Here is a 57,671-nt window from a genome sequence, read left to right on the forward strand (position 1 = left end):
TGCCAGGAAGGATGAAAAAATGAAACTGTTTAAAATAGTAGCTGCGCTTGTCTTGGTGGGTTTGTTAACGCTGTCGTATGGAAAAACGCCTATTCATGCATCAGCAAACACAATCTTAGGACCTGAATTAACCAATTATATCCATTCAAGAGGTAACACTGTTTCCGTTGGTGTTTACGATGCAAACACGGGTAAAACTTATACATACAACCCTACTAAAACCTACTATACTGAAAGTGTTGTAAAAATGTCGATGTTGGCAAATGTGCTTTACAAAAAAACACCGATTACAAGTTATGAAAATTCCCTGCTGACTAAAATGATAGAAAATAGTAATAACATTGCCGCAAGTACGATTTGGCGCCAGCTTGGCAGTGAACAAAAGGTACAGCCCTTTTTCCGAAAAGTGGGTATGGTTCATACAACTGCCAGTACGGGCGGCTGGTGGGGACGCACCACAACAACCGTTTCGGATCAACTTACCATGATGAAATATTTTGCTTTTCGAAATGCATTATTAACTGATTCACAACGAGCGTATGGACTTAATCTTATGCGGCACGTCCAGTTGGATCAACGCTGGGGCACGGGTTATGGAATTCCCTCAGGGGTCAGTATTGCCTTAAAAAATGGCTGGGTCACTTCCAATCCGCCAAGTAAACTCTATGTCAATAGTGTTGGATACATAAATGGACAAGGTAAAAACTATGTGATTGCCGTGCTCACCACCAATAATAAATCCTTCTCCTATGGGAAAGATACCATCAATAAGATTTCAAGCTTAGTATGGAATGAAGTTCCAGCAGTCTATCCGCCGCTTGGATATATCGATGCACCAGCTAATAATTCTACTATTATCGGAAAAAGTATCGTAAAAGGCTGGTTCCTAGATAAAAACGTGGTTTCCAAGGTTGAAATATTAGTAGATGGGGTCTTGGCCGGTAAAGCGATTTATGGAGATACGAGATCAGATGTCCAAAAAGCCTATCCTCAATACAACAATGGGAAAGCTGGGTTTCATTATTCTCTTGACACTACCAAGTATAGGAACGGAAAGCATACTGTGACGATTCGCGAAACAAGCACGAACGGACGTGTCACGACATTGACTGGAAAGACAGTAACATTCAAACACTGATAAATTTTGGGACAAGACCAGCTTGTCGGTAAAACAAATAAGACTGTAATCATTTTTGATTGCGGTCTTTGTTTTACCAGCTATTATTGTTCACAAGCCCAGTTATCTTTATCGCGGTCATGCCTTGGCTCATAAGCAGGATGCGTCGATGGCACGCCATTCGGATACACTTGCCGCATTTCCGTACAATTTTTAAACGACTCCGTACCGGTATTCGTCTTGCCGCTTCCGCTCGGAGAACCACTAGATGTATTCCTGCCTGTCGATGCACCAGAACCATTGCTGCTTGAGCTTGAATCTAAATCCCCCTTTGTTGTCCCTTGGCTTCCGAATGCCCAAAGACCTTTATTTGCCTCCCTTGCCTCTCGGGCAAACTTCACAAAATAGTCACTATATTTGACATCAGGTGGATAAGTGGACGGCTCGGCATAACCGTTTAATACTAAATCAGCATTAAACATTTTCGAGCGAATTTCCTTTTCATCCCTATCATTCATCGGTACACTGAACCAGATAATTCTTAACAATCGCCCATAGCGGTCTGTTTCGGAAACATCCTTTTGCATCCAGATCTGTTTCCCATTTAGCTTTGACACTGTATAATTACTGGCCTCTTTGCCGTATTGCTCATGTTTAGTTGTCGATTCCGGTGTATTGACGCCGACTAAACGGACCTTTCGTCCATCGGAGGTCACAAAGGTATCCCCGTCCACCACTCTGCCGACGGTAATCAACTCTAACCCGAGACTCTTTGCTAATTCTTCCTGCGATTGTTCTGCTGCTTTTTTTTCCTGTGCAGCTTTTGCCTTTTCTTCTGCTATTCTTTTTTCCTCAGCTTTTCGCTTCTCTTCGGCAAGTCTTGCTTCGTCCGCCTGTGCCTTTTTTTCCGCTGCGGCTTTTTCGTTTGCTTTCTTGGCGACCGCTTCTGTTTTTGGGTGTTCCGTTACTTGTTTCTGCTCCGCGGGTTCCGAGAACACGATTGCTAGTATAAAGGATGAGATGATCCCTGCGGCAATCAGCCAGCTGCCCTTAGCAAAACGAATTTTTCGTTTTTTGTATTGCCTGTGTACAACCAATCCGATTAGAAAAATAACTAAACCGATCAAAGAAATTGGCGTCGTTATACCTATAACGAGCATAAACAACAAGGCTAGTATAATAAGAATGACTTTGATGAATTTCACTTCTTTTTCTCCCCTTTTGCTCACTTCTTCTTATTATGTCTAGTTATTATTTTTTACGAACAGATTTTTACAATTCTAGTTCACCATTCTCCATCGAAATAAGGCACATGGATGTTCATGTGCCTTTGTTGTTCCTCTATTAAGAATTCATTTTGACTGCTTCTTTTGCAGTCTGTTTGGACAGAAGCGGGCGGGCGTTTTCCCATTGCACCTTAACGGGTAAGTTGAAATACTCCGTTAGCGTATCACTGGCAATCATCGCTTTGGTTTCTCCAGCTGCAAAAACTTGTCCTTTTTTCAAAAGGAAGGTTTTATTGAAAGCAGGCAGGATCTCCTCCACATGGTGGGTAACATAAATGATGGTCGGTGCATCCGGTTTTTTGGTGATCCTTTCAACCGATTCCAATAATTGTTCACGGGCAATAAAATCTAAGCCATTTGTCGGTTCATCAAGAATCAGCAACGATGGATTGGCCATTAATGCCCGCGCAATAAGGACGCGTTGTTTTTCCCCCTGTGATAGCGTCGTATAATCGCGATTGGCATACTCCATGCAGCCTAGTTCCTCAAGGAGTGTAATTGCATTTTGCCTTATTTCGTCGGTTGGTGTCTCATATAGACCAATAGAGGCAAAGGCGCCGCTTAAGACGACTTCAAATGCATTATCATCCGGGTGAAATTTTTCTTGAAGCGATGATGAAACAAATCCAATCTGTTTACGAAGTTTTTCTCCCAAATAGGTTTTTCCAAACTCCAAATCAAGTACCGTGATTTTCCCCTTCGTCGGGAAATTATAGGCATTGAGTAAATTTAAAATGGCTGTTTTTCCGGAACCATTTAAACCAAATAACACCCAATGCTCTCCTTTGTTAATTTGCCAGTTAATATCTTGCAGGATCCATTTCCCGTCCCGCCTTAAGGAGACGTTTTCTAGTTGAACAACCAATTCCATCACACCTTTCATTCTATTATAATATCAAAATTTTCAGAATCAAAGAAGCAGGAACCTCTGCTGTCTAACAGGTTCCTGCTTCTCACCTTTATACTTCACATGTAACTTCTCTGTTTAACACGTATTTTCATCTTCAAGTTTCTACTAAAATGTTACTAATACACTTACGATTCACAATGTTTTATAGAGTTTGAACTAAAAATTAGTTAAAAACTAACGAATGTGCCTATTCTTCAGCCAGAGCCCGGTATTTTCCACTAAAATAAATAAGCGGCTCTAATTCTTCAATATGGATGTCCGTTACCCTGCCGATAAACAAGGTATGGTCCCCCTCGACATGTGCCGCAGAAACTTCACAGGCAATCTGTGCCACGGCACCAGCTAATACCGGAACCTCTCCTAGCCGCTCAAATTTCACCTCTTGTTGATTTTTTTGCTGTCCCGCAAAAATCATCGATAGGTCTTGCTGCGAACTGCTGAGGATATTAACTGAAAATTTTCCGCTTTGCTTCATTTTTTCTAACATTTGTGCCCTTTCAGAAATAGAGACTACGACTAGTTTCGGGCTGAGTGATACTGACATAAAGGCATTCGCCGTCATGCCATGAACGCTGCCCTCGACTTCTACAGCTACAACGGTTACCCCTGTGGCAAACTTGCCCATCGCATTGCGAAAATGACGATCATCCATCCTGTTTCCCCCTCATCCACCTAAATTGGTTATCAAAATTCCAGCACAAGCTGAAAATAACAATATATTTAACCCTAAACCAATTAATGCCCCCTGCCCTAACCGTTTCTTTCCCTTTGAGAAGGATACGATTGGGAAGACGATAAGAGCAATTCCAGCGAACAGCATATACGGAAGAATTAGGGAGGAAGATGCTACTAATAATAGTAAACCGAGAACGTATATTCCTAACGCAATCCCTATCCCCAGCCACAGTTGATTTAATGAACCATCGTTTTGATTCTTGCTCAATGAATCATCCCCTATTCACAATTAGAAAAAGAGTTAATCTGCCTGAATGTAAGTTTTCCCCTCAAGTTCGGCCTGAATTTTCTTTAATTCCTGCTCTTTGTCATCGCGGTAAAATAAATTATAGGTATCGAACGGAATAATTCTTCCATCTGGGTGTACGATATGGACACAGGATTTCTTGACGGAACGAACATCGAAGTTGTATGCGTCTAAAAATTGCATGATAATCACCCGAAATACATTATCATAACCAATTTGACCCGGCATCGACACCCTCGGCAGACAGCACAAAAGATCCTGTAAGGATAATGCCGAAGAATCTGGTGAATGATTTAGGGAAAATAGTTTAAAAATCATATCCTTTATATGATCATCTTGTTCAAATACGATCGTATTCCGTTCACCTTCTAAGAGGATGTTAGGATCAATTAGACCAGTTAAGGGCGTAACCGTATTATTTTGTTTTAACGCATAACCCATTGCTAAACAATCAGGGTGACATGGGACAGGAATGATATCCTTTGGACCAAACACTTCCGACTGATCGATAATCATCTGTCTCACTTCACTTAAAGTTAATCGGTTCGTCGCTGGGTCGTATTCCTCCAATCTCCCTGCCGCTTGGATCGGCTGAAAAGTTACCCCTCTCACACATTTTTGTTTCAGACCATATTGAATGATTTTTCCAACCTCGTGATCATTCAATCCCTTCTTTAGCGTCACCACAAGCGTAGTAGAGATATTATACTCATTTAAATTCTCGATTGCCTGCTTTCGTATGTCTCTTAGGTCCACTCCCCTTAGCTCCTCGAGTGCTTCTTTTTCAAAGCTATCTAATTGAAGATAGATTTCAAAGCCGGGAGAATAGGCAGCCAGTCGTTTCACAAACTCTTTATCGGTCGCAATGCGAAGACCATTTGTATTAACCATTATATGACGGATCGGCCTTGATTTTGCCAAATCAAGAATATCAAAAAACTGTGGATGGATCGTGGGCTCCCCGCCGCTGATTTGGACAATATCGGCATGCCGTTCATTTTTTATAATATTATCAAGCATAAATTCAACTTTATCTAAGCTGCGGAAACTGCCTTTTTGCGGGGAGGATTCGGCATAGCAGATGGGGCATTTCAAATTACAGCGTTCCGTTATTTCTAATAGAGTTAAACAGCTATGCTGCTCATGATCCGGACATAGGCCGCAATCATATGGACAGCCATACTTAATCGGGGTATTCCAGCGATAAGGCATTTCAGATGGTTTAATAAACTCACGGCACCATTTATAATAGGCGACATCGGTGGATATCAGTACTTTCTCTCGCCCATGCTGAAAGCAATGTTTCACCAAATAGACTTTTTCATTTTCGATGATGACTTTCGCTTCTACTTTTCTTAAACAGGTGGAACAAATACTATTTGTCAGTTCATAAAATAAATAGGGGCGATTAGGCATGAATCTCTCTCCTTTTTTCCGTTTGTATTTTTAAGACAAGTGATATGTAATAGATGATTCCTAGTAAACTAGCAAGCTGAATGTTGTTAAGAATCCAGTACGGATGCGGGGTTGGTTTGATAAAATCAATCAAAAAACGGAAAGTTAAATAACCAAGCATAAATAATTGAAACAACAATCCTTCCCAGCCCAGCTGTTTTCTTTTTAGAAAGGTTAGAATGATAATCAGTAAAAGTAAGAAAATGATTTCATATAATTGGGTGGGATGCCGTTTTACACCATCGCCAAAATCAATTCCAGTTATCCAAGTAGTCGGAGTCCCATATGTATGATCATCTAACCCGGTTAAAAAGCAGCCGATTCGTCCAATCATCATGCCTGCTGTTAATGGCAGCACAAAGTCATCTCCGGTTGATCGCGTCCAGCCAATGCACTTTTTGGCGATTTCGACACCAATCAGCCCACCTAATAAGCCGCCCACAATCGTCTTCCCTTCGACTAAATAAATAATATTATTCCAGTTTTCAACTGTTTTCACGGGGCTTTCAAACCAATATAGTACCTTTGAACCTATTGCAGCACCTAAGGTTGCACCAACAACCACCCATATGGCTTTATCTAATGGGATCCTGTCTTTATTTCTTGTATATAAATAAACCCTGAATCCAATAAAATAGGCCAGTGATTCAAATAAGAGGTGTGGATGGATGCCAAATATATAGACAGGGAAATGCACGTCTAAAGTCTCCTTCCAATATTTAGATTTTATTCTATATTATCAGAAAATTCAGTTGGATAGTTTATTTTTCCCATTTTCTTTTAAATCTCCGATACATCCGATACCCCTTACGAATGCTGTCTACGACTGAAAAAGGAATTGGCGGATGGTATTTATATAGAAAAGGCCGATAAATTTTGTGATACGCTTTTTTCAAATCGTCCCACTTGCGGCAATAGCCTTGTTTATAAAAATCAGATACATCCACAATATAGCCTCTTCCTTCAAACATTACGACATTCTTGCCATGGACATCAAAAGGATTTAAGCCGACTGACCGGGCATAATCTAAACCATCATCAATATCCTCAATGACGAGCTTAGGAATTTGGATTCCTTTTATCAGTGCATTAAATAACGTAATTCCTTCCAGCTTTTTTAAGACTAAATAATTGTCTCCGTAAGCATAGAGTCTTGAAAAGGTTTCATGGTTTCCTAGTTTTTGATAAACTCCAATTTCTTTGACAAGCTCCGCATGACTCCGGCCATACACTTTTACTACTACTTCCGGGTAAGACTCATGGAAGAAAACCCCTGCATAATTGCCACAGCCAATTGTCCTCCAGGAATGGGAGCGATTATCCACTGCGATTGGATCAAATGGATTTAACACAGATAAGTTTATATTTGGCAATAATTCTGTATTGATCAGGTTAACATACTCTTTAATGTTCATTTACACACCTTCTATCATTCTTGACTTACGTCCCTTTGTCTGAATTTTACCAAAAAAATTCATTCATCGTTGGGTTTAATCTAGATATTTCTATTCAGCCAATATACAATTAAAGAAATATTGGCTCTAACTGCCATTTTAGATGGAAACGGTGAAAAAAAAGAGGTGTGTCGATGACTTTTCCGATTTTGGAAACCAAGAGATTAAAATTAATTGAACTAACCCATCAACATATGAATGCGGTTTATGAGATATTATCATTAGATGAAGTGACTCGTTTTTATGGAACCAGTCCCTTCACCTTACAAGCTGAAGCTACTCGATTAATTGATATGTTTCACAAAAACTATTTCGATAAGCGGGGAATTCGCTGGGGGATCAAGTTAAAGGAAAATCAAAGAATCATTGGTACCGTTGGTCTAAATGTGCTCAATCTTAAAAACAAACGGGCGGAAATCGGTTATGAGCTGCATCCCGCCTTTTGGAGAAAAGGGTTTACAGCTGAGGCCGTTAGTGAAGTGATTAGGTTTAGTTTTGAACAGCTGGGATTATATCGAATTGGTGCGATTGTTTACCCAGAGAATATTGCCTCCCTGGCATTACTTGATAAATTGGGGTTTACACACGAAGGATTACTACGCGGCTATATGTTTCAAGATGAGATTCTCCATGATACGTATATGTTATCGCTATTAAAACCAGAATGGGAAAAAAGCCAGGTGGAATAATCCTGGCTTTTTATTCTTCAAAATAATTCTTAACAGCTTTTGGATTCTTTACATCCTCATCTTGGTAATAAGGATTATTTTCTGTTACATTCTTCGGATCAAGATTTGTTTTAATGACAATCATCGGTGTTGGCGTACTTTCAAGTATAATCCGATCATTCAATTGATCAAAATCGGCTATCTTTTTATTTCCCGGTTGTTGCGGCTCCATATTAACACCTCCTAGAGTCTAGCTTGCTGAGTTTTTTAATAATCATTCATCAAACTTAAATCTCCGCTGAATTCATCAGAACAATCCGCCAACCGTCAATGTCCTCAAGTCGTTATATCCTGCTATGTATTACCATTTGGAGCTCAGTTTATTTGTTAAGTCTAAAGTCCAAATATTCTTCATATGTTGATAAAAAGAAAAAAACTAGGAAGTTTTACCTTCCTAGTGTCGTTACTCCTCTTCCCCGCCGACTAAGAAATCTGGGTTTAGTTCCTCAAATTCTTCGTCATCCACATCTAATCCCCAATCATCATCATTGTCTTTGCAGGCTTCTAGGCTTACTCGGACACATACCTTCGTTTCACCTATAACCTCAACAAGGAATTCCCTTTCGACATGGACGATGATGCGGTTACCATTAGGGGAGATGACGGCTTCACAGCAGTTAGGCTGTTGCAGTACTCGAGCACAAATTTCATTGTCATCGAGGCAGTCATGGTCACGATACTTTAATTTAATGGTATCTTTGTACTGAACGCATTCAGTTACAACCTCTGTTTTGGTATTATCATTATATGAATACCAAACATTGATATCATACGAGCCATGTATCTCTACCGTTTTGCCAACTTTTTTCGCTTTGTATTTATGGTTGATGATCCAACAGCCAAGAATACTTGTTGGATTATGCGCCGGGCTAATCGTATGATTGGACTGGGTGAATTTACGTCCTTTCGCTACTACGGCCTTTGTGATTATCTCTCTATATTCTCCCATTTCGCGCGAACCCTCCTCATTCATTTTCATTTCATCGTATGCGTGAACTTAGACTAGTGTGATATATAATTTTGCGAATACTGGTTAAAAGTTTAGTCATGCTTCATTTTATGCGGGATTTATAGGTGTGTGACTTTCAATGCCTGTACTTTAACAGGAAGGTAATGGAGATGTTTTTTGAAAAAAAGACAAAAAGAAAACCAGACTTCATTGAGAAGCCTGGTCTGTTTTTTTAGTGGTCGTGATCACAGTCGTTATGGTTATCACAAGCACCGCCGCCATTTTTTAAGCTCGAGCCTGTTTCCCCCGCTAATACGTCTCCACCTGTTGAAACGATAATTTCATCGGTAACTGTATTAGAAATAGTGGAAGCAATCAATTGAAGCAGGTCATTTACATCTACTTGGGATTGTTTGAAATCCTGAACTACTGGAATCTCATCCAATTCCTTTTCAATTGCAGCAATTTTGTCTTCAACCTTCTTCAATGCTTCTGATTTACCATAATGCTGTAAGTTCACAGCCTGCTTTTGCAGTCCTTTAATATCAGAAATTAACGTTTTAACTTTTTGATTTTCATTAATATGAGCTTCTGCCCGCTTAAAAAAATCTACTTCGTCTGTTTCTGCAATCATTCGAGCTAGATCTGCTGCACGAGCGACGATATCGTCTTTTGTATACTTCGCCACTTTATTTCACCTCAACTGGTTCTAATTCTTCAACCATTTCTCCATTTAATGACCATGTTTTTGCATCTGTAATCTTTACTTTAATGATTTTTCCAATCACTGATTTTGGTGCGATGACGTTGACAAGCTTATTTCTAGTCGTATAACCAGCAAGGACGTCCGGATTGTTCTTACTTTCCCCTTCGATCAATACATCAACGGTTTGACCAACATGCTTTTTCATTGCTTCTAAAGAAAGCTCATTGACCAAATTGTTTAAGCGTTGAAGACGTTCTTTCTTCACCTCGATTGGAACATTATCTTCCATTTTGGCAGCTGGTGTACCTTCACGTGGGGAATAAATAAAGGTATACGCTAATTCGTAACCTACCTCACGATAAAGTGACATCGTTTCTTCAAACTGCTCATCTGTCTCATTTGGGTAGCCAACAATGATATCAGTTGTGAGAGCAACATTTGGGATTGCGGCCTTAATTTTTCTCACTAGCTCTAAATATTGTTCTCTTGTATATTTACGAGCCATAATTTTTAAAACATCTGTTGATCCTGACTGAACTGGAAGGTGAATATGGTCCATTAAGTTACCGCCCTTGGCAAGAACCTCAATCAAACGGTCATCAAAGTCGCGTGGATGGCTTGTGGTAAAACGAATTCTTGGAATATCAATTTTACGTAATTCATCCATTAGGTCACCTAGACCATAGTTCATTCCTTCTAAGTCTTTTCCATATGCATTTACGTTTTGACCCAGCAGGGTAACTTCCTGATAACCTTGTGCGGCTAGATGGCGTACTTCCTGGATAATTTCTTCCGGTCTGCGGCTCCGTTCTTTCCCGCGTGTATATGGAACGATACAATAGGTACAGAATTTATCACAGCCGTACATAATGTTTACCCATGCTTTGATTTTCCCACGACGTACCTTCGGAAGGTTTTCAATGACGTCGCCTTCTTTTGACCATACTTCGACAACCATTTCTTTTGACATGTAAGCTTCATGTAAAATATTAGGAAGGCGGTGGATATTGTGTGTACCAAAAATCATATCCACATGGTGATAGGTTTTTAGAATTTTATTAACAACCGATTCTTCTTGTGACATACAGCCACAAACACCTAAGAGCAGGTCTGGCTTTTCCATTTTTAGTGCCTTTAAATGTCCAAGCTCTCCAAACACTTTGTTTTCAGCATTTTCACGGATCGCACATGTATTAAGAAGAATAACATTCGCATCCTCCGTGTTGTCGGTTGGTTCATAGCCTAATGCAAGAAAGATCCCTGCCATTACCTCCGTATCATGCTCATTCATTTGACATCCATAAGTACGGATATAGAACTTACGACCTTCACCCATTCCACGAAACTCTTCAGGAATAGCGAAGTCATTATGATACTTTACTTCTTCCTTACCACGCTTTTTCGCATCTTTTAAGGAAGGTGCGGTAATCACTTGTTCGAAGTATTTGCTGTAATCCTTGGCGGATTTTTTGTCCGAAGAATTAGCAGCTGCTACTTGCTGGCCTTCTAATCGTTGTTTTTCATTCATGGTTCATAAACCCCTTTCTTTAAAAAATAGCCTCAAATGTCTATTAAATTTTCATTTGTTATTTATTACCTGAGCTTACTATGAAAGTCCGCACATTATTATAGTATAAAGGTTTACATGACTGAAAACAATAGAAAACCCTGTCAACACACGAGTTATCATGTGAAACCACTGATAAGAAATATTATTAAAAAGAAGTTCAGAAACTAGCCGCACTGTCTGTGAATATAAGCGCTAAAAAACCCGCGGAATAGTCTTCCACGGGTAGGTGTTTCATCTATTACATAAATTCTGCAACTAACTTATCAAAGTGTGCTTGATCAAGGTTTAATTCAGCCTTTGTTAATGGCTCTTCGGAATAACTAGGAATTAATTCTTGATAAGAAGGACGCTCAGTGTTTTGGTAAATTAGACCGGTAACTAAGCCATTATGCTGCATTAATGTCTGCATTGCTTGTTCGCGATTAGACGGATCATATCCTTCAATTGTACTTAGTTTTGTTAGATTTTCCTTAAACCAGTCATATGTGTTGACTTTATTGTAAGTTACACATGGACTGAACACGTTAATTAAGGAGAATCCTTTATGTTTAATTCCAGCTTCAATTAAGGCAGTAAGATCCTTTAAATCTGTCGAAAAGCTTTGTGCGACAAATGTAGCTCCAACTGTTAATGCCATTTCCATTGGAGAAATCGCTTGTTCAATTGAACCCATCGGAGTGGATTTTGTTTTAAAACCTACTGCCGAACGAGGAGATGTTTGTCCCTTTGTTAAACCATAAATTTGGTTATCCATCACGATGTAAGTAATATCAACGTTACGACGAATTGCATGAATGGTGTGCCCCATTCCAATCGCATAACCGTCACCATCACCACCGGAAGCAATGACCGTTAAATCACGGTTTGCCATTTTAACACCTTGGGCAATAGGAAGTGAACGGCCATGAATGCCATGGAAGCCGTATGAATTAATATAACCAGAGATACGTCCTGAACAGCCGATCCCTGAAACAACTGCTAAATTTTCTGGTTGTAACCCACAATTTGCTGCTGCACGCTGCATTGCTGCCTGTACGGAGAAGTCGCCACAGCCTGGGCACCAGTTCGGTTTAACATCATTTCTAAAGTCTTTAAAAGTGGCCATCTAGAACAACTCCTTACATTTTGAATGAACTTCGTGTGGTAGGAATGGATTCCCATCATATTTAACATATTTTGTGATTTTATCAGCATGACCAACATTCATTTTCATAATGTTTGCTAACTGTCCTGTCGCATTGTTTTCTATGACGATTACTTTTTTCGCAGCTTGTACTAATGGAAGAACTTCCTCCGATGGGAATGGATGAATTAGACGAATTTGGGCATGATTTACTTTCAAGCCGTCTTTCGCTAATCGAACCATCGCTTCTTCAATGGCACCGCGAGTAGAGTTAAACCCTACGATTAATAAATCTGGATTTTCATGTGGTGCATTCTTATAAACAGGTGTGTTAAAGCGAATATTTTCAACTTTACGGAAGCGTTTATCCATTTGTGCAATCCGGTTTGAAGCAGATTCTGATGGTTTACCAGTTTCAGCGTGCTCAACACCAGTAACATGGTGGATTCCGTTCTTCATACCAGGAATGGTACGAGGTGAAATGCCATCTTCTGTTACTTCATAGCGCTTGAAATAGCCTTTGTTTTCAATTTCAGGAAGCTCTTCAGTTACAAGCTTTCCACGTCGGATTTCTACTTTAGATACATCTAAAGGTTCAACGGTTTGCTTACCTAATGACAATTGAAGGTCAGACAATACAATGACCGGACATTGATATTCTTCAGCCAGGTTAAAGGCTTCTGCTGTATCATAGAATGCTTCTTGAACAGTACTTGGCGCTAAGACGATTTTTGGAATTTCACCATGTGTTCCGTAAATCATAGCCATTAAGTCAGACTGTTCTTGCTTTGTTGGAAGACCTGTAGAAGGACCTCCACGTTGTGTATCAACGATAACAAGCGGAGTTTCTGTAATACCAGCTAGTCCGATTGCTTCCATTTTCAATGATAACCCAGGACCAGATGAAGCTGTGATCGCACGGATACCACCATAGCTTGCACCAATCGTCATTGTTGCTGCTGCGATTTCATCTTCTGTTTGAATTACTGTTCCACCAACAGCCGGTAATTTCTTAATTAAATATTCCATGATATCTGAAGCAGGTGTAATAGGGTAAGCAGCCATGAATCGACATCCGCCTGCCATAGCCCCTAACGCGATTGCATCATTTCCAATCATATACATACGGCGTTTGCCATCTGCTTTTTCAAGTACCATCGTCGGTACAGATGCATCCATTTTTTCTTTCATATAATCGTAGCCCGCTTTAATGGCATCCATATTTTTGGCTACAACCTTATCACCTTTTTTACCAAAAATCTCGCGAACTACTTCTTCAAAAACTTGAATATCCAAATCTAGAACGGCAGAGGTAGCCCCGATGGCAACCATGTTCTTCATTAAGGAAGTCCCTAGTTCTGTTGCAATTTCAGTGAATGGAACCGCATACAAGGAGGCCTCAGTGTCTTCAGGTTTCTTTGGATCAAATTTTGCATCAGCTAAGATTACACCATTACTGTGCAGTTCTTTGTAGTTAACATCAATAGTTTCTTGGTCGAATCCTACAAGGATATCCAGGTCATCAGAGATAGAGCGAACCTCTGTAGTGCTAACTCTGATTTTATTATTTGTATGACCGCCTTTAATACGTGATGAAAAGTGACGATAACCATACAAGTAATATCCTAGGCGATTCAGTGCGATAGCAAAGATTTCCCCAGTACTTTCAATACCTTCCCCTTGTTGTCCGCCAACTTTCCATGAAAGTTGATTGATCATTCCCTTACACCCCTTTGGATATGTATAATTAAGTAGTCTAAATCATATTAATTGTAGCACAATTCCAAGTAATCCACTAGAAATTAGCCTGTGAAAACGGTATGAAGACTAAATAGTCAGAATTGAGAATATGTACTAAACGCTTACAATTCTAGACCTAAGAACTCAAAATTGCAACCCTTTGGCACGAAATATTGTCGAAAATATGAATATTTTTTTATTATTAAAAAATGGCCATTACTTCACTAGGAAAATTTCGTTAAAATTAACGATTAGATATGCAAATACTAGATTTCTTTACTATAAATATTATTCTCATTTAGGTTTGTGTTATATAGCAGAATAGTATTATCTTAATTTTTATATGCTTTTAACAGCAAAAAACCTGCTGGAATGATTTCCAAGCAGGTCAGTATGTGAATTCTGGATGTTTACATGTTGCGGCCTATCTCTTTCAACGCGGCTCTACAATTAGCTTAATGGCTGTGCGTTCTTCCCCGTCAATCAAAATATCGGTAAACGCAGGGATACAGATCAAATCAACTCCGCTAGGTGCTACAAATCCTCTTGCAATCGCTACTGCCTTTACGGCTTGATTCAATGCACCCGCACCAATTGCCTGTATTTCTGCTGCACCTCTTTCACGCAGAACTCCGGCAAGTGCACCAGCTACAGAATTAGGATTAGATTTTGCTGAAACTTTTAATATTTCCATTCCTAGCTCCCCCTTAGAAAAATCCCGATCCCGCATGAGCAGTTCATGAACAAATCAGGTTATAACATTCCACTGCTACTATATTCAGCTCTGAAAAGACATATTCCAGCTTGGACGAAAAAAGTCAAGATATTCGCAATAAACGAACTCACGAATTGAATGATTTTTATCGGGGAGTTCAACAAAGGTTAAAAAGACAAAAAAAACTTCCTAATTGGAAGTTTTTAACTATAATAAGGATGATCGTCATTGATTTGGATGGGAACGATTTTTTTTGAAAAACCTGTTTTTCTATCTAATTCAATGTAAACGGCACTCAGCTGGTTTCTGCCGGACGTCGGCACTTCAAATCGGACTGGCAGGCTTGTTAGGAATCTTTTGAGTACAGCCTCCCTTTCCACACCAAGAATGCCGTCGTAAGGGCCTGTCATGCCCACATCTGATAGATAACCCGTACCACCTGGCAAAACCCGGCTGTCAGCCGTTTGAACATGCGTATGGGTACCAACAACAGCAGACACTCTTCCATCTAAATACCAGCCCATGGCCTGCTTCTCACTGGTGACTTCTGCATGAAAGTCCACAAAGATGAAAGGCGTCCTTTCTCGGGCAATTTGGACTAATTCATCTGCTTTTTTAAATGGACAATCCAGTGGCGCCATAAAGGTTCGACCCTGTAGATTTATTACAGCTATTTCGAATTCATTTACTTTAAAAAATGCAAGTCCTTTTCCCGGTGTACCTTCTGGGAAATTTGCAGGCCGTACCATATTTTTTGCCGAATCGATAAATTCAAATATCTCTCGGTTATCCCATGCATGATTGCCCAGTGTAACCGCCTGGGCACCATGGCTCAAAAATTCACGATAGATTTTTTCGGTTATCCCCTTACCGCCCGCTGCATTTTCACCATTAATGATCGTAAAATGAGGCCGATATTTTTCTTTTAACTTTGGCAGATATTCCTTCACCATGTCCCGCCCCGGGGAGCCGACGACGTCACCGATAAAAAGTAGGTTCATTATATTCCCTTTCGTTGAAAAAAATTAGTATTGTTTAAATTGTATCACATATGATTCTTCTTTAATCCCTATGAGCTGGTCAAAAAAATAAAGCAGTGCATACGCACCGCTTTATTTTGCATATTCAACAGCCCGTGTTTCACGGATTACTGTTACTTTAATATGTCCAGGATAATCAAGTTCCTCTTCGATTCGCTTACGAATATCTCGTGCTAATCGATGGGCAGCAAGATCATCAACTGCGTCTGGTCTTACAATAATACGGACTTCTCTACCTGCTTGAATCGCAAAAGATTTTTCAACGCCTTCATAAGACTCTGAAATCTCCTCAAGCTTTTCAAGGCGGCGGATATAGTTTTCGAGTGTTTCACTGCGAGCGCCTGGTCTAGCAGCTGATAAAGCATCTGCTGCTGCCACAAGGACGGCAATGATGGATGTAGGTTCTGTGTCACCATGGTGGGATGCAATACTATTGATTACTACAGGGTGTTCCTTGTATTTCGTTGCAAGTTCTACCCCGATTTCCACATGGCTTCCTTCTACCTCATGGTCAATTGCTTTACCGATGTCATGAAGTAATCCTGCACGACGGGCAAGTGTTTCATCCTGACCAAGTTCAGCAGCCAATAAACCCGAAAGCTGAGCCACTTCCATAGAATGTTTAAGGACGTTTTGACCGTAGCTAGTACGGAATTTTAAGCGGCCAAGGATTTTGATAAGATCGGGATGAAGTCCATGGACTCCCACTTCAAAGGTTGTTTGCTCTCCGACTTCACGAATATATTCATCCACTTCCCGACGGGACTTTTCAACCATTTCCTCGATTCGGGCCGGATGGATCCGTCCGTCTTGAACTAACTTCTCTAAAGCTAAGCGAGCCGTCTCTCTCCGAATAGGATCAAAGCCTGATAGAATGACAGCTTCAGGAGTGTCATCAATAATCAAATCAATTCCCGTTAATGTTTCAAGGGTACGAATATTTCGTCCTTCACGGCCGATAATCCGACCTTTCATTTCGTCATTTGGAAGGTTGACGACAGAAACAGTCGTTTCCGCAACATGGTCAGCAGCGCAACGCTGGATGGCTAAGGAAAGAATTTCCTTCGCTTTCTTGTCGGCTTCCTCTTTCGCCCGATTTTCACTTTCTTTAATCATTATAGCCGTGTCATGGGTTAATTCTTGTTCCATTCTGTCGACAATGATTGCTTTTGCTTCCTCGCGCGTTAAGCTCGAAATACGTTCGAGTTCAGTTTGTTGTTTTCGTACCAACTCGTCCACTTTGCTTTCCATCTCTTCAATATGCTGTTGTCTTTGGTTTAGAGAATCATCCTTCTTTTCTAAAAGATTTTCACGCTTGTTTAACGTTTCGTCTTTTCGATCTAAATTCTCTTCTCTTTGCAGTAAACGGTTTTCTTGTTTTTGCATTTCATTTCTTCGTTCACGAACCTCACGTTCAGCTTCAGTACGAAGCTTGTGAATTTCATCCTTTGCTTCTAGCAAAGCTTCTTTTTTCAATGAATCAGCATCACGTTTCGCATCTTCAAGAATCTGTTCTGCAGCATTCTTTGCACCTGCTACTTTTGCATCAGCAATGGATTTATGAACAAAATAGCCAACAACGGCACCGACGATAAGGCCAAGCAAAATGGAGATGATAGTAATTAAATCCAATCGTTACACCTCCTCTTGCTATGAACTTTTGTTTTTTTTTTAAGTGTCGGCATGTACATTGTTTAGACTCAACATACAGCAAGCACCAAGGCTTTTCGCAATGTAATATTTCCAAAAATGTAAAATATACATGTTAATTGTAAAGCTGTGAATATTTATTGTCAAGGCTTTGTCCGATTAGCTTTTTGAAATATTTAGAAATTAGCCTAATCTACATAATAGTTTATAATATCAATAACGCATATTTATAAACACAAATGCATTTTAATGCATTTTTAAGAAAAAAGCAAAACCTATTCCAGGCTTTGCTCTACTTAGACCTATTCTAATAAATTAATCTGTTCATCTTCATCTTCTGATTCCGTTACAACTTTTTCTCCATCTAAACCGAAGTGTTCACGGATTTTTTGGTTGATTTCATCACGGATACCAGTATTTTCTTTTAAGAATAACTTCGCATTTTCACGGCCTTGGCCTACTCTTTCATTGTTATAAGAGTACCATGATCCGCTTTTTTGGACGATATCTAGTTCAGAACCTAAATCGACAATCTCGCCTTCTTTAGAGATTCCTTCTCCATACATAATATCAACTTCAGCCGTACGGAATGGCGGAGCCACTTTGTTCTTTACGACTTTAATTTTGGTTCTGTTACCAACCATTTCAGTGCCTTGCTTTAAAGTTTCTGCACGGCGTACTTCAAGACGGACAGTGGAATAGAACTTTAAGGCCCGGCCACCAGGTGTGGTTTCGGGATTTCCGAACATGATCCCGACCTTTTCACGAATCTGGTTAATAAAGATTGCAATTGTTTTTGATTTATTAATCGCACCTGATAGTTTACGAAGAGCTTGTGACATTAAGCGGGCTTGTAAACCTACGTGTGCGTCACCCATTTCGCCTTCGATTTCTGCTTTAGGAACTAGGGCAGCAACGGAGTCAATTACAATAATATCAACAGCACCGCTTCGTACTAAAGCTTCAGCGATTTCAAGCGCCTGTTCACCTGTGTCAGGTTGTGATAATAGTAATTCATCAATGTTAACACCAAGTTTTTGTGCATATGTTGGATCAAGAGCGTGCTCGGCATCAATAAACGCTGCTTGTCCGCCTTTTGCTTGTACTTCTGCAATTGCATGAAGGGCAACGGTTGTTTTACCAGAGCTTTCCGGACCATAAATCTCAATTATACGTCCTCTAGGGTATCCACCTACTCCAAGTGCCGCATCAAGTGCTAAGGAGCCGCTCGGAACAGTTTGTATTCTTGTTTCGGTTTTTTCTCCCATTTTCATAATGGAACCTTTACCGAATTGTTTTTCTATTTGCTTTAACGCCATTTCTAAGGCGGCCTTACGGTCACTCACAAATAGTTCCTCCTTTTTATATATAAAGAATTAAAGTTAAATTATTGCGTTGAAATCTATTAATATAAATCCTATTATTACTATACCTTCTTTTAGTCTATTTGTCGAGTAAAAAGGCGAACATTTATTCGACCTATTTGTTAACAATTAATACTAGGAAAACAGCTGTATTAACCCCGTTTTTGTCTTTTTACTGCATTTAACTAGCTAATAATTATATTTTCTCTTTTTATCTGAAAATGAAACTTCTATGATTTTATAAAGAAGGAATTTTTATGGAGGCCCCTAGTAGAAATTGCTTATTGGACAAAAATATATTATGACTTTGGTAATTTGTCTTATAGGAGCGCTCTATAGAACAAAACTCTCTTATTCCTTAGCTAAACTGTCTATTAGAACTGCCCTATTGGACAATTTCCTCTTTGATCGTAGCCTAACTGTCCATTAGAACTTCTCTATTAGACAATTTCCTCTTTGATCGTAGCCTAACTGTCCATTAGAACGGCCATATTGGACAATTTCCTCTTTGATCGCAGCCTAACTGTCCATTAGAACCACCCTATTGGACAATTTCCTCTTTGATCGCAGCCTAACTGTCCATTAGAACTGTCCTATTGATCAAAAACCCCTTGCCTTCTAATAACTTGTCCAATAGCAACAAATCATCCTGCTCTCCCGACCAACCCCAACCCCGACCCCACTCCAAAAACAAAAAACCACAGAACACTATTTAGCATTCTGTGATTCTTTTAAATTTTTTAAGATAAAATAACAACCATATTTCACCGCACGATTGCGGATTGCTTCCCTAGTTCCTCCGAGAGTAAGTTTTTCCACTACCGTCGGTCTTCCCTGAATAGCAACCCCAACATAAACGGTGCCTACCGGCTTACCTTCCAGCTCATCCGGACCTGCTACACCAGTGAAACTGATCCCAATATCAGTACCTAATAATGAAGCTCCATTTTCCGCCAGCTCTATAGCACATTGTTCACTTACCGCACCATCGTTCTCAAGCGTTTCTTGTCTCACTTGCAGAATCTTGTGCTTAACTTCATTTGAATAGCAAACCACTCCACCTTTAAAAACAGAACTAACACCGGCAACCGAGGTTAACTCCTTCTGGAACAATCCCCCAGTTAAACTTTCCGCAGCCGTAATCGTTAGGTTTCTTTCTTTTAAAACTTTTGTCAGTTCAGCTAATAATGAAGTATTATCATATCCATAGATATACTGACCAACACGTTGACTAATTGCTTTTTCCACTTCATCCAGCATGGACTGGGCAAGGTCCTCATCTACGTGTTTTGCCGTTAGGCGCAGGGTCACTTCCCCATCACCTGCAAGCGGAGCAATCGTAGGATTACTTTGTGCATCAATGATATCGATAATTTCCGTTTCCAATGCCGCTTCCCCGATTCCAAAGAAACGCAGTACCCTAGAAACAATTTTCTCATTCGCTGCATCTTTAGAGGTCAGGGCCTTGCAGCCATATTGACGAAACATCGGTTCCATTTCCTTTGGTGGACCAGGTAAAAGAATGTATGTGTTACCGTTTGTCTCCAGTACCATTCCAGGAGCCATCCCGTGGTCATTTGGAAGGATGTGCGAGCCTTCTAATACTAATGCCTGCTTACGATTATTTTCCGTCATAACCCGATTGGTCCGTGTAAAATATTGCTCAATAGATTCTAATGCCTGTTGGTCCATCACGAGATTTTTACTTAGATGACGGGCAATGGTTTCTTTGGTTAAATCATCCTTGGTCGGTCCCAACCCACCAGTAAATATAATGATGTTCGCCCGGCCCTCTGCCGTTTCAATGGCAGAAAGCAGCCTATCAGGATTGTCCCCCACAACTGTATGAAAATAGACGTTAATTCCAAGGTCCGCTAATTGCTGTGAGATAAATCGAGCATTAGTGTTCACAATTTGTCCGAGCAATAACTCCGAACCTACTGCAATTATTTCAGCATTCTTCAAGCCTATCCCCCCTTTAAAATATCGGCAGTCCTATTTTGAGTTTTTTAGTACATGGCTGTTTTTGGCAAAATAATCCCAGCCAGACCAAATCGTAAAAATCATCGCTACCCATAATGATAAAATATCAAATCGAAACGAAATCACTTCGAAAATTATATTATGTAATAAGAGTGAAGAAATGGCGATAATTTGTGTCCATGTCTTAATTTTGCCAAGCATATTCGCTGCGACAACCTCACCTTCACCTGCGAGTAACAGGCGGAGTCCAGTAACCGCAAATTCTCTGCTGATAATAACGATGACTATCCACGATGGTGCATAGACATCAGGAAGCTCAACGAGAACAATTAATGCGGCTGATACTAGTAATTTATCAGCCAATGGATCGAGGAATTTCCCCATATTCGTTACTAGGTTATATTTTCGGGCATAGTGACCGTCCACCCAGTCTGTACATGAAGCGATGATAAAAATAAGTGCACCAACAAAATGAGTTACAGGTAAGTCTGCCCCTAGCAGATGCATGTCCCCCCAATCAAAGGGTACGAGCATAATAATTAAGAATAATGGAATTAAGAGGATCCTTGATACCGTTATTCTATTAGGAATATTCATATTTTTTTCTCCTTATCATTGAAAAAGTGAAAAATAGCCATCAGCAGATGACTATTCATTCTTCAGAACATGTTGTATCTTGATGTTCTGAACATTAGCTGTTGCTGGTATAGCGTACTCGAGCTTTTGGTCATTCACATAAATATCTGTATTTGCAGCGTTTCCGATTCTAATAATAGCCATCGTTTCTGCAGACAAATCTTGTGTTTGACTTTCAGTTTTTCCTTTTATTAGCATTCCTTGGAAAAAGGTTTTCTGTTTTCCATTTTTAATGCTAACCCATGTTTGTCCTTTTGAAACCAGCTTAACGACAAATTTATCAGCATTCTTCAAATCATAGGTAGAGGTATTGCCCTGTGTTTGAACAGCTGTTAACTCCTGCTTAGGTGTATCCGCAGGCGGGGCCGTTTCCTCTTTTGGCTTAACTGTTTCTGCTTCTTTTTTAGTCTCGTCTTTTTTTGCTACTTCATCCGCTTTAACTTTTTCAAGTTTGGTTGATTTTTCAAGTTTAACCTGCTGTGTATCATTGCTGATGGCTTGATTCTTATTATTCCCAGCATGGTTGGAAATAAAGTAATATAAAAGACTAGCAATGCCAATAACAAAAACACCTATTAATACCTTTGGCAATACATCAAATACTTTAGAATCCCCTTTTGAAATCGCTTTGTGCGTTTTCACTCGTGATAATTGATGTATCTCATCATTATGGGAGGCTGGGATTTCGTTTTTATAGGTTTCAAAGATTTCATCGGGATTTAAATCGAGTGCTTCTGCATATTGCTTAATAAAAGCCCTCACATAAAAATTCCCAGGCATGCTCGCATAATTTCCTTCTTCAATCCCTACTAAATATCGCTTTTGAATTTTGGTTATGGTCTGAAGATCGTCTAAGCTTAAGTTTTTAGCTATTCGGGCTTCCTTCAATCGATTCCCTAGTTCCGTCACCTTTAACACCTTCCAATTTATTAAAAATCAAAATCTCCAAAATCAGATCCGGAGAACATATTATGCTGGTCAACGACATCGTAGGTTATTTCCTCTTCGGCGTCGTTGCGAAGTTCAATGATATAATTGAAATCGTCTAGCGTGTACTCTGAGTTCTGCACAAAGATATCAGGATGCTCAATCACTTTAACGGCAGGCAAGCGCATAATTTCACGTACAAGCTGCCAGTGCCGTTCGTTAGCACGTCTAGTAGAAACAATTCCATCAAGGATAAACAAATTGTTGGCGTTATATTCATCCTCAATCAGCTGATTACGGATCGTTTGTTTTAATAAAGTCGATGAAACAAACAACCAGCGCTTATTAGCACAAACACTTGCTGCAACGAGTGATTCTGTTTTACCCACGCGAGGCATCCCACGAATACCGATTAGTTTATGGCCCTCCTGCTTAAATAATTCTGCCATAAAATCAACTAATAATCCAAGCTCATCCCTTACAAACCGGAATGTTTTTTTGTCATCAGCGTCTCTTTGAATATAGCGGCCGTGTCTAACCGCCAGCCTGTCACGCAGTTTTGGCTCTCTTAGTTTTATTAGTTTTATTGTGTCCATAGTATTTAAAATTGACTCAAGCCGTTTTATTTGATCATCATCTTTTGCTAGGATTAATAATCCACGCCTGCCTTCATCCACACCGTTTATGGTGACAATATTAATTGCAAGCATCCCTAATAACGAGGAAATATCACCCAAAAGACCAGGTCGGTTCTTCTGAATCTCATATTCTAAGTACCATTCTTTTTTCATTAATAAAAAACCCCCAAAAAGAAGTTTCGACAAATTTTTTATACTGTCACGTCTAAACCTTATAATAAATGATTTTGATAGAAGATGAAAGGAAAAACAATGAATATGATATATTTATTAAAAATCTTAGCGGAGAGACGATCATGTTTGCAAAAACCAAAAAGAGAGGAGACCCTTAGGTCCCTCTCTCTTAGCGTGATCCGTTATTTGAAATTAATTTTACCATCATGTTAGCAATTGCTTGCTGTTCTTGTTTATCCGCAACAGACCAAAGATCTGCAAGAATTCTTTCCTGTTCATTTTTCGGCTCTACTTGGTTTGCTAAGTAGTCACCAATTTGAAAAGCAAGGTTATTAACAGCACCTTCACTCATGCCTTCGCTTTGTGCATGATGTAAGCGATCCGCTAAGAAGTCTTCCCACTGTTTCCAGTTTTCTAAAACAGACATTGTATTCCCTCCTTTAGAATAGTACAAGGTTATTTTGCGAAAAAGCACCCTGAACTATTCATTCTAACAATGAAATTTTTCTTAAGTGTACCAACCGCCATTGACCGACAGCACCTGACCTGTCATATATGAAGACTCATCAGATAGTAAAAAAGCTGCACTGGCAGCAATTTCTGCAGGCTTTGCCATTCTTCCCATTGGAATATCAAAGGAAACCTGTTCCAGTTCTTCAGGTGTGAAGCCTTCCATCATAGGCGTATCCACAGCACCTGGGGCGATGGCATTTACGCGAATTCCATTTAAGGCCACTTCTTTACTAAGCGCTTTTACAAAGGCGATTTGGGCCCCTTTTGCGGCGGAGTAGGCTACTTCACATGCAGCACCTGTCTGCCCCCAAATAGAAGTAACCACAATAATATTCCCTGTCCGTTTGGTTAATAATTTAGGTAATAATTCCTTGGTTAGCATCAGGGGATTTAGGACATGAATATTCAATAACTCTTCGGCTTCGTCATGCTTTAAATCAACCAGCAGTCCATAATGACTTTTCCCCCCGCAATGGATGATGGCATCTAAGGAAAAGATGTGCGGCAGAACAGACTGATATCCATTTGCGGCGGAAAAGTCAGCCTGAATGGGGATATATTCACCGCCATATGGTTCAAGCTTGTTTAGTAAATCCCTGATCGATTGTTCGTTTTGATTGTAATGAAGATACAAATGATAACCTTTTGCTGCTAAATTCATAGCCACCGCTTGTCCAATTCCGCCACTTGCTCCCGTTACTAACACATATTTATTCAATTACATCACTCTTTCATTTAGTAAACCCTAGCCCACCAATTTCACAACAAAGAAGCGCCGGGTTACGACGCTTCCTCGCCTACTTTTGTTTTGGTATTACTTGGCACACCGAGAATCGTTCCTCTGAAATGACTTCAGAAGCTAATGTTTGTAAGTCCTGCAGGGTTATTTTTTCGAGCGTTGGCACAACGTCGAATAAATTCATATCATTAAACGCATACCGAGTAAACTGGTTTGCGATATATTCAGGTGAATTTACAGCCCGCAAAAAAGCACCAATTTTCTTCTTTTTAGCTCTGTCTAACTGTTCATCATTAAACACACTTCCATGCTTTGCATCAAGAAGCATTTGTTTCAGCCTGTCAGATAATTTATCCGGCTCCGCCGTATCTCCTCCAACCATCGCAAAACCAAAGCCTTGTTCCTGCGTATAGTCGTAGGAAAAGGTTTCGTCGACAAGACCCTCGTCATAAAGCTTATTATAGTTATCGGAACTTTTACCAAACAATAAATCGAGCAGCACATTCATGGTTAACTCGTTTTTAAGCAGGACTTCGCCAGTCTGGTCTACATGAAGGGCCTTAATTCCTAAGAGCGTTTTGGAGGTTTGCACATTCATTTGAAGGACCTGTTTCTTTTCTGCAGCCTGCGTCGGCTCTTCTTCAAATTTTCGTTTAATCTCCGGCATATCCTTATAATCTTTTTTGGCCTGATTCTCTCTCACTTGTGTCATTATTTTTTCTGGGTCAACAGGACCAACAATAAATAACAGCATATTGCTTGGGTGATAAAAGGTATTGTAACACTCATATAGCCAATCTTTATCAATTTCCGCAATCGATTCAATTGTTCCAGCAATATCAATTTTCACTGGGTGATTTTGATATAAATTCTGGATTAAGCCAAAGTATAACCGCCAATCAGGATTATCATCATACATTGTAATTTCCTGACCGATGATCCCTTTTTCCTTTTCAACTGTTTTTTCAGAGAAATAGGGGCTCTGTACAAAATCAATCAATGTCTCTAAGTTTTTCTCCACATCAGACGTACTAGAAAATAAATAAGCAGTACGTGTAAATGATGTAAACGCATTGGCCGATGCCCCTTGACGGCTAAACTGCTGGAACACGTCGCCATCTTCTTTTTCAAATAGTTTATGCTCAAGAAAGTGGGCAATCCCATCTGGGACCTTGACATACTCGTCTTTGCCAAGTGGAACAAAGGTATTATCTACCGAACCATATTTGGTTGTAAAGGTACAATAGGTTTTATTAAAACCTTTTTTAGGCAGGATATATACATTTAAGCCATTAGACATTTTTTCATGAAAGAGTTCTTCTTGAAGCTGGTCAAAAGTAATTTTCTCCATTATTTGCCCGCCTCCGTTCCCGTTAAGAAATAAATCGTATCAAGCTGAATCTTTTCTGCCACTGCTGTGATTTCTTCCTTTGTCACTTTATTCATTTCATTCATCCACGTATCAAGAGAAATCGTCGTATCTGCAACCACATTATGATACAGAATTTCAGTTAAGCCTCTGGCCGTGTCAACTGTCTCCATAATTTGATTTTGGATAACTGCTTTGGTTTGCTCTAATTCCTGGTCGGTAAAATCTCCTTTTTTCATCGCATCCATCTGTTCATGAATGATTCCGACTGCCTGGTCATAGTTTTTTAAATCAATCCCTGACATGACCAGCATTAAGCCTTTATGGCTCTCAAGCCGGCTCGCTGCATAGTAAGCAAGACTGGCCTTTTCACGAACATTTATAAATAGTTTAGAATGTGAAAAACCGCCAAAAACCCCATTAAATACTTGAAGAGCAAAATAATCAGAATCTCCATAAACGATATTGGTCCTGTACCCGATATTTAATTTACCTTGTTTAACATCCTGCACTTCTTTTACTTCATTCACATTCGTTCTTTGGGTTGATTTTTGGGTTTGGATTTTTTTCGGGGTACGATTTCCAAACTGTAGTAACTGGCCTGCTAGTTGTTTTACTTCCTCTTCTTTCACGTCACCAATTACATATAGATCCATTTCATCTTCTGAAAAGGCCTTTTGATAATATTCGTATAAATTTTCCGGTGTGATTGCATCGACATCGCTGGCTTCCCCATTTACCTGGAGGGCATATGGTTCGTCTTTACACATTTCTTCTAGAAGGCGGACATTGGAATAGCGCATTTTATCATCGAAAACAGATTGAATCCGAGATTTGAGTACTCGTTTTTCCCTTTCCACTGTTTCCTTATCAAAGGCATTTCCGCTTGCATTTGGATTAGTTAAAATCTCTGACAACAGTTCAAATCCTTTTTTCAATAGCGGTGCAGGGTCGCTTAAAAATTTTTCATTGGCTATTTCTAAGGATACACTCATCACATGATATTCACCTTTTTTGGCCAAATCAACATAAAGAGTTGCTCCATATAGCTCATCTAAATAAGAGCGTAATGCTGCAGTGGAAGTATGTTTGGCTGAGCTGCTTTGTAATACATGAGGGAGCAGGGCTCGTTTCGTTACATCTTCTTTTGTTAAAGGTGCTTTTATTCGCCAAACGAATGTATTGGTCTTATACTTTTCGGTTGCAATGACATGGAGTTTATAACCCTGCAATTCTGTGATTTTTTCTGCAGTTGAGTCCATTGTAATCCTCCTTTTTCTAAAGGGCTTACTTATAATATGTAAACATTTTTCTTTATATCTTTCCCTCTTGTAAAAAACCTATACTTCTTACTATAATTTGCCAAGCCCGTACAACACAAGAATTTACTTCTATTTTTATTAAAAAAAGAAGGTGTCCCAATTTTTAGGGCGCACCTTCTTTTTTATGCATTAAATTAGTCTGTTGATTTCCGTTCCAGGCACTTCGCTTTCCGCGGGCGGAACGGGAAGCCTCCTCGTCGCTTCGCTCCTGCGGAGTCTCCCCTGCTCCGTACTCCCGCAAGAGTCTTCGCGCCTTCCGCTCCAATCAACAGAGTGTGGAAAAATTATTCATTAACCACCATTTGGGTCAGCCTCTTCCATTTACCGACTACCTTTAATATAATGGGTACCACTTGCTTTTGGAGCATCGGCACGACCGATAAATCCGGTTAAAGCGAGGACAGTTAATACATATGGAGCAATTAACAGGTAGACATTTGGAATTTCTTTTAAGAACGGTAAACTTGAACCAATAATACTGATACTTTGAGCAAAGCCAAAGAAGATCGCTGCACCCATTGCCCCAAGTGGATGCCATTTACCAAAAATCATTGCTGCTATTGCCATAAAGCCTTGTCCACTAATCGTAGAGTGGCTGAAGTTAGAGGTAATCGATTGAGCGTATACTCCGCCGCCGATTCCACCTAACGCTCCTGAAATGATAACACCCAGGTAACGCATTTTTGTAACGTTAATCCCCATCGTATCTGCCGCCATTGGATGTTCCCCGACAGACCGAAGACGAAGACCAAATGGTGTTTTATACACGATGTACCAAACGATAATCGCCACAATAATAGCAAGGAATGATGTCCAATAAGTGTTTTGGAAAAATATTTTCCCAATAATCGGGATATCTTTTAAAATCGGAATATCAATTTTGTTAAAACCTTTGTTGATAATATCTGTTTCACCCTTATCATAGATAAGCTTGACAAGGAACAAGGTTAGACCTGTTGCTAATAAGTTAATCGCCACACCGGAAACCGTATGGTCAGCACGGAATGTGATCGCTGCGACAGCATGTAACAATGAGAATATTGCACCTGCAACCATAGCAACTATAATCGCTAGCCACGGGGTTAAGCTGCCAAATGTATCTACAAACGTAAGGTTAAACACAATCGCAGTGAAGGCTCCAACTACCATTAACCCCTCAAGACCAATGTTTACAACACCTGAACGCTCTGAAAAAATACCGCCTAATGCAGTGAAGACAAGTGGAGCTGCCCATAATAAGGTGGATGGAACGACGATGATTAAGATTTCCATTAAGCTCACTTACTTCACCTCCTTTTTACTGAATCGATCAAGAAATACCCTTATTATATAACTTGAAGCAACAAAGAATACGATCAAGGCAATAATGATATCAACCAGTTCATTTGGAACTCCAGCTTCAAGCGGCATATTTAATGCCCCAACTTTTAATGACCCAAATAATAACGCCGCGAAAAATACCCCTAATGAAGTATTGGCACCAAGTAACGCAACCGCAATCCCATCAAATCCAACACCTGTGAAACCGCCTTTGACTGTGGCATAGCCAAAAGTACCTAATCCTTCCATTGACCCTGCCAACCCAGCAAAGGCACCAGCAATAACCATAGAGAGGATAATATTTTTGTTCACACTCATACCGGCATAATGAGCTGCATGCTGGTTAAAACCGACAGCACGTAATTCAAATCCTCTTGTTGTTCTTTCAAGTAAAAACCACATAACAATACAACCGATAATAGCAATAACAATACCCCAATGGAGTCGTGAATAATCCGTAATACTTTGTAACCAGTCCGATCTTAATGATGCAGAATCCTTGATCATATCGGTTTTATCTTTATTATCCGTGATGATATTTTTAATAATGTAATTGGAAACATGTAAGGCTATATAGTTCATCATAATTGTAACGATTACTTCATGAACACGGAAACGAGCTTTTAAAAAGCCAGGAATGAATGCCCACAAAGCCCCTGCTGCCATTGCCGCTAAAATGGCTAGTGGTAAATGAATAACTTTTGGAAGATCAAAGGCTACTCCCACCCAAACCGCTGCAAGCCAGCCGACTAGAAATTGTCCTTCTACCCCGATATTGAACAAACCTACCCGAAAGGCAAAGGCAACAGCTAAACCAGCTAGTATATAAGGTGTAACTTGTCGTATCGATTCCCCGATATAATACGATTCACCAAAAGCCCCATTCCACAGGGCCGAGAAAGCTGCCACTGGATCATAACCGCTGATAACCATGATAATGGTACCAACGATAATACCTAATACAACAGAAATAATTGGTGTTAAAATACTATTAAAGCGTTTAAGCATGGGAGTGTTCACCTGCTTCCTTTCTATTTGACCCAGCCATCAACAAGCCAAGCTCCTGCTCAGATGTTTCTTTTGGATTGACGATGGCGACGATTTTCCCCTCATAGATAACAGCAATTCGGTCACTCACGTTTAGAATTTCATCCAACTCAAATGAAACTAGTAAGACGGCTTTACCATTGTCACGCTGTTCAATGAGCCTTTTATGAATAAATTCAATTGCCCCTACATCTAGGCCGCGTGTAGGCTGTGCTGCAATTAACAGATCCGGATTCCGATCTACCTCACGGCCAATAATCGCCTTTTGCTGGTTTCCACCGGATAAGGCACGAGCCAACGTATATTCGGTTGGTGTCCGAACATCAAACTCACTGATTAAGGTTCGCGCTTTTTTATAAATTTCTTTAAAATTTAGGACCCCGCCTTTTGAGAATGGCTTTTTATTATATGTTTGCAACACCATGTTCTCGCCAATTGGGAAGTTTAAAACAAGGCCATGTTTATGACGATCCTGAGGGATATGGCCAACACCTGATTCTGTAATCTTCCGAGGTGTTTGGTTGATTAATTCTTTTCCGTTTAATTTTATGCTTCCATTTTCCGCCTTACGTAATCCAGTAATGGCCTCAATCAATTCGGTTTGTCCATTCCCATCGATACCCGCGATACCGACAATTTCTCCTGCTTTAACAGTTAAATTTAGGCCATTTACAATATTGATACCGCGTGAATCTTTGACGACTAAGTCCTGAACAGATAAAACATCCTGTTGTGGTTTAGCCTCTGCTTTTTCTGTTTTAAAGGTTACTTCACGTCCAACCATTAAGCTTGCCAGTTCATTAGGATTTGTTTCACTTACATTGACAGTCCCAATCCCTTTACCTTTACGGATAACCGTACAGCGATCTGCCACTTCCATAATCTCTTTCAATTTATGGGTAATGAGAATAATAGATTTACCTTCTTTTATAAGCGTTTTCATAATTTGCATAAGTTCTTTAATTTCCTGAGGTGTAAGTACAGCAGATGGTTCATCAAAAATGACGATCTCAGCGCCACGGTATAAGGTTTTCAGAATTTCGACCCTTTGCTGCATTCCCACGGAAATATCAGAAATTTTTGCTTGTGGATCAACTGAAAGCCCATAGCGTTCAGAAATCTCACGAACCTCTTTTTCAGCCTTTTTAAGATCAATTTTACCGCCAGTTGTGATTTCTCTGCCAAGAATAATATTTTCTGTCACAGTAAAAGTATCTACAAGCATAAAGTGCTGGTGCACCATGCCGATTCCTAAATCATTTGCAATATTCGGGTTGGTGATTTTCACAGGTTTCCCTTTGACCCGGATTTCACCCTGCTCCGGCTGGTATAGCCCAAATAGCACGTTCATTAAGGTGGATTTACCTGCACCATTTTCACCAAGTAATGCATGAATTTCGCCCTTCTTTAACTGAAGGGTAATGTTATCATTCGCAACGAAACCGCCAAATTCTTTACGAATGTTGAGCATTTCAATTACAAAATCCATTTTTCTCACTCCCTGCGATAAGATAAAAGGAAATTTTGACCAATAGTAGTAAGAGGTCAGACCTTTCAGATTTTTAAAAAAACAGGGATTTTATCCCCACTAAAATCATAAATGAAAGGTAGAATATGCTTCTACACTTCAGTTATGATTTCATTAAGAAGGAATAAGCAGGCGGTAAGACCCGCTTATTCCCTTGTTAACTTATTTTGCGCTGAAAGTTTTTAATTCTGCACGGGTACCAGGAACTTTTACAGTACCCGATTTAATTTTGTCCGTCCATTCTTTGACAGCAGTTTCAATAGCGGCTTTATTTGGTGCTTTACTATTGATTGGTGATAAACCAACACCGTCTTCAGCAAGACCGTATAAAGCAACTTTTCCGCCAGGGAAATTGCCATCTTTCGCTTTTGTAGAAACGTCGATAACAGCATTGTCTACTCGTTTAAGAGCGGAAGTTAAAACAACATCTGGACCCATGTTGGCTTGATCACTGTCAACCCCGATTGCCCAAATTTCACGGGATGGATCTTTTTTCTTAAGGTCATTAGCTTCTTTGAATAAACCAACACCCGTTCCACCAGCAGCGTGGAAAACGACATCTGCGCCGGAAGAGTACATTTTTGAGGCGATAGATTGGCCAAGTTCGGCTTTATCAAAGGCACCAGCATATTGAATGTCAACAGTCGCTTCTGGTTTCGCCGCTTTAACACCAGCTACAAATCCTGATTCAAAACGTTCAATAACAGCACCTTCAATACCGCCAATAAATCCAATCTTGTTGGATTTAGTTGTCATCGCAGCTGCAACTCCCGCTAGGAATGATGCCTCTTGTTCTTTAAATAGGATACTTGCAACGTTAGGCTGTTTAACTTCAGAATCAACAATTGCGAAATGCTTATCTTTTTGCTGTTTAGCAATTTCTTCAACCGCACCTTGCATTAAATAACCAATTCCAAATACTAAGTCAAAATTTTGACGAGCTAGTGTATTTAAGTTAGTAGAGTAGTCGGCATCAGATTTTGATTGTACGTAATCATATCCGCCTTTACCTTTTGTCATGTTATTGTCTTTACCAAATTTCTGTAGACCTTCCCAAGCGGACTGGTTAAATGATTTGTCATCAACACCGCCAACGTCAGTAACCATTGCTACAGAGAATGATTTTCCTTTATCAGTTGTTCCACCTTTGCTTGTATCATTGCTTTTTCCACAAGCACCTAAAAGTGTCCCAGCAGCAAGAACTAGTGAAAGCGCCATTCCAATTTTACGCATTTTCAAAGTATTATACCCCCTAAGAATGTTGTTTGATTTAGTAGAAATGTTTACATTTCCGTTTGTTTATCGTTTACACATATTAACAAAAAAAATTTAAGTTCTTTTTCTTAATACATGAAAACTAAATTTATCTGCCTTAAAATAGTTTACCGAAAATAGGACAGGTTCATCCGTTTCATCGAAATGCATTTGCTTTAATACTAACAATGCAGTTTCTGGGTCACATTCTAAAATGGGGGAAATTTTCTCATGGTAACCTAAAGGCTCTATTTGGGCAACTGCGTATGTAATTCTGCGATTTGCCGTTTCATCTAAAATCTGAAAAATAGATTCTTCCTCATGGGAAAATGTTTCAGGCAAAATGCTTTCCGGAACCTTGTCTATACAGTAAACAACCGGTTCTCCGTTTGCAGTTCTAACCCTCTCCATCACGAAAATCTCCTCATTAGCAGAACATGAGAATCGACGAATATCCTCTTCGGTAGGACCTTGAGTTGATGAACTTAAGAAAATAGTCCCTGGCTTCATCCCAACTTGTTTGATCATGTCAGTGACACTATTTAGTTGTTCAATCCCAGACGTAAACATAGGTCTTCCGTTAACAAAGGTACCTACACCATGGCGCCTTATGATGACGTTCTCCTCTTCTAGAATGCGAAGCGCTTCCCTAAGAGTTGCTCTGCTTACCCCCAGTTGTTTCGCAAGATCGAATTCCGAAGGCAATTTCTCTTTTTCTTTATATACCCCATTTTCAATATCCTGCTTCAACCGATCGATTACTTGTAAATATAAGTGCCGGTTATCTGACTTAATAGACATTTGCTGTTTCCTCCAGCCTTTTTCCTAAGACATCAGACATCTGATATCATTCCTACTAATCGGATTTATATTAACATTTTTTTTGGGATAAATAAATAGGAATATAAAATTTCGTCGAAAAAAGGGGGAAATAAGCTAACAAATAAAAAAACGCTTACAAAATATTGAAAAAAAGCTCGAATTTTGACGAAAAAAGCAGAAAAATAATAAAAATCAATTAACTTTCAACGTTTCTCTCCCACTACTATAGTATCAGTTTTTATAGAAATTAGACTTATAAAAAAAGAGCCATATGGCTCTTTTTTCCTACTTTTCTATATTTTAGAGGATTCCCGCTCTTAAGAGTTTATGAACTCTGTTCCTCATTTGGTTTTGCCTGTAATACGACGCGAGGTTTACTGCCTTCATATGGTCCTACCACGCCTCTGGCCTCCATTTCATCGATGAGACGTGCTGCTCGTGTATATCCGATACGGAACCGCCGTTGCAGCATCGATACTGATGCCGTCTGCATATCAATAATTAAGTCGACTGCATCGTTGTATAAATCATCATCGACGACGCCTGTTACCTCCGGAATATCATCCGGAATCATTTCTTCTTGATATTGTGCCTTTTGCTGTGAAATTACAAATTCCACTGTATCTTCTACTTCTTGGTCTGAAAGGAAGGCACCTTGAACGCGAACAGGTTTGGATGCACCGACAGGCAGGAATAACATATCCCCTCTACCAAGCAGTTTCTCTGCGCCGCCCATATCCAGGATTGTCCTAGAATCGGTCGCACTTGAAACAGCAAAGGCAATTCGTGATGGGATATTCGCTTTAATAACTCCAGTTATGACATCCACAGATGGCCGCTGGGTAGCAATAATTAAGTGAATTCCTGCTGCTCGGGCCATTTGCGCTAACCGTGTAATCGAATCCTCAACATCTGATGAAGCAACCATCATTAGATCTGCCAACTCGTCGACAATGACGACAATGTATGGTAACAAGGGCTGTTTATCATTTTCCTCAAGGTTATGTCTTCGTACATGTTCGTTATAGCCTTCAATATTACGTGTACCTGTATGAGAAAACAGTTCATAACGTCTCTCCATCTCACTTACTACTTTCTTAAGAGCTTGTGATGCTTTTTTTGCATCGGTTACTACCGGTGCTAGCAGGTGTGGAATACCATTATAAACATTTAATTCGACCATCTTCGGGTCAATCATCATTAATTTCACTTCATGCGGCTTTGCTCTCATTAGAACGCTTGTGATGATTCCATTGATGCAAACACTCTTTCCGCTTCCAGTAGCACCGGCAACAAGTAAGTGCGGCATTTTATTTAATTCCGCAAGAACGGCTTCTCCAGTTATGTCCCGGCCAAGACCGATTAATAGTTTGGCATCAGGCTTATCATTTTGAGTAGCCTCAAGCACTTCCCTTAAGGAAACCATGGCTACCTCGGAGTTCGGGACCTCAATTCCAATAGCGGATTTGCCTGGAATTGGTGCCTCAATTCGAATCCCTTTAGCTGCTAATGCTAAGGCTATGTCATCACTTAAGCTGACAATTTTACTAACTTTTACACCGACATCAGGATGTACCTCGTATTTTGTAACAGCAGGTCCTAAATGAACTTGGGTAACGCGGGCTTTTACTCCAAAGGATTGGAATGTCCGCTCCAGCTTTGCCGCATTCGCGTGAATTAATTCATATTCACCACTTTGATCTGTCTTCCTCGGCGCCTTTAACAGCCGAAGCGGTGGTAATTCGTAAGATACATTTTCGACTTCCGCTTCAGTAAACGATATTGGCGGGGTATTGTCATCTTCAGCCTCTTCAGTTTTACTCTTTTGTTCTTTCCCTTTTACTTGCTCTGTTTCTGGTTTTTCACTTGGGGAAGCATCTACATAAGCCCGATCCGCAAAACTGGAGATAATTGTCTCAGGAATAATTGTTTCTTCCTGTTCCGGTGGCACAGTGTTGATAACTGGGGCCGGCTGTCTTTGACGGTTTTCTTTTTCCTTTTGCTTCTCGGCAATACGCTCATTACGACGCTCTGTTTGTTTCTGCTTCCATTCAGACATATCCAATTTAAAGGCTTCCCATTGACCTTTTGAAAAATCGAAAATAGTGATGATAATTTTTCCAATGAAATCACCAATTGACTTTCCTGTTAGCAAAATTATTCCAATTAATATAAAAATGAATGCAATAATTTTTGTCCCTGTTTCTGCGAATAGATAGTGAAATAAGGCAAACAAAACTGCTCCGAGAATACCTCCGCCAAGGTCGGTGGTGCTTGTCTCCCCTCTTACTTCCATCATAAATAACTCCCAAGTATTACTTATTACACTTGGGTCTTTAAATTTTCCATCATTGGTAAGTAAATGAAATAAGGTTACATGACTTAACAGGAGGATGGCCGAAATAATAAAATAGGTGCCAACTAACTTAATATGAAAGAAAAAAGGAATACTCCGTTTCCACATTAAATAAACACTTAATATTACTAGCCCTAACAGTCCAAGCATATACCATTCGCCCATCCAAAAACGGAAGAAAAGAACGGTGGCTTTTCCAACTGCCCCGAGCTTGGCAATTGCAATAATTGCTAGCGCTAAAATGGCAAGGGCCGATAATTCAAATTGAACGGTCCGTTTTAAATGATTGTCTCTCTTTTTTGGTTGTCTTCTCTTTTTTTTGGCCATTTAATCACCTTGTACTAAAAATATGTTTTTCAAAAATATACAGAAGTCTTACTCATAAATATCTATAAAGAAAGCAGCCCAAATTTGGCTGCTCTTTTTCTTCTTTGATAATTATACCATAATCTTCTATTATAATGCCGATAAACCGCCAAGGTTAGCAAAAGAAATTTTTGCACCCGGACAAAGCTGCTGATTTAAATAATGTTGCGGGTCGCTGCTTAAAATACGGACTACTTCGACATGCTCTGAATCTTTTTGCTCGACCAGCATCGAGATACCCTGATAAGTAATCAGTTTTTGTTTGCTCTCTTCCACTTGTTCGGCTGGAAATATCAGTTCACTTGGCATCATCGTATATAAAATCATTGAATCAGCCCCTCATTTTTCCCCTTTTGGAGTTCAATCATATCATTTAGTTTCTTCATTGCAGGTCCTAGACCGCCTACTTCATCAATTAATCCGTATTTAACAGCATCAATACCGATGACATTTGTCCCAATATCTCTAGTTAAATTACCCTTGGCAAACATTAAATCTTTAAAGGTTTCTTCTCTAATTTTGGAATGCCCTGTTACGAAATTAACTACCCGCTCTTGCATTTTATCTAAATACTCAAAGGTTGCAGGAACTCCAATCACAAGTCCAGTCAGGCGAATAGGATGGATGGTCATCGTAGCAGTTTCTGCAATAAAAGAATAATCACAGGAAACAGCAATTGGTACCCCGATGGAATGTCCTCCCCCTAAGACAATCGAAACAGTTGGTTTTGATAGGGAGGCAATCATTTCTGATATAGCTAGTCCGGCTTCCACATCACCGCCAACTGTATTCAGGATAATCAGCACCCCTTCAATTTTTGGATTTTGTTCAATTGCAACTAATTGCGGAAGTAAATGCTCATATTTGGTTGTTTTATTTTGTGGCGGCAAGGCAAGATGTCCTTCAATTTGGCCAATTATGGTTAAGCAATGAATACTAGAATCGGCTGAGAGCTGCGGAACATTCGTTTGACCAAGTTGTTGTATCTTTTCTAATAATGGGGAAGACTTTTCCTCTTTTTGAGGCTCTTGTCCTTCTTGTTTGCCGGTATCGTTATTTTGATAATCGTTATTCATTCTACTACTCCCTCCAAGCATGATATATGTTTAGTATTTACCCGAGACACAATTTCATGCTTTAAATATAAAAAGGCACTGGCTTATTCACCAGTGCCTTTCTATATTACACTTCCATAATGATCGGAAGTATCATTGGTCTTCTTTTTGTTTTTTCATATAAGGATCGATTCAATTCATCTCTTATTTCTTGTTTTAAGCTGGCCCATTCAAACGTACCTTTTGCTGTATTTCTTTCTACGATATCACGGACTAATTTTGTAGAATCATCCATTAACTTTTCTGACTCACGTACATAGACAAAGCCCCTTGAAATAATTTCGGGCCCTGCGGCAATTTTCTTTTCCTGCTTCGTCAAAGTTACCACAACGATCAGAATACCGTCTTGTGATAAAAGCTTTCGATCACGTAACACAATATTGCCCACATCACCCACACCAATCCCATCAATTAAAACATTTCCTGATGGAACTTTACCGGTAATACCAATGCTGCCTTCTTTCCATTCGACCACATCACCGCGGTCAGGAATGACGATCTGTTGATCCGCAAGTCCACATTCCAATGCCACTTTCCTGTGTGCTTTTAGCATCTTATATTCACCGTGAACAGGAATGAAAAATTTCGGTTTCATCAAATTAATCATGAATTTTAATTCTTCTTGGCTGCCATGGCTAGATACATGAAGGGCTCGTTTGCCAGAAATCACATTAGCGCCAGCTCTAAAAAGCATATCAACCGTTTTAAATAAAAAGACTTCACTGCCCTTTAGAGGTGAGGCGGCAATTAGAACTGTATCACCTGGCTGGATGTTTAAAAGTTTATGTGATTGCTTGGCCATCTTCTGTAATGCCTCAATCGGTTCACCTTGGCTGCCTGTCATTAAAACGACAATTTCACGGTCCTGGTAGTTTTTTATTTCACTAACTGGGATAATTAGATCCTCATCAACTTCTAAATAACCTAAATCGAGCGCGATATGATAAATTTGTTCAAGGCTCTTTCCGACAACCGTGACTTTACGGCCATTTTCACTAGCAGCATTAAAAATATGCTGAATCCGATTGATATCCGATGCAAAACAAGCGGCAATAATTCGGCCTGGTGCATTATAAAAGGCATTAGACATCTCTCGTTCAACCTTGGACTCCGATGTGGTATATCCAGGGGCTTCAGCCTCTGTACTATCGGATAATAAACACAATACTCCTTGATCTCCAATGGCAGCCATTTTGCCGACTTCAGCTTTATAAAGCTTTGTTGCCCCCTGGTCAAATTTAAAATCACCTGTATAGACAATAATTCCTTCGGACGTATGAATACAAACTCCAACAGAGTCCGGAATGCTATGATTCGTTCTAAAAAAACTTGCCTGAACCGTGTCTAATTCCACCATTGTGTCTGAATCTACTTCAATAAAATTAGCTGTACCCGTAAATTCTTGTTCCCTTAGCTTTGCATTTGCAAGTGCTAGGGTAAGTTTCGTTCCATAAACAGGGACATCCACATGTGAGAGTACGTAAGACAGTGCACCAATATGGTCTTCATGTCCATGTGTTAAAAAAATGGCTTTCACCCGTTCCTTATTTTCCCTTACATATGTAATATCAGGAATGACCATATCGATACCAAGCATTTCTTCCTCGGGGAACATTAAGCCAGCATCAATAATAAATATGTCCTTGTCCACCTCAACAAGATACATATTTTTTCCGATTTCTCCTATACCACCAAGTGTAATCAACTTAATGGATGTATTCTTTTTCTTTACCAATTTACGTTTCCTCCTATGCTGACAATAGATAGATTCTTACAATAAAGCCCAGCTAAGCAACCATTAATGAGCAGAAAGCTAAGTACGGTTGTTCACTTTCAATCGCCGACCCAAGATCAGTTATAATCATTATACTTGATACCTGAAAACCTTTACAACCAATAATGATTTTTTTAAAGTAATCAGGCTGTTCTAAAAAAAAGAAGCTAACCGAACAGAACATTCGATTAGCTCTCTTGCCATCTATATACTTTTAAGAAGCGATATGAGTGTCGTCCGTTCTTCTTCAGTTAGACTAACAAGCGGAAGCCTGACTGGCCCCACATCCAACCCTTTGATTTGTAATGCAGTTTTAACTGGCCCAGGGCTTGGTGCCGCAAAAAGCCCTTGCATGAGTGGAAGTAAATGTTGATGTAATTTGGCAGCTTTAGCATGTTCTCCATCAAAAAATGCCTTAACCATTTCTTGTAATTCTTTTCCGATCACATGTGATGCCACTGAAATAACCCCTGCACCACCAATCGATAGTACTGGGATTGTTAAACTATCATCCCCGCTATAGAGGACAAAATCGTCTGCCGTATTAGCAATAATATGTGTCATGGCGTTTAAGTCGCCGCTAGCTTCCTTTACCGCCACGATATTAGGAATTTTAGAAAGACGGACCACAGTCTGCGGCTGAATTGTAACTGATGATCTCCCCGGAATATTATAAACCATCATTGGAAGGGTTGTGGCTTCTGCAATTGCCTTAAAATGCTGGTACAAACCTTCTTGGTTTGGTTTATTATAATAAGGACCGACCGCCATGATGGCATCAACACCAATCTGCTCAGCCTTTTTGGTTAATTCAACCGAGGCGTACGTATTATTACTCCCCGTTCCAGCAATTACTGGAATCCGCTTTTTTACAACTTTAACGACATGATCAAATAGAGCCAGCTTTTCTTCTTTGGAAAGCGTAGGGGATTCTCCCGTTGTTCCTGCAATCACTAGGGAATCTGTGCCATTATCAATTAAATAATTAACCAATTGAGTGGTTTTTCCAAAGTCAATATGCCCATTTTTATCAAAAGGGGTTACCATTGCTGTTGATACTCGCCCGAAATGAACCATTTTAGTACTCCTTTCAATACAATCGGAACTTATCCGCTGCAAAACGCAGCATCCATTAAAAACGTTCTTTTTTCTCTAAAGCCTTAGAAATCATACTCGACTGTTTCTTCCTCTAATTGAAAGGCATCGTGCAAGGAATTGACGGATTTAACTAAGTCCTCCTGTTTAACCAGTACCCAAATAGTTGTATGGCTGTCTGCTGATTGTAAAATACGAATTCCATAATTTGATAAGGCTGTTACGATTTTAAAGGTAATTCCTGGTACTCCTGCGATTCCCGCACCTACAACGGAAACCTTTGCACAATGGCGCTCGACTACTGGCTCATGACCTAATTCTTCTAGGACCTGAATCGCTCGATCAGTCATTTCATCTGTTACAGTATAGACAACTCCGTTAGGAGAAATATTGATAAAATCAACACTGATTTTTTCATTTGCCATCGCTTTAAATACTTCTGCCTGCAGGTTATACTGATCTTTTTTAGCAAAGACCTTTATTTGTGTAACATTTGATACGTGTGCAATCCCTGTAACCGTTCGTTCTTTAATATCACTGCCGCGATTTTCTTTATTGACGGACGTGACCAATGTCCCCAGTGAATCAGAATAAGTGGAGCGAATTCGAATCGGCACTTTTGCCTGCATGGCAATCTCAACCGCTCTAGGATGAATGACTTTGGCACCCTGATAGGCTAGGTTACATACCTCTGTATAGGTAACAACAGAAAGTGGCCGTGCGTTCTCAGCAATACGCGGATCGGCCGTCATGATCCCCTCTACATCTGTAAAAATATCAATCCATTCAGCGTTCAAGGCCGCACCTAAGGCGGCAGCGGATGTATCACTACCGCCGCGTCCAATCGTGGTCACATCGCCATTTTTTGCTGCTCCTTGAAACCCTGCCACAACGACAACATCATTGGTGTCTAATTCTCTTAGGATTCTGTCACATTTCATTTCGATGATTTTTGCATTAGTATGATCATTATTAGTACGGAAGCCTGCTTGTGCTCCTGTTAAGGCTGTAGCGTTGATTCCGCTCTCTAGTAACATATTGGTAAAGACAATACTCGAAATAACCTCACCGCAGGATAAAAGAAGATCATGTTCCCGTTTGGATATTTTGCTAAGATTACCGCCGATTAAGGATAACAGTGTATCTGTTGCATAGGGGTCTCCTTTTCTGCCCATCGCAGAAACCACTACAACCACTTTGTAGCCTTCACTTAATGCTTTTTCAATATGGCGCTTTGCATGTTTTCTGCTTTCGTCATCTTTAACAGATGTCCCGCCAAATTTTTGAACAATTATTTTCATGTAAACACCAAACCCTGCCTTTATGATGTAGCCTTATTTAACTAGACCTAATTCTACTAACCTTTCAGCAATTTGAACTGAGTTCCAAGCTGCTCCTTTAAGTAAGTTATCTGAAACAACCCACATATGGAAGCCGCGGTCTTCATCAATGTCTTTTCTAATACGCCCTACAAACACATCATTCTTTCCAACGCAATGTGCAGGCATCGGATATACTTGATTTTCTGGATCATCCTGTAAAACAACTCCAGGAGCATCCTTTAGTAAAGCCTTTATTTCCTGAGCACTGACACCTTCTGTTTCCACTTCAAAATAAACGGATTCAGAGTGTCCCACCGCAACAGGAAGTCTTACACACGTTGCAGAAACTTGTAAATCAGGAAGATGCATAATTTTTTTCGTCTCATTAATCATTTTCATTTCTTCGAATGTATAGCCGTTTTCTTGAAATTTATCTATTTGTGGAATTGCGTTAAAAGCAATTTGATAATGATTTTTGTCGGCTTTCACCGGTAAAATTTTAGGTTCGACTGTTTCTCCGGCTAAAATCGATTTTGTTTGTTCCATTAATTCTTCAACAGCGACAGCCCCTGCCCCAGAAACTGCTTGATAGGTCGATACAATCACTTTTTTCAAGCCGAATTTTTGGCGGATTGGTTCTAACGCTACAACCATTTGAATCGTCGAGCAGTTCGGGTTGGCAATAATGCCAGTGTGTTCATGTAAATCTGCTTCGTTTACCTCAGGTACAACTAATGGCTTATCTGCATCCATTCTGAAGGCACTAGTGTTGTCCACGACGATGGCGCCACGTTTAACGGCTTCCGGAGCAAGTTCCTTAGATACATTGCCACCAGCACTAAATAACGCTATGTCAACACCTTCAAAGCTTTCAGGCTTTGCTTCTTGAATTGTGATTTCCTGTCCATTTACTTCGACTACTTTTCCAGCCGAGCGGGCTGATGAAAGCAGGGTAAGTTTGCTAATAGGAAAGTTCTCTTTCACTAGTGTTTGGATCATTTGTTGTCCAACCGCTCCTGTTGCTCCTACCACCGCAACGTGAAAACCTTTTTGCTGACTCATTTCTAGTTCCCCTTTCAAACCTGCACTGAACATTAGTGGTTATTCTTAAATTTACATCAGAAGGGGATGACCCCTCTGATGAAAGATTAATTTATTTTAACATATTCTTATTAAGAAATAACCTTTTTTAGCGAAAGTGGGGAAATTTAGTCGGAATCTTTGTATCTCTCCACTAGAACTGGCTGGAGTTGTTTTCCTAGAAGCGCAGCTTCCACTGTTTGTGTTAGCAGCGTCATTCTGGCAACCATGGAATTTGGCTTATTCATTGGATCGTCTTGACCATAGGGAATAAAATAAATATTTTTGGTAGACATCAGCCTCATGAGATTAATTCCATTTAACCCTAAGGCATCATTTGTTGAAATTCCAAGGACAACGGGCTTTAAATTTCTTAGTGTTGCCTTAGCAGCCATTAAGACTGGACTATCATTCATAGCATTTGCAAACTTACTCATCGAAACACCTGTTAAGGGTGCAATGATCATGCAATCCAGAGGAATTTTGGGACCTAACGGTTCTGCTTTTACAATCGAGTCAATGACCTTATTTCCAGTCAAGTCTTCTATTCTTTGAATCCAATCTTCCCCCTTGCCAAAACGTGTATCTGTATTTTTCACGGTAAAGGTTACAACTGGCATTACCTCCGCACCGGCATGAACGAGTTTTTCTATTTCCGGGAATACAGCGTCATACGTACAATGTGAGCCCGTTAGACCAAAGCCAATTCTTTTACCTTTTAAATTCATTTCACTTTCCCCTTTCGCTTTCCTAAATCCTCTTGAAGCAGCTGGGCTAGGACATTGGCAAGTATTTGACCTGCTGTTTTAGGTGCTACAATTCCAGGTAGTCCGGGTGCGAGCAGTGCTTTTATACCCCTTTTTTCTGCATATCTGAAATCAGTCCCGCCAGGCTTTGAGGCCAGGTCGATAATGAGGGTGTGGGCAGGGAGTTTTGAGATTACCATGGCTGTAACAATAAGATGTGGTGCAGTATTAATTAAAATATCGGTATCTTTTACTTTATTAACTAATTCACTTAAATGGAATGGAGTTAGACCCATTTCCGTAATTCTAGCCAAATGCTCACTTTTTCTTGCCCCAACCTTTACCTTTGCTCCAAGAGCTGCAAAGGTTCTCGCTACACTCATTCCTACCCTTCCTAAACCCAGTACGGTCACATTCGATCCATGAATAGTAAAGTCTGTATGTTGAATGGCCATCATAATCGTTCCTTCAACAGTTGGGATCGAATTGTAAATGGCAACATCGTCTCTTTCAAATAATTGAATCAGGGGACGTTTTGCCTCTTTTGTTATCTCATTTAAATAAGAGTTAGAGATGCCTGAATAGATGGAGCAATGTTCCGGGGTTTTGCTTAAAATTTCACCTGTTAAAATCACCTTTTCGTTCGAAAAGATGGTTTCTACCTGTCCTTCTAAGTTTGTTCCAGGCACTGGAAGAATCAGGGCATCAATATTGGAAAAATCAACTTCATCGAGCTTTTCTTTGACGGCACCGGTAAAGGCGTGATCAAGCTGTTCAAAACCAATAAGCGATAATCTCGCGTCTAATTCGGTTAACCTACGGATGATTTCCAGCTGTCTGGCATCACCGCCCATTACGGCTATCTGCATCCCTGTCAGCATGAAAACATTCACCTTCTTTTTTTTATAAATCCAACTTAGAATTCCTTTTACTGTTATCACTTCAACATCTTATGTAAGATTGCTTGATTCGGTGAGTTTTCCATGACAGGAAATAAAAAAAGCCCAAGCAAAGGTAATTTTGCCTGGGCTTCTTTCCTAACGACCATCTGATTCGGGTACATCAATGATAATCATATCGGAACCTATTTTTTTTATATGCTGCCATGGCACCCTGACTTCCTCACCTTGTTTACGAAAACCAAACCATTTTAGGGAAGGAATTAGTAGTGCCTGAATCTGACCTGTGTGTTCATTTATTTCTAAATCTGTTTGTCCTAGTACTCCAAGCCGCTCTGCTTTTTTTACATCGACAATTTCTTTCCCGCTTAGTTCACTTAACCTCATAGCCATATCCCCCACAACCGCTTTTTCTATTAGTGTATAAAGCGAGGGCAAAATTTAGAATAAAAAAAGCGGATTCGCTGTCTAACAGTCTACGAGCTGCTAGGAACTTGAACTAACCACTATAGAAAAAAGAGGTATCCGCAAATACCGAATACCTCTTTTGAATTAAGCTAATTTATTAGGGAATTCACCGTTCGGACTAATTAAGGTTACGGAGTATTTATCAGTAAAGATGTCTCTTGCCATTCCATCCACACTCTTTTTGGTAACAGCATCAATCTGCTCGATAATTTCATCCAGTGAGCGATGGCGTTTTAAAAGAAGCTCATTTTTCCCATTACGGCTCATGCGGCTATTGGTACTCTCTAAACTCAACATCAAACTGCCCTTTAATTGTTCCTTACTATTCGTAAGTTCCTTTTCGGTAATTCCATCTTGTTTTAACTTCTCTAACGTTTCTTGAATGGTCTCAAATAAAAGATCCAGCTGTTTAGCTCCGGTTCCTCCGTAAACTGTCAAAATCCCGCTATCTAAATAGGCTGAATGGTACGAGAATACAGAATAGGCCAGCCCTCGTTGTTCACGCACCTCTTGAAATAACCTGGAGCTCATGCTGCCGCCTAAAATATTATTTAGGGTAATTAAACTATAAACATCCTCATGTCCAACCTTCAAGCCTTCAAACCCGATACAAAGGTGTGCCTGTTCTGTTTCTTTCTTTCGGGAAATTCGGTTTGAATGAAAGACCGGTATATTTTCAGGTACTTCCTTTGAATCGCCTTGATAAGAGCCAAAATAGTTTTCAACATCCTTAATAAAACTCTCTGATATATTTCCAGCAATCGAAATAACCACATTTTCAGGTGTATACCGTTGATGAATATATTCATTTAAAGACTCACCTGTAAAAGTATTTAAGGTTTCTTCCGTCCCTAGTATAGGATATCCAAGCGGATGGTCTTCGAAAACTGCCCTGCTCAACAAATCATGAACAATATCATCTGGTGTATCTTCATACATTTTAATTTCTTCCAAGACAACATTTCTTTCCTTGTTTAACTCCTCTTCGACAAAAGTAGAGTTAAAGAACATGTCTGCTAATACATCTAAGGCAAACTTAGAATGGGTATCAAGTACTTTTGCATAGTAGCAAGTATACTCCTTTGATGTAAAAGCATTAACTTGACCGCCAATACTATCAAATGATTCAGCAATTTCCTTTGCTGATCTTGTTGTTGTCCCTTTGAAAAACATGTGTTCAAGGAAATGAGAAATACCATTTGTCTGAGGATCCTCATTCCTAGAACCCGTTCCAATCCATACACCGATCGCAACCGATCGGACCGTAGGGATATTTTCCAGAACAATTCTTACTCCGTTTTGGCAAGTGTACTTATTAATCATCGACTTCCTCCTGTCTATACAACGAAACTTCAAACAGCAAGTGGATCCCCACTGTTGAACTAATCGGACTTTTACAGGCAGCTGCCCCCCGCCTATAGAATTTTTTCCTCTAAGTTTTCAAAAGCTGTTGTCTTCTTGCTCATGTTTAGTAGGATTATACTGCAGGCGCTACTATTCCAATTATTTATTATACTTACTTAAATGTATTTTCTCCAATTTCTGAGATAATTTGCCTAAATTATTTTATTATTCTTTCCTCATCCATTAATTCACTAACCGTACCTATATGCAAATTCTTTTTTTCAATTAATGTAATTAACCTGTCTAGAGATTTTGCTGTCGATTCTGTGGGGTGCATGAGAACCATTGAGCCTTTATCAATTTTAGAGATAACACGATTAATCAAAACGTCAGGAGACGGCTTTCGCCAATCCACCGTGTCAACCGTCCACATCACCGTTTTCATGTTTAAATCATGAGCTATTTTAACCGTTTCATCGCGGTAGCTCCCGCTTGGAGGTGCAAACCATACACTTTTTTCACCTGTGGCGGCTTCAATAATTTCATTTGTTTTGATCATTTGTTCTCTTGCCTTCGCGGCCGTGAGCTTGCTCATATCTGGATGTGAATAGGAATGGTTTCCTACCTCATGACCAGCGCTAACAATCATTTTGGCGAGTTCCGGATTTTTTTTTGTCCAGTTTCCTTCAAGGAAAAAGGTGGCAGAGACGTTATGCTTTTTTAATGTTGCAAGCATATCGGATAAATATTCATTTCCCCATGCTACATTTATAATGAAAGAAACCATCGGTTTATCGGGATGGCCTTTATAAATCGGAGTGGGTGGCAAATTCTCAAGATGTACCTTCGGTTTTGTTTGGACGAACACAAGCTTTTGCTCATCAAATTTGCCTTTTTTCTTCATCTTTTTATAGGACGCAGCTATATCTACTTTAATTCCATTATACCCAGGAATGGCCTTCCAAACAGAATCAATCTTTGCATCGGAAGGCGGGACTTCATATGTATGTGCACTTTTTACTATTTCTTGGTACAGAGGATCTGTCTGCTTCACGACCGGAAGTGCAGATTCTGTTAACGATGCTATATAGTCTTCAACAATAGGATTGTTGACGGAAAACCAAGCTGCCAAACAAATGACCATTAAAATACCAGCCTTTTTCATCTACCATTCCCCCTTCCTTAAAGATTATGTCTAAGGAGGACAAGGTAGAACAGAAAAGCAGAAGCCCCTGTCAGACACTGGCTAGACAATTTTGCATAGAAAAAGCCAGGGATTCCCTGACTTTTTCCTTTTATATATCATTTCTGGATTACTGCTTTTCTTCTGCCTTCTCACGCTGCTCTTTTAAAACTGCTTTTCGAGACAGGTTTACCCGGCCTTGCTTGTCAATTTCTGTTACCTTCACCAAAATTTCGTCGCCAATCTTCACGACATCTTCCACTTTGCCTACTCGCTCTTCAGCAAGTTCAGAAATGTGGACTAGTCCGTCTTTTCCAGCGAAGATTTCAACAAAGGCGCCAAACTTTTCAATCCGTTTAACCTTACCTAGGTACATTTCGCCTACTTGAACTTCCCGGACGATATCTTCAATGATTTTCCTCGCCTTTTGGTTCATTTCTTGATTAGTTGAGGCAATAAAGACTGTACCATCTTGCTCGATATCGATCTTAACGCCGGTTTCTTCAATGATCTTATTGATTTGTTTACCGCTTGGTCCAATTACATCACGAATCTTATCTGGATTGATGGTCATCGTTAAGATTTTTGGAGCAAACTTCGATAGCTCTGTTCTTGGTTCTGTAATCGTAGCAAGCATGGAATCTAAAATATGCATTCTGCCCACTTTTGCTTGCTGAAGGGCTTCTTCTAAAATTTCACGGGAAAGACCTTCAATTTTAATATCCATCTGAAGAGCGGTTACACCTTTTGATGTTCCGGCAACCTTAAAGTCCATGTCCCCTAGATGGTCTTCCATACCTTGAATATCAGATAATACCGTGTAATGCTCACCTGATTTAACAAGTCCCATCGCAATCCCAGCAACTGGAGCCTTGATTGGAACACCGGCATCCATCATCGCTAGTGTACTGGCACAAATACTAGCTTGTGATGTGGAACCATTGGATTCAAGTACTTCAGAAACAAGCCGGATTGTATATGGGAAATCTTTTTCAGACGGGATCACTGGTTCAAGGGCACGTTCTCCAAGTGCACCATGTCCAATTTCACGACGGCCTGGACCACGGATCGGACCTGTTTCCCCTACACTAAAGGAAGGGAAGTTATAGTGGTGCATAAACCGTTTTTCCTCTTCAATTCCTAAACCATCAAGGATTTGAACATCCCCCATTGCTCCAAGGGTACAAATACTTAAAGCTTGAGTCTGTCCGCGGGTAAATAAACCGGAACCATGCGTACGAGGTAATATGCTTACTTGGGATGACAATGGACGAATTTCATCTATTTTACGGCCATCCGGACGGACCTTCTCAACCGTAATTAAACGACGGACTTCACCCTTAACAATCTTGTCCAAGATCTGCTTAACCTGCTTTAAATCTTCATCTGTAGCTTCTTGCTCTTCGTATCTTGCAATAACTTGGTTTTTAACCTCTTTAATTGCATCCTCACGAGCATGCTTTTCTTGAACCTGAATGGCCTTTACCATGTCAGCTTCGCAAATTTCTCTAACGTCAGCTTCAAGCTCTTGATCAATTTCATATAAAGTAATTTGTCGTTTTTCTTTACCAATTTCAGCGACAATTTTTTCTTGGAACTCAATTAAACGCTTGATTTCATCATGACCAAACATGATGGCTTCCAGCATGGTTTCTTCAGGTACTTCCAAAGCCCCTGCTTCAACCATGTTAATCGCATCTTTTGTACCGGCAACCGTTAAGTGAATATCACTTTTTTCCGCCTGTTCAACAGTTGGATTAATAACAAATTCATTATTTACACGTCCAACCACAACACCTGCAATGGGCCCCTCAAAAGGGATATCAGATGTACTAAGTGCCAGCGAAGAACCGAACATAGCCGCCATTTCCGTTGAACAATCTTGATCAACGCTCATGACAATGCTGATGACTTGTACATCATTTCGGAACCCATCGGCAAAAAGCGGACGAATCGGACGGTCAATCAAACGGCTTGCTAAAATAGCCTTCTCACTTGGTCGTCCTTCCCGTTTAATAAAGCCTCCCGGAATCTTACCGACGGCATATAAACGTTCTTCATAGTTAACCGTTAATGGAAAAAAATCGAGGTTTTTTGGTTCTTTTGATGCAGTGGCAGTACTTAATACAGCTGTATCTCCATAACGGACTAATACTGCACCGTTTGCTTGTTTCGCTAATTGGCCAATTTCAACCGTTAATTTACGGCCGGCCCAATCCATAGAATATTCATGTTTTATTTGTTCCATATTTTTACCCCTCTCTAACTAAATCCTTAGAAGGATGATACGAAAGAAAAGCCCTCTCGGATAATCATCAAACTAATTCTAACTCATATAAAAAAAGCCTTTAAAGCTTATTGTTTAAACCAAATTATTAATAGTATGCACAGAAAAGCTTAGACTTAAAATTATGTATAAAAAAATGTTTTTTTGCTAACAAAAAAGCGGGAAAAATCCCGCTTCTGTTAACTAACGACGTAGACCAAGCTTATTAATTAATACACGGTAACGTTGAACATCTTTATTACGTAAGAAAGTTAAAAGATTACGACGTTTACCTACCATTTTCAAAAGACCGCGACGTGAGTGGTGATCTTTCTTGTGTGTACGTAAGTGCTCGTTCAAATTATTGATTGATTCTGTAAGGACAGCGATTTGAACTTCTGCAGATCCAGTGTCGTTCTCATGAGTTTTATACTCATTGATAAGTTCGTTTTTACGTTCTTGAGTGATTGCCATCCGGTTCACCTCCTAAAGTTTTCATATCCCCTGTTACCGAGCAAGCGTCGGAGACTCGACTTGCCAAGTAAAGGTTTGTTTTAATACGTATTTAAGAATACATGGTTTTAATGCAAAATGCAAGTTAAAACCTGAACATATTCTAAGAAATCCTTCTTTTTGCAAGTAAGTTAGAAAGATTGTCGATTTTTTTCAAAATAAGCTAGTGTGTTTTGTTTATCTTTTTCAATCTGGGTCACCAGTTCGCTGATACCTGAAAATTTCTGTTCTTTACGAAGATAACGATGCCATTCAATTACTACCTCACTGCCATAGATATCCTCATTGAAATCAAACAAATGAACTTCGACAGAAAGTTTTAATGATTCTTTATTAAAGGTAGGTTTATAGCCCACATTACATACGCCATTAAACCAGCCGTTAGCAACCTTAAATCTAACGGCGTAAACACCCGTTGGCGGTATTATATATTCGTCGTAAAGATCAACATTAGCTGTAGGGAAACCGATTGTTCGCCCGCGTTTATCCCCGTGAACGACAATACCCGATGTAGTATAGAAGCGACCGAGTAGAATGGGCAGCTCCAACGTTTCACCCGCTTTGAGCAGGCGGCGGATTCTTGTGGAACTTACCTTTTCATTCCCTTGCACATATTCCGGAACAACCGTATAACTAAACTGATCTCGTGAGTGAAAGGGCAAGGTCTCCATCGTTCCTTTGCCCATCCGCCCATAGGTAAAATCAAATCCAGCCACAACGTGTTGAACATTTAAACCAATCACATATTGGTCAATAAATTCTTGTGGTAAAAGAGAGGCAAACTCTGGGGTGAACTCGATAATAAATAAATAATCAATCCCCAAATCTTCAATTATTTTCACTTTTTCAGATAATGGGGTAATATAGTGAACATGCTGTGTATTCTTCCCTAACACAACGGAAGGATGAGGGTCGAACGTCATAACAGCACTCGATAAAGCTTTTTCCTCCGCCTGTCTTTTTGCCTCAAGGATAACTTGTTGATGTCCGAGGTGGACACCGTCAAAATAACCTAAAGCCATAGCTAAAGAAGGGAACTCTGGATTAACAAAATTAATTGGGTAACTAAGCCGGATAACTTCCAATAAAACTCACCTTTTCTATTCCGTACCTTATTATTAACTCTCGTTTCGTAATACCTTAACGGGTTTGAGGAGATCCGGCTTGCTAGGATGCTTAGCATAAATAGCTAGTGCCGTTCCATCGTCCGTTTCAGCGATAATTGGTCCGTTAATTGATTTTAAATAATCTGGTGTTTGTAACAGTGCACCATTTTTCACTTTCTCTGCTACTTTATCATTAATACGAAATTTCGGCAAATGAGAAAGTGCTGTTTCCAACGGTCTTAAAACGTTCGAAATCGTCCCCTCTTCCATACATTTTTCAATCTCTTCAAAGGTTAAACAATCCTCCAAATGAAAGCTGGCTGATTGAATTCTTTGTAAGTATGACATATGAGCAGGAAAACCAAGCAGCTCCCCAATCATCACTGCCAACGTACGGATATAAGTCCCTTTGCTGCAGCGAACCTGAAAACGAAATGAAATCATTTCTCCCGTAAATTGTTCTCTTTCATCAAGTAAATCAATTGAGTAAATGGATACCACTCTCGTTGGCCGTTCCACTTCTATCCCTTTTCGGGCATATTCGTAAAGACGGACACCTCCCACCTTAACGGCTGAATACATCGGCGGAGTTTGTTCAATTTCCCCTGTCAACGATTGGAGCACGTTGAGAATTTCTTCCCTTGTAACGACGCAATTAACCGCTTTACGTTCTACTACCTCACCAGAAGAATCTTCTGTTGTCGTGGAAAATCCAATCGTTACTTCCCCTAAGTAGGCTTTGCCAGCATCCGTTATGTATTCCGCTACCTTTGTTGCTTTGCCAATACAAATTGGCAGGACACCCGTAACGTCTGGATCTAACGTGCCGGTATGACCAACTTTTTTTGTTTTTAAAATTTTCCGCAGCCTAAAAACACAATCATGTGATGTTAGTCCGGCGGGCTTATATAATGGCAGGATTCCTTCCATTTCACTTTTCCTTTCTATTCATATCATGATTAACTCAGATTTTTTTTAGAACAATTAAAAAAAGGGATAGACATGATGTCTATCCACTATTCTTCCTCATGCTTTTCATACGGTTTATCATCGTCCGTATGCAATTGATGGAGAAGGGTCTCAATTCGATTTCCGTAATCGATTGATTCATCCCATTCAAAGATGATTTCAGGTGTTTTACGAAGGCGGATACGGTGTCCTATTTCGGTTCGGATAAAACCTTTTGCTTTGGCTAGACCTTTTAATGTATTCTCCTTTTGCTCGTCATCACCTAAAACGGATATAAATACTTTAGCTTGTTGAAGATCTCCAGATACTTGAACATCTGTTACGGTCACAAAACCGATCCGAGGATCTTTAATTTTCCGGCCGATAATATCACTAAGTTCTTTCTTCATCTGTTCTCCAACACGATTTGCTCTGTGGCTCATTGCATTCACCTCTTAACTTAAAGCCATTCAATCTCGGTGATCGTTCTTTCTATTTCTGGAAATGAGTCGATTAGTTTGAACGCATTTTGTAATTCATGCTCGGTAGCAACCCGTGTGGATGTAACAACTGCAATGGCAATCTTTGTTCTTTGCCAAACATCTTGATAATCCACTTCTGCAACAGATACATTAAATCTCTGTTTTAAACGGGTAAGGATTCGCTGCAGTACCGCCCGTTTATCTTTTAAAGAATGGGCATCATAAATCATGCATTCGCATTCGGCTACGCCGACGATCATTTACGCTCGACTTCTTCCATTACATATGCCTCAATGATATCTCCTTCTTTAACATCATTGAAGTTTTTAATTGTGATTCCACATTCATAACCTTGTGCAACCTCTTTAGCGTCATCTTTAAATCGTTTCAATGCATCGATTTGCCCTTCAAAGATTACAACACCATTGCGGATTAAACGAATTCCGCTGTCACGAGTGATTTTTCCATCAGTAACATATGAACCAGCAATCGTACCCACTTTTGATACCTTAAAGGTTTGACGAATTTCAGCCTGCCCAATAATTTTTTCTTGGAATTCAGGGTCAAGCATCCCTTTCATGGCTGCTTCAATTTCTTCAATTACTTTATAAATAATCCGGTGGAGACGAACATCGACTTTTTCAGCTTCAGCCGCACGCTTTGCATTTACATCGGGACGAACGTTGAAGCCAATTACGATCGCATTTGATGCTGCCGCAAGAGTAATATCAGATTCATTAATAGCACCAGCACCATTATGAATGATTTTAATATTCACGCCTTCAACATCAATTTTCTGCAGGGAAGCTGCGACTGCTTCAGCGGATCCTTGAACATCAGCTTTTAAAATAATGTTTAAATCCTTCATTTCACCCTGCTTTAACTGCTCAAACAGATTATCCAAGCTGACAATTGATTTTTCACCGCGATGTGCTGCTAATGCAACTTGGGCACGGGCCTCACCAATTTGACGAGCCGTTTTTTCGTCTTCGAATACGACGAAACGATCTCCTGCTTGCGGTACATCATTCAAACCTGTGATTTCAACAGGAGTAGATGGTCCTGCTTCTTTCACACGGCGTCCTTTATCATTAACCATGGCACGAACACGGCCAAAGGTATTTCCAACAACGATTGGATCACCTATTTTTAGTGTACCATTTTGTACTAATAATGTTGCAACAGAACCGCGTCCTTTATCCAATTGGGCTTCGATTACTGTTCCAACTGCATTTCGGTTTGGATTTGCTTTATATTCTTCTACTTCGCCAACGAGTAGAATCATTTCAAGCAGATTATCGATACCCTCTCCTGTTTTTGCGGAAAGTGGTACAAAGATAGTATCCCCACCCCATGCTTCTGCTACTAATCCATGTTCAGTTAATTCTTGCATAACACGGTCAGCATTGGCAGCTTCTTTATCCATTTTATTAACTGCTACAATAATTGGAACTTCCGCTGCTTTTGCATGGTTAATCGCTTCAACCGTTTGTGGCATTACGCCGTCATCGGCTGCCACCACAAGAATCGTAATGTCAGTAATTTGTGCACCACGGGCACGCATCGTTGTAAATGCAGCATGTCCAGGAGTATCTAGGAAGGTAATTTTCTTACCGTTTTCAACAACTTGGTAGGCGCCAATATGCTGGGTAATTCCACCGGCTTCGCCTTCCGTTACCTTTGTATTCCTGATGGAATCAAGCAAGGTTGTTTTACCATGGTCAACGTGTCCCATAATCGTGACAACCGAAGGTCTTTCCACCAAGTTTTCCGAAGCGTCTTCTGTAAAATACACTTCTAAATCAGTAGTATCAATTTTGATTTCTTCTTCTACTTCAACGCCATACTCGCCGGCAATTAATTCAATTGCATCTTTATCAAGCACCTGGTTGATGGTTGCCATAACACCCAGTAAAAACAGCTTTTTAATGATTTCAGATGGTTCACGATAGATCTTTTTCGCTAATTCTCCAACCGTTAAAGATTCACTAAAGGTAATTTTAGTTGGCAGCTCTTTTTCCTTTTTCTTGACAGGCTGAGAATGTTGAACTGGGGTGTGTGTTTTCTTTTTATTATTATTACGATTTTGGTTATTATTACGATTTTGATTATTATTATATGGCTTTGCCTTAGCTTTATCAGCATTATTAAACACTTTATTTTCTTTTGATTGGTATTCTTGGTTTTGCTTTTTGCCCTCCACCTGTTTTGGTGGTGAGACAACTTTTACCTTGCTGGGAGCTGTATTTTTATCGGCAGCTTCCTCAAATGCTTTTGGTGATCTCGCCTGTACTTGAGGTTTTTGACCTGTTTGTGCCGGTCTTTGGTTTTGGCGGTTTTGCTGCCCTCCAGAACGGACATTTGAACGGTTTTGCTGCCCATTGTTTTGTTTGGGCTGCGAAGTAGAACCTTCTGCCTTTTTGTTATATGTGGCATCCAGCTTTTTTACATCTGCATCTTCTATTGTTGCCATATGATTGGATACCTCTATATTCATTTCTTTTAGTTTATTGATAATTTCTTTACTTGAAATATTGTGTTTTTTTGCGTATTCATAAACACGGATTTTACTCATATTGTTTCACCCCCGCTAGATTTAATCGAGCAACGTTACCAATTTCTTTGCAAATCCACCATCCATAACAGCTACAACAACGCGGGCTTCTTTGCCAATTGCCTGACCAAGAAGATAACGATCTTCCACCATTTTTAAAGGCACATGATAAGAATTACATTTATCTGTAATTTTTTTAGTTGTATTTGCAGATGCATCTGCGGCTAATAAAATGAGTTTTGCCTTATTGTTTCGAATTTCCTTAAGGGCAAGTTCCTCACCTGATATGATTTTACGCGCTCGATTGGCTAAGCCAAGCAATGACATCCATTGATTGTCCTTCATTTGGATAGTCAGTTCTCCTTCTCTATTAACTCAAGTAGCTCTTCATAGATCGAATCATTTATCGGTACTTCTAAGTGATTAGATAAGGTGTTTTTTTTCTTGGCTAACTGTACAGCTTCTTTGTTCTTTGAAAGGTATGCACCTCGGCCGGATTTCTTTCCAGTCAAATCGATGGAAACTTCCCCTTCTTTTGAACGAACGATGCGAACGAGTTCTTTTTTCGGTTTCATTTCACCGGTTGCCACACATTTGCGCATAGGAACTTTTTTTCTAGTGTTCACTCGTCAACACCTCACCTAATCATCTATCTCTTCGTCAAATTCAAACTCATTATCGACTTGATCGTCGAATAGTCTGATTGTTTCCTCACGTGGATAAATTCCTATTTCACGTGCATCTGTTTCTGATTTGATATCAATTTTCCAGCCGGTTAGTTTGGCCGCAAGGCGGGCATTTTGTCCCCGTTTCCCAATAGCCAATGAAAGTTGATAGTCAGGTACTATAACAGTAGTTGCTTTATCTGCTTCGTTCACCATAACATCAAGCACCTTTGATGGACTTAATGAATTAGCGACAAACACAACTGGGTCATCAGACCACTTCACAATATCGATTTTTTCACCCTTTAATTCATTTACAACAGCCTGAACGCGGGTTCCTTTTGGACCAACGCATGATCCAACCGGGTCAACCTCAGGATTATCTGAATGGACAGAAATTTTCGAGCGATCCCCTGCTTCACGGGCAACTGATTTAATCTCCACTGTACCATCATAAATTTCCGGTACTTCAATTTCGAATAATCGTTTTAATAACCCAGGATGCGTACGTGATACAAATATTTGTGGTCCTTTGGTCGTTTTCTCAACCTTTGTAATAAATACTTTGATACGATCGTGCGGTTTGTATCGTTCATTAGGCATTTGTTCATTTACAGGTAGTAAGGCTTCAATTTTTCCGAGACTGACATAAATAAATTTCGAGTCCAGTCTTTGGACAATACCAGTCATAATATCTTCTTCACGGTCAATAAATTCAGAATAAATAATTCCACGTTCAGCTTCTCTTACACGCTGGGTAACCACTTGTTTTGCTGTTTGTGCCGCAATCCTGCCAAAGTCTTTAGGTGTTACTTCCATTTCGACAACGTCTTCAACTTGATAATTGGGGTTGATTCGCTGGGCATCTTCGATAGATATTTCCAGACGAGGATCAAAAACTTGATCAACTACCTCTTTACGTGCAAAAACACGCATAGAACCTGTTCCTAAATTTAAATCGATGCGGACATTTTGAGCCTGATTGAAATTTCGGCGGTATGCTGAAATAAGTGCTGCTTCAATGGCGTCCATCAAAATATCCCTGGAAATGCCTTTCTCTCTTTCCAGTATTGTAAGAGCATCTAATAATTCGCTGCTCATTTGCTTGTATCCCCCTAATCCTTATTAAATTTTCTTTTTTACGAAAAGGTAACAGCCAAACGTGCACTTGCTACTTTTTCAAATGGAATTTGAATTGATTTTTTCCGGGTTTTTATCTTAATTTCAACAGTAACATGTTGGCCATCAAATTCCACTAATGTGCCCTCGAACTTGTTTTCCCCATCAATGGGCTCATAGGTTTTGATAAAAACATTTTTACCTACAGCCTTTTCAAAGTCTTTTGCCTTCTTTAAAGGCCTCTCTGCACCTGGGGATGATACCTCTAGGAAATAGTTATGGGGAATGGGGTCTAATTCATCTAGTTTCTCACTCAGCCGTTCGCTGACGATACCACAGTCCTCGATATCCACACCGGCATCCTTATCGATATATACGCGAAGAAACCAACTTTTTCCTTCTTTTACATACTCGATTTCCACTAATTCTAATCCAAGCTCTTGAAAAATTGGTGCAGCCAGCTCTTCAACAACTTCCGTTACTTTGCTCATGCTTTACCTCCTTTTCTCTATTATTTCCACCCAAATTCTATGTAGTTCACGGAAAGTTTTATCAAGTATTACTAAAAAACAAATAGTAAACAAAACCAAGATGCATTTAAAGCAGCTTGGTTACATAACGAAAGAGTGGGTTTCCCCACTCTTGAACTCGAGAGTATTTCTTAGTATTTCCAATAAAACTATACCATAACCATAGTTTATATGCAAACAAAAGCGGAAGCGCCTTGGTCAGGGGCGACAGGCATAAGACGAGCCGGCGGGAAGGTTGTTCTTTAACCTTCCTGACGGATTGACTTAAATGTGGAGGCGACTGTCCTGGGACGAAAGCATTAGACGAGCCCTGCAAGAAGGCGCGTTTTGCCTTCTTCAGGGGGTGGCTTATGCTTCGAGTCCCAAGGAGCTGCAACTGGATAAGCTTATGACCTCGAGCCCCTAGGCGCTGCAGCTAGATCCAAACAAAAGCGGAAGCGCCTGTTTAGAACAGTGAAAGCTGATTTTGTTCAGGCAGTGCGGCTAGACAGCCTTGTTTGTCAAGATATTCAAGGATTGTCTTAGATACCTTACCACGCTGCTGCAAGTCTTCTTTAGATAGGAATTCTCCATTTTCTCTCGCCTTAACAATATTAAAGGCAGCATTCGTTCCTAATCCCGGAATGGAGTTGAATGGAGGAATTAAGGTATTCCCTTCGATAATAAATTCGGAGGCATC

General features: G+C 39.9%; 56 protein-coding genes (1 of these 56 running past the window's edge). 2 read left to right on the forward strand and 54 right to left on the reverse strand.

The genetic code is table 11. The features are described 5' to 3' along the window. The first annotated feature begins 19 nt into the window (after positions 1 to 19). Positions 20 to 1,138, forward strand: coding sequence for a serine hydrolase (locus ACZ9EE_RS07340; protein ID WP_476025987.1), 1,119 nt, complete (start codon positions 20 to 22; stop codon positions 1,136 to 1,138). A gap of 83 nt (positions 1,139 to 1,221) precedes the next feature. Here the strand turns inward: ACZ9EE_RS07340 and ACZ9EE_RS07345 are convergent, their stop codons facing one another. From ACZ9EE_RS07345 to ACZ9EE_RS07375, 7 genes are all read right to left on the reverse strand, one after another. Then, entirely contained in the window at positions 1,222 to 2,322 is a 1,101-nt protein-coding gene (locus ACZ9EE_RS07345) for a thermonuclease family protein (protein ID WP_476025988.1), read from the reverse strand. 139 nt (positions 2,323 to 2,461) lie between these two features. Then, positions 2,462 to 3,268 (reverse strand): ABC transporter ATP-binding protein, encoded by an 807-nt coding sequence (locus tag ACZ9EE_RS07350; protein WP_476032888.1) that lies wholly within the window; start codon positions 3,266 to 3,268, stop codon positions 2,462 to 2,464. 232 nt (positions 3,269 to 3,500) lie between these two features. Beyond that, positions 3,501 to 3,965, reverse strand: a complete 465-nt coding sequence (locus ACZ9EE_RS07355) for a flavin reductase family protein (protein WP_476025989.1) — start codon at positions 3,963 to 3,965, stop codon at positions 3,501 to 3,503. A 12-nt stretch (positions 3,966 to 3,977) separates the two neighbouring features. Further along, positions 3,978 to 4,256, reverse strand: a complete 279-nt coding sequence (locus tag ACZ9EE_RS07360; RefSeq protein ID WP_476025990.1) for a hypothetical protein — start codon at positions 4,254 to 4,256, stop codon at positions 3,978 to 3,980. 33 nt (positions 4,257 to 4,289) lie between these two features. Further along, positions 4,290 to 5,711: a radical SAM protein gene (locus tag ACZ9EE_RS07365; RefSeq protein WP_476025991.1), complete on the reverse strand. Its 1,422-nt coding sequence runs from the start codon at positions 5,709 to 5,711 to the stop codon at positions 4,290 to 4,292. Next, on the reverse strand, positions 5,704 to 6,447 hold the full coding sequence (locus tag ACZ9EE_RS07370) for a prolipoprotein diacylglyceryl transferase (protein WP_476025992.1): 744 nt from the start codon (positions 6,445 to 6,447) through the stop codon (positions 5,704 to 5,706). The genes ACZ9EE_RS07365 and ACZ9EE_RS07370 overlap by 8 nt, the downstream gene beginning before the upstream one ends. Before the next feature lie 64 nt (positions 6,448 to 6,511). Continuing rightward, positions 6,512 to 7,165, reverse strand: coding sequence for a serine/threonine protein kinase (locus ACZ9EE_RS07375; protein ID WP_476025993.1), 654 nt, complete (start codon positions 7,163 to 7,165; stop codon positions 6,512 to 6,514). A gap of 173 nt (positions 7,166 to 7,338) precedes the next feature. Between ACZ9EE_RS07375 and ACZ9EE_RS07380 the strand changes: the two genes are divergently transcribed. Beyond that, a complete protein-coding gene (locus ACZ9EE_RS07380; protein WP_476025994.1) occupies positions 7,339 to 7,893 on the forward strand; it encodes a GNAT family N-acetyltransferase in 555 nt (184 codons plus the stop codon). Between the two features lie 10 nt (positions 7,894 to 7,903). Here ACZ9EE_RS07380 and ACZ9EE_RS07385 read toward each other — a convergent pair whose 3' ends face one another. The 47 genes from ACZ9EE_RS07385 to ACZ9EE_RS07615 all read right to left on the reverse strand — a co-directional run. After that, positions 7,904 to 8,104 (reverse strand): hypothetical protein, encoded by a 201-nt coding sequence (locus tag ACZ9EE_RS07385; RefSeq protein WP_476025995.1) that lies wholly within the window; start codon positions 8,102 to 8,104, stop codon positions 7,904 to 7,906. Positions 8,105 to 8,335: 231 nt separating this feature from the next. Next, positions 8,336 to 8,881, reverse strand: coding sequence for an outer spore coat protein CotE (locus ACZ9EE_RS07390; RefSeq protein ID WP_476025996.1), 546 nt, complete (start codon positions 8,879 to 8,881; stop codon positions 8,336 to 8,338). A 232-nt stretch (positions 8,882 to 9,113) separates the two neighbouring features. Beyond that, a complete protein-coding gene (locus ACZ9EE_RS07395; RefSeq protein WP_476025997.1) occupies positions 9,114 to 9,569 on the reverse strand; it encodes a YlbF/YmcA family competence regulator in 456 nt (151 codons plus the stop codon). Between the two features lies 1 nt (position 9,570). Beyond that, the gene (gene miaB, locus ACZ9EE_RS07400; protein ID WP_476025998.1) at positions 9,571 to 11,115 is read right to left on the reverse strand and encodes a tRNA (N6-isopentenyl adenosine(37)-C2)-methylthiotransferase MiaB; all 1,545 of its coding nucleotides are present in this window, start codon (positions 11,113 to 11,115) and stop codon (positions 9,571 to 9,573) included. A 280-nt stretch (positions 11,116 to 11,395) separates the two neighbouring features. After that, positions 11,396 to 12,262 (reverse strand): 2-oxoacid:ferredoxin oxidoreductase subunit beta, encoded by an 867-nt coding sequence (locus tag ACZ9EE_RS07405; protein ID WP_476025999.1) that lies wholly within the window; start codon positions 12,260 to 12,262, stop codon positions 11,396 to 11,398. Next, positions 12,263 to 13,999, reverse strand: a complete 1,737-nt coding sequence (locus tag ACZ9EE_RS07410) for a 2-oxoacid:acceptor oxidoreductase subunit alpha (protein ID WP_476026000.1) — start codon at positions 13,997 to 13,999, stop codon at positions 12,263 to 12,265. 454 nt (positions 14,000 to 14,453) lie between these two features. After that, complete coding sequence (spoVS, locus tag ACZ9EE_RS07415) at positions 14,454 to 14,714, reverse strand: stage V sporulation protein SpoVS (RefSeq protein WP_003211281.1); 261 nt, start codon at positions 14,712 to 14,714, stop codon at positions 14,454 to 14,456. A 224-nt stretch (positions 14,715 to 14,938) separates the two neighbouring features. Further along, the gene (locus ACZ9EE_RS07420) at positions 14,939 to 15,736 is read right to left on the reverse strand and encodes a TIGR00282 family metallophosphoesterase (protein ID WP_476026001.1); all 798 of its coding nucleotides are present in this window, start codon (positions 15,734 to 15,736) and stop codon (positions 14,939 to 14,941) included. Between the two features lie 111 nt (positions 15,737 to 15,847). Then, positions 15,848 to 17,407, reverse strand: coding sequence for a ribonuclease Y (rny, locus tag ACZ9EE_RS07425; protein ID WP_476026002.1), 1,560 nt, complete (start codon positions 17,405 to 17,407; stop codon positions 15,848 to 15,850). A gap of 320 nt (positions 17,408 to 17,727) precedes the next feature. Continuing rightward, positions 17,728 to 18,771, reverse strand: coding sequence for a recombinase RecA (recA, locus tag ACZ9EE_RS07430; protein WP_476026003.1), 1,044 nt, complete (start codon positions 18,769 to 18,771; stop codon positions 17,728 to 17,730). A 726-nt stretch (positions 18,772 to 19,497) separates the two neighbouring features. Beyond that, positions 19,498 to 20,754, reverse strand: coding sequence for a competence/damage-inducible protein A (locus tag ACZ9EE_RS07435; protein WP_476026004.1), 1,257 nt, complete (start codon positions 20,752 to 20,754; stop codon positions 19,498 to 19,500). A gap of 30 nt (positions 20,755 to 20,784) precedes the next feature. Then, positions 20,785 to 21,369 (reverse strand): CDP-diacylglycerol--glycerol-3-phosphate 3-phosphatidyltransferase, encoded by a 585-nt coding sequence (pgsA, locus tag ACZ9EE_RS07440; protein WP_476026005.1) that lies wholly within the window; start codon positions 21,367 to 21,369, stop codon positions 20,785 to 20,787. A gap of 51 nt (positions 21,370 to 21,420) precedes the next feature. Then, the gene (locus ACZ9EE_RS07445; RefSeq protein ID WP_476026006.1) at positions 21,421 to 22,317 is read right to left on the reverse strand and encodes a helix-turn-helix domain-containing protein; all 897 of its coding nucleotides are present in this window, start codon (positions 22,315 to 22,317) and stop codon (positions 21,421 to 21,423) included. Between the two features lie 20 nt (positions 22,318 to 22,337). Continuing rightward, complete coding sequence (locus tag ACZ9EE_RS07450; RefSeq protein WP_476026007.1) at positions 22,338 to 23,126, reverse strand: DUF3388 domain-containing protein; 789 nt, start codon at positions 23,124 to 23,126, stop codon at positions 22,338 to 22,340. Between the two features lie 190 nt (positions 23,127 to 23,316). Next, positions 23,317 to 23,574 (reverse strand): DUF3243 family protein, encoded by a 258-nt coding sequence (locus tag ACZ9EE_RS07455; RefSeq protein WP_476026008.1) that lies wholly within the window; start codon positions 23,572 to 23,574, stop codon positions 23,317 to 23,319. 81 nt (positions 23,575 to 23,655) lie between these two features. Then, the gene (gene ymfI / locus ACZ9EE_RS07460; protein WP_476026009.1) at positions 23,656 to 24,378 is read right to left on the reverse strand and encodes an elongation factor P 5-aminopentanone reductase; all 723 of its coding nucleotides are present in this window, start codon (positions 24,376 to 24,378) and stop codon (positions 23,656 to 23,658) included. A 79-nt stretch (positions 24,379 to 24,457) separates the two neighbouring features. Continuing rightward, entirely contained in the window at positions 24,458 to 25,750 is a 1,293-nt protein-coding gene (yfmH, locus tag ACZ9EE_RS07465; protein WP_476026010.1) for an EF-P 5-aminopentanol modification-associated protein YfmH, read from the reverse strand. Further along, positions 25,750 to 27,030, reverse strand: a complete 1,281-nt coding sequence (yfmF, locus tag ACZ9EE_RS07470; RefSeq protein ID WP_476026011.1) for an EF-P 5-aminopentanol modification-associated protein YfmF — start codon at positions 27,028 to 27,030, stop codon at positions 25,750 to 25,752. Before yfmF ends, yfmH begins: the two co-directional genes overlap by 1 nt. Before the next feature lie 381 nt (positions 27,031 to 27,411). Further along, positions 27,412 to 28,371, reverse strand: a complete 960-nt coding sequence (locus ACZ9EE_RS07475; protein ID WP_476026012.1) for an ABC transporter permease — start codon at positions 28,369 to 28,371, stop codon at positions 27,412 to 27,414. Next, positions 28,372 to 29,418, reverse strand: coding sequence for an ABC transporter permease (locus ACZ9EE_RS07480; protein WP_476026013.1), 1,047 nt, complete (start codon positions 29,416 to 29,418; stop codon positions 28,372 to 28,374). It abuts the gene before it with no gap. Next, positions 29,411 to 30,946, reverse strand: coding sequence for an ABC transporter ATP-binding protein (locus tag ACZ9EE_RS07485; protein WP_476026014.1), 1,536 nt, complete (start codon positions 30,944 to 30,946; stop codon positions 29,411 to 29,413). The genes ACZ9EE_RS07480 and ACZ9EE_RS07485 overlap by 8 nt, the downstream gene beginning before the upstream one ends. A gap of 201 nt (positions 30,947 to 31,147) precedes the next feature. Continuing rightward, a complete protein-coding gene (locus tag ACZ9EE_RS07490) occupies positions 31,148 to 32,224 on the reverse strand; it encodes a BMP family lipoprotein (protein WP_476026015.1) in 1,077 nt (358 codons plus the stop codon). Between the two features lie 90 nt (positions 32,225 to 32,314). Then, positions 32,315 to 33,040 carry a GntR family transcriptional regulator gene (locus ACZ9EE_RS07495; RefSeq protein WP_476026016.1) on the reverse strand — a complete coding sequence of 242 codons (726 nt, stop codon included), beginning with the start codon at positions 33,038 to 33,040 and terminating at the stop codon, positions 32,315 to 32,317. Between the two features lie 346 nt (positions 33,041 to 33,386). Then, positions 33,387 to 35,744 (reverse strand): DNA translocase FtsK, encoded by a 2,358-nt coding sequence (locus tag ACZ9EE_RS07500; RefSeq protein WP_476026017.1) that lies wholly within the window; start codon positions 35,742 to 35,744, stop codon positions 33,387 to 33,389. 129 nt (positions 35,745 to 35,873) lie between these two features. Beyond that, positions 35,874 to 36,110 carry a YlzJ-like family protein gene (locus tag ACZ9EE_RS07505; RefSeq protein ID WP_476026018.1) on the reverse strand — a complete coding sequence of 79 codons (237 nt, stop codon included), beginning with the start codon at positions 36,108 to 36,110 and terminating at the stop codon, positions 35,874 to 35,876. Further along, the gene (locus tag ACZ9EE_RS07510) at positions 36,107 to 36,859 is read right to left on the reverse strand and encodes a ClpP family protease (protein WP_476026019.1); all 753 of its coding nucleotides are present in this window, start codon (positions 36,857 to 36,859) and stop codon (positions 36,107 to 36,109) included. Before ACZ9EE_RS07510 ends, ACZ9EE_RS07505 begins: the two co-directional genes overlap by 4 nt. Before the next feature lie 106 nt (positions 36,860 to 36,965). Then, positions 36,966 to 38,633 carry a ribonuclease J gene (locus ACZ9EE_RS07515; protein ID WP_476026020.1) on the reverse strand — a complete coding sequence of 556 codons (1,668 nt, stop codon included), beginning with the start codon at positions 38,631 to 38,633 and terminating at the stop codon, positions 36,966 to 36,968. A 243-nt stretch (positions 38,634 to 38,876) separates the two neighbouring features. Further along, positions 38,877 to 39,749: a 4-hydroxy-tetrahydrodipicolinate synthase gene (gene dapA, locus ACZ9EE_RS07520; protein WP_476026021.1), complete on the reverse strand. Its 873-nt coding sequence runs from the start codon at positions 39,747 to 39,749 to the stop codon at positions 38,877 to 38,879. A gap of 83 nt (positions 39,750 to 39,832) precedes the next feature. Next, the gene (gene dapG / locus ACZ9EE_RS07525; RefSeq protein WP_476026022.1) at positions 39,833 to 41,068 is read right to left on the reverse strand and encodes an aspartate kinase; all 1,236 of its coding nucleotides are present in this window, start codon (positions 41,066 to 41,068) and stop codon (positions 39,833 to 39,835) included. Positions 41,069 to 41,101: 33 nt separating this feature from the next. Beyond that, on the reverse strand, positions 41,102 to 42,151 hold the full coding sequence (gene asd / locus ACZ9EE_RS07530) for an aspartate-semialdehyde dehydrogenase (protein ID WP_476026023.1): 1,050 nt from the start codon (positions 42,149 to 42,151) through the stop codon (positions 41,102 to 41,104). A gap of 146 nt (positions 42,152 to 42,297) precedes the next feature. Then, positions 42,298 to 42,897, reverse strand: a complete 600-nt coding sequence (gene dpaB / locus ACZ9EE_RS07535; protein ID WP_476026024.1) for a dipicolinate synthase subunit B — start codon at positions 42,895 to 42,897, stop codon at positions 42,298 to 42,300. After that, a complete protein-coding gene (gene dpaA / locus ACZ9EE_RS07540) occupies positions 42,894 to 43,796 on the reverse strand; it encodes a dipicolinic acid synthetase subunit A (protein ID WP_476026025.1) in 903 nt (300 codons plus the stop codon). Before dpaA ends, dpaB begins: the two co-directional genes overlap by 4 nt. A 156-nt stretch (positions 43,797 to 43,952) precedes the next feature. Further along, the gene (locus tag ACZ9EE_RS07545; protein ID WP_476026026.1) at positions 43,953 to 44,201 is read right to left on the reverse strand and encodes a YlmC/YmxH family sporulation protein; all 249 of its coding nucleotides are present in this window, start codon (positions 44,199 to 44,201) and stop codon (positions 43,953 to 43,955) included. Positions 44,202 to 44,366: 165 nt separating this feature from the next. Continuing rightward, complete coding sequence (locus ACZ9EE_RS07550) at positions 44,367 to 45,605, reverse strand: M16 family metallopeptidase (protein WP_476026027.1); 1,239 nt, start codon at positions 45,603 to 45,605, stop codon at positions 44,367 to 44,369. Positions 45,606 to 45,843: 238 nt separating this feature from the next. Beyond that, positions 45,844 to 46,791, reverse strand: coding sequence for a polysaccharide deacetylase family protein (locus ACZ9EE_RS07555; RefSeq protein WP_476026028.1), 948 nt, complete (start codon positions 46,789 to 46,791; stop codon positions 45,844 to 45,846). Between the two features lie 148 nt (positions 46,792 to 46,939). Then, positions 46,940 to 49,057, reverse strand: a complete 2,118-nt coding sequence (gene pnp / locus ACZ9EE_RS07560; RefSeq protein ID WP_476026029.1) for a polyribonucleotide nucleotidyltransferase — start codon at positions 49,055 to 49,057, stop codon at positions 46,940 to 46,942. Positions 49,058 to 49,279: 222 nt separating this feature from the next. Further along, complete coding sequence (gene rpsO, locus ACZ9EE_RS07565) at positions 49,280 to 49,549, reverse strand: 30S ribosomal protein S15 (protein WP_149869610.1); 270 nt, start codon at positions 49,547 to 49,549, stop codon at positions 49,280 to 49,282. Positions 49,550 to 49,719: 170 nt separating this feature from the next. Beyond that, positions 49,720 to 50,673 carry a bifunctional riboflavin kinase/FAD synthetase gene (ribF, locus tag ACZ9EE_RS07570; RefSeq protein WP_476026030.1) on the reverse strand — a complete coding sequence of 318 codons (954 nt, stop codon included), beginning with the start codon at positions 50,671 to 50,673 and terminating at the stop codon, positions 49,720 to 49,722. A gap of 33 nt (positions 50,674 to 50,706) precedes the next feature. Continuing rightward, a complete protein-coding gene (truB, locus tag ACZ9EE_RS07575) occupies positions 50,707 to 51,624 on the reverse strand; it encodes a tRNA pseudouridine(55) synthase TruB (protein WP_476026031.1) in 918 nt (305 codons plus the stop codon). Between the two features lie 86 nt (positions 51,625 to 51,710). Then, on the reverse strand, positions 51,711 to 52,085 hold the full coding sequence (gene rbfA, locus ACZ9EE_RS07580; protein ID WP_476026032.1) for a 30S ribosome-binding factor RbfA: 375 nt from the start codon (positions 52,083 to 52,085) through the stop codon (positions 51,711 to 51,713). A 17-nt stretch (positions 52,086 to 52,102) separates the two neighbouring features. Then, positions 52,103 to 52,384: a DUF503 domain-containing protein gene (locus tag ACZ9EE_RS07585; protein ID WP_476026033.1), complete on the reverse strand. Its 282-nt coding sequence runs from the start codon at positions 52,382 to 52,384 to the stop codon at positions 52,103 to 52,105. Beyond that, positions 52,381 to 54,699 (reverse strand): translation initiation factor IF-2, encoded by a 2,319-nt coding sequence (infB, locus tag ACZ9EE_RS07590; RefSeq protein WP_476026034.1) that lies wholly within the window; start codon positions 54,697 to 54,699, stop codon positions 52,381 to 52,383. Before infB ends, ACZ9EE_RS07585 begins: the two co-directional genes overlap by 4 nt. A gap of 21 nt (positions 54,700 to 54,720) precedes the next feature. Further along, positions 54,721 to 55,023 carry a YlxQ family RNA-binding protein gene (locus tag ACZ9EE_RS07595; protein WP_476026035.1) on the reverse strand — a complete coding sequence of 101 codons (303 nt, stop codon included), beginning with the start codon at positions 55,021 to 55,023 and terminating at the stop codon, positions 54,721 to 54,723. Positions 55,024 to 55,031: 8 nt separating this feature from the next. Next, positions 55,032 to 55,304, reverse strand: coding sequence for an RNase P modulator RnpM (gene rnpM / locus ACZ9EE_RS07600; RefSeq protein ID WP_476026036.1), 273 nt, complete (start codon positions 55,302 to 55,304; stop codon positions 55,032 to 55,034). 15 nt (positions 55,305 to 55,319) lie between these two features. After that, the gene (gene nusA, locus ACZ9EE_RS07605; protein ID WP_476026037.1) at positions 55,320 to 56,444 is read right to left on the reverse strand and encodes a transcription termination factor NusA; all 1,125 of its coding nucleotides are present in this window, start codon (positions 56,442 to 56,444) and stop codon (positions 55,320 to 55,322) included. A 38-nt stretch (positions 56,445 to 56,482) separates the two neighbouring features. Then, positions 56,483 to 56,953, reverse strand: coding sequence for a ribosome maturation factor RimP (gene rimP / locus ACZ9EE_RS07610; RefSeq protein WP_476026038.1), 471 nt, complete (start codon positions 56,951 to 56,953; stop codon positions 56,483 to 56,485). Positions 56,954 to 57,437: 484 nt separating this feature from the next. Further along, positions 57,438 to 57,671 carry the end of a PolC-type DNA polymerase III gene (locus tag ACZ9EE_RS07615; protein WP_476026039.1) on the reverse strand. It continues 4,092 nt past the right edge of the window, so the window shows 234 of its 4,326 coding nt (coding positions 4,093-4,326); its start codon lies off the right edge, out of view; the stop codon is at positions 57,438 to 57,440.

It is taken from the genome of Bacillus sp. URHA0034, assembly GCF_056280405.1.

Coding starts and splice junctions, on each gene's coding strand:
- ACZ9EE_RS07340 (WP_476025987.1), top strand. CDS start 20: ATGAAACTGTTTAAAATAGTAGCTGCGCTTGTCTTGGTGGGTTTGTTA.
- ACZ9EE_RS07355 (WP_476025989.1), bottom strand. CDS start 3,965: ATGGATGATCGTCATTTTCGCAATGCGATGGGCAAGTTTGCCACAGGG.
- ACZ9EE_RS07365 (WP_476025991.1), bottom strand. CDS start 5,711: ATGCCTAATCGCCCCTATTTATTTTATGAACTGACAAATAGTATTTGT.
- ACZ9EE_RS07375 (WP_476025993.1), bottom strand. CDS start 7,165: ATGAACATTAAAGAGTATGTTAACCTGATCAATACAGAATTATTGCCA.
- ACZ9EE_RS07380 (WP_476025994.1), top strand. CDS start 7,339: ATGACTTTTCCGATTTTGGAAACCAAGAGATTAAAATTAATTGAACTA.
- ACZ9EE_RS07385 (WP_476025995.1), bottom strand. CDS start 8,104: ATGGAGCCGCAACAACCGGGAAATAAAAAGATAGCCGATTTTGATCAA.
- ACZ9EE_RS07390 (WP_476025996.1), bottom strand. CDS start 8,881: ATGGGAGAATATAGAGAGATAATCACAAAGGCCGTAGTAGCGAAAGGA.
- miaB (WP_476025998.1), bottom strand. CDS start 11,115: ATGAATGAAAAACAACGATTAGAAGGCCAGCAAGTAGCAGCTGCTAAT.
- ACZ9EE_RS07405 (WP_476025999.1), bottom strand. CDS start 12,262: ATGGCCACTTTTAAAGACTTTAGAAATGATGTTAAACCGAACTGGTGC.
- ACZ9EE_RS07410 (WP_476026000.1), bottom strand. CDS start 13,999: ATGATCAATCAACTTTCATGGAAAGTTGGCGGACAACAAGGGGAAGGT.
- spoVS (WP_003211281.1), bottom strand. CDS start 14,714: ATGGAAATATTAAAAGTTTCAGCAAAATCTAATCCTAATTCTGTAGCT.
- ACZ9EE_RS07420 (WP_476026001.1), bottom strand. CDS start 15,736: ATGAACCTACTTTTTATCGGTGACGTCGTCGGCTCCCCGGGGCGGGAC.
- pgsA (WP_476026005.1), bottom strand. CDS start 21,369: ATGAATATTCCTAATAGAATAACGGTATCAAGGATCCTCTTAATTCCA.
- ACZ9EE_RS07450 (WP_476026007.1), bottom strand. CDS start 23,126: ATGAAAAAAGAATGGTACTTAGAATATGAGATTCAGAAGAACCGACCT.
- ACZ9EE_RS07455 (WP_476026008.1), bottom strand. CDS start 23,574: ATGTCTGTTTTAGAAAACTGGAAACAGTGGGAAGACTTCTTAGCGGAT.
- yfmH (WP_476026010.1), bottom strand. CDS start 25,750: ATGGAGAAAATTACTTTTGACCAGCTTCAAGAAGAACTCTTTCATGAA.
- yfmF (WP_476026011.1), bottom strand. CDS start 27,030: ATGGACTCAACTGCAGAAAAAATCACAGAATTGCAGGGTTATAAACTC.
- ACZ9EE_RS07480 (WP_476026013.1), bottom strand. CDS start 29,418: ATGCTTAAACGCTTTAATAGTATTTTAACACCAATTATTTCTGTTGTA.
- ACZ9EE_RS07485 (WP_476026014.1), bottom strand. CDS start 30,946: ATGGATTTTGTAATTGAAATGCTCAACATTCGTAAAGAATTTGGCGGT.
- ACZ9EE_RS07495 (WP_476026016.1), bottom strand. CDS start 33,040: ATGTCTATTAAGTCAGATAACCGGCACTTATATTTACAAGTAATCGAT.
- ACZ9EE_RS07500 (WP_476026017.1), bottom strand. CDS start 35,744: ATGGCCAAAAAAAAGAGAAGACAACCAAAAAAGAGAGACAATCATTTA.
- ACZ9EE_RS07505 (WP_476026018.1), bottom strand. CDS start 36,110: ATGATTTTATATACGATGATGCCAAGTGAACTGATATTTCCAGCCGAA.
- ACZ9EE_RS07510 (WP_476026019.1), bottom strand. CDS start 36,859: ATGAATAACGATTATCAAAATAACGATACCGGCAAACAAGAAGGACAA.
- dapA (WP_476026021.1), bottom strand. CDS start 39,749: ATGGTTCATTTCGGGCGAGTATCAACAGCAATGGTAACCCCTTTTGAT.
- dapG (WP_476026022.1), bottom strand. CDS start 41,068: ATGAAAATAATTGTTCAAAAATTTGGCGGGACATCTGTTAAAGATGAC.
- asd (WP_476026023.1), bottom strand. CDS start 42,151: ATGAGTCAGCAAAAAGGTTTTCACGTTGCGGTGGTAGGAGCAACAGGA.
- dpaB (WP_476026024.1), bottom strand. CDS start 42,897: ATGAATTTAAAAGGTAAAAGAATTGGCTTTGGTCTAACGGGCTCACAT.
- dpaA (WP_476026025.1), bottom strand. CDS start 43,796: ATGCTGACAGGGATGCAGATAGCCGTAATGGGCGGTGATGCCAGACAG.
- ACZ9EE_RS07545 (WP_476026026.1), bottom strand. CDS start 44,201: ATGAGGTTAAGTGAACTAAGCGGGAAAGAAATTGTCGATGTAAAAAAA.
- ACZ9EE_RS07550 (WP_476026027.1), bottom strand. CDS start 45,605: ATGATTAATAAGTACACTTGCCAAAACGGAGTAAGAATTGTTCTGGAA.
- ACZ9EE_RS07555 (WP_476026028.1), bottom strand. CDS start 46,791: ATGAAAAAGGCTGGTATTTTAATGGTCATTTGTTTGGCAGCTTGGTTT.
- pnp (WP_476026029.1), bottom strand. CDS start 49,057: ATGGAACAAATAAAACATGAATATTCTATGGATTGGGCCGGCCGTAAA.
- rpsO (WP_149869610.1), bottom strand. CDS start 49,549: ATGGCAATCACTCAAGAACGTAAAAACGAACTTATCAATGAGTATAAA.
- truB (WP_476026031.1), bottom strand. CDS start 51,624: ATGGAAGGAATCCTGCCATTATATAAGCCCGCCGGACTAACATCACAT.
- rbfA (WP_476026032.1), bottom strand. CDS start 52,085: ATGAGCCACAGAGCAAATCGTGTTGGAGAACAGATGAAGAAAGAACTT.
- ACZ9EE_RS07585 (WP_476026033.1), bottom strand. CDS start 52,384: ATGATCGTCGGCGTAGCCGAATGCGAATGCATGATTTATGATGCCCAT.
- infB (WP_476026034.1), bottom strand. CDS start 54,699: ATGAGTAAAATCCGTGTTTATGAATACGCAAAAAAACACAATATTTCA.
- ACZ9EE_RS07595 (WP_476026035.1), bottom strand. CDS start 55,023: ATGAAGGACAATCAATGGATGTCATTGCTTGGCTTAGCCAATCGAGCG.
- nusA (WP_476026037.1), bottom strand. CDS start 56,444: ATGAGCAGCGAATTATTAGATGCTCTTACAATACTGGAAAGAGAGAAA.
- rimP (WP_476026038.1), bottom strand. CDS start 56,953: ATGAGCAAAGTAACGGAAGTTGTTGAAGAGCTGGCTGCACCAATTTTT.